The following is a 51,155-nucleotide window of genomic DNA, read 5'->3' on the forward strand; positions in this document are numbered from 1 at the left end:
AGATCTGGCTTCAGATTATAACAAAGAGATTCGCAAGAATAGATAATTAAAAAGCCCCGCTAATTTGCGGGGCTTCTTTTATACTTTTTCTTTGTCCATGGTCATTTTCTCTTCGTGACCTTTAAATGGTCTTATAATTAACCTGGCTGCTTTATCAAAGTTAACATAATTGTATATCCAGTTAAAGAATGTAACTGTTCTATTTCTAAAACCTACCAGAAACCATAGATGAACGAACATCCAAACGAACCAGGCAAAGAATCCTGAGAATTTCCATTTATGTAGGTCTACAACTGCCCTGTTTCTACCAACAGTAGCCATGGTTCCTTTATCAAAATATTCAAAAGGTTCCAGTTTTTCACCTCTTATTAGATGCTTTATATTCTTAGCCAGATGCTTCCCTTGCTGAATAGCCGGCTGAGCTACCATAGGATGACCTTTAGGGAAATCTTCAGTTTGCATTAGAGCGATATCCCCTATTGCGAAAATATTTTCATAACCATTAACCTGGTTAAAGGCATTTACTTCATAACGATTGGCTTTTTCTACCATGGCTGAAGCATTCAAACCTGCGACAGGAGCCCCGGTAACACCAGCAGACCAGATAAATGTTTCGGTTTTAATGGCCAGCTCAGTATTTGTGTCTACAAGATGCCCATCATAATTCTCCACCATAGTATTTAAATGGATCTTAACCCCAAGCTCTTCCAGCATCTCATGAGCTTTCTTAGAAGCGTGTTCACTCATTGGAGGTAAAACACGATCTAATCCCTCTAAGAGGTGAATATTCATTTCATTAGGATCCAGATCTGGATAATCCTTAGGTACAATATGATTACGTAATTCAGCAATTGCACCACTAAGTTCAACACCAGTAGGTCCTGCACCAGCAAGTACAAAATTTAATAATGCTTTACGTTTCTCAGGATCATCTGTAATGGTCGCCTGTTCTAAATTCTCCAGGATCAAACTTCTAATATTTAAAGCCTGAGGGACTGTTTTCATCCACATTCCATGCTCTTCTATACTGTCATTTCCAAAAAAATTGGTTTTAGAACCTGTAGCGATCACAAGATAATCATAGATTAGATCACCAATATTGGTGTGAACTGTATTTTTTTCGGCAGAAATTGAAGTAACTTCAGCTAACCTGAAAAAACATTTTTCACTTGATCTGGTTATTTTACGTAGCGGGTAGGCTATAGAATCTGGTTCAAGACCAGAAGTTGAAACCTGATATAATAGAGGTTGAAAAGTATGATAGTTATGCCTGTCTAAAAGCACCATTTGCATATCTTCTTTTAGCACCTTTCTAGCTAGAGCCATTCCGGCAAAACCCCCTCCTATAATTACTACTCTGGGTAAGTCGGTTTTTGGGATATTCATAAATTCGGCTGGTTTTACTCAAATTTACTATTTATACAAGGAATGAAGGATGGATTAACTTTAAATTAAAGTTTTTTGTAACATAGCAATTCATTTAACTACCTATTACTTGCTAACCAAACATTCGTGAACAAAGAATTAGAACATCAGTTTGTAACAAATCTGGAGAAACACCAGAATATTGCACATAAAATCTGCCGTATCTATACTAATGATCAGGATTCGCATAACGATCTTTTTCAGGAAATCACAATACAGTTATGGAAAGCATATCCTAAGTTTCGAGGCGATTCAAAGTTTAGTACCTGGATGTACAGGGTTGCCCTGAATACTGCAATTACATTATATCGTAAGAAAAAGAGGAGTATAAAGACTCAGGATTATGACAATTTCCATTTTAAAATTAAGGCCGAAGAATATGATGATGCCGCGGAAAGGCATTTAAAGTTGATGTATGACGCAGTAAAACAATTGAATGATATTGATAAGGCCTTGGTCTTTCTATATCTGGAAGATAAAAATTATGCTGAGATCTCTGATACCCTTGGGATCACAGAAGTTAATGCAAGAGTGAAAATGAACAGGGTAAAAACAAAATTAAAGAACATTATTAATCCTTGATAAATTATGGATGACTTAGATCTATTAAAAGAGGATTGGAAAAAGCAGGAAAAAAGCCTGCCCCATCTTTCTTACAATGAAATTTATAAGATGATCTGGAAGAAATCTTCCTCGATAGTAAAATGGATTTTTGTGATTAGTATCCTCGAATTTTTCCTGGGAGCTATATTGAATATTGTCCTTGCCGATAAAGAGTATTGGCAACAAATGGAAAAATATAATCTTACTGAATTTACCATAATAGTATATATTGTAAGTTACCTGATCACCTTTTACTTTATCTATAGATTTTACCGCAATTATAAAAGGATTTCTACTACCGATAATGCATCCCTGTTGATGAAGAACATTCTTAGAACAAGGAAAACGGTTAAGTACTATATCGGATTTATATTGATATCAAGCGGTATAGTTTTTCTTATAACGATGACCTTAATGCTTCGCAACCATGCTATAGATGCTGAATCTACCACCAGAGATATGTCTTTTGACACTACACAATGGTTAATTTTTATTGGAGGAACCCTTTTAGCCCTTGCTATATTATTAGGAGTGATCTGGCTTATCTATAGAGTTGTATATGGAATTTTACTTCGTAGACTATATAAAAACTATAAAGAGCTTAAGAAGCTGGAAATGGAATAGGTTGAAGTGAGAAGTATTTAAAATTATCGTAATTGAGCTGCAACTTTCAGAATCTAATCTTTTAAGGAAAGTATCTCATTTAGCAACTCAATGCCAGACTGAGCTTGTCGAAGGCTGATTTAGACTTTATAATTTATAAAATATCAAATTTACTTTTGAAAACCATATAAACTGAGTCTACAGCTTAAAACTTATCGCTTAAAATCACCCTTAATACCCCCAGCGGCGCTGTTCATTGAGATCTTCCATCGCCTGGATCTCTTCTGAAGGGATTACCTTGAGGAAAGAAGGATGTTGCTCTATAGCATATTCCAGCTTATTTACAATCTCCTCGATACTTTCATTTTCATAATCTATATCCAGAGGCTCTTTGATCTGAAAAGTTTGAAGTATCCCTCTTTTCTTTATTCGAAGCCCTTTTTTATCAAAAGATCTTCTAAATCCATCTATCACAATTGGGATAACAATTGGCTTATGGTTTTTGATGATATGAGCAGTTCCTTTACGAATAGGTTTGAATGGTTTCGTTGTTCCCTGCGGAAATGTGATCACCCAGCCATCATCTAAGGCCGTACCAATATTTTCAGTATCGTTAGGATTAACCTCTCTCTTAATTTCCTGTCCTTTGGCTCTCCAGGTACGTTCTACAGTGATCGCTCCGGCGTACGCCATAATTCTGGCTAACAAACCGGCTTTCATAGTTTCTTTAGCAGCCACGTAGTAAATGTTCATTTTTGGTTGCCAGATGTATCCAACATTTTTAATACTATCTACCCTTCCGCTTAAACTAGCATTAAAAACATGGAACATTGCTGTAACGTCAGCGAAATAAGTTTGATGATTAGAAACGAAAAGCACATTGGTACCAGGTAGATTTTTGATGATCTCTGAGCCTTCTATCTGCAATTCATTATAACCTCTATACCTTCTATGCGTTAAAACTCCGAAAATGCGGATCAACCACTTTTTCAAAATTAAATAATGTCCAAATGGATTCTTTTTGAATAATCCCATTGCTGATCTTATTTTTATACCGCGTTCTTTCTTCAGCTTTCTTAGAACCAGCGGCAAATATAATAATTAGATTAACATTCCTATAACACTTTACGAATCCAAAGTATTCCAAAATTCATTTTTTAACCACATAATTGAGAAGATGTTCAGAACCTTACTTGAAGATTTATATCTTTAAGAGCAGTTCTCTTATTTCACTTAACATCATCCCGGTGGCACCCCAAACAACATAGCCATTAAGCCTATAAGCGGGAACTTCAATTTCTTTAGCGTAAGAAGTACTTAAATTCTCTGTGATCATATTGTCATCATTTAAAAAATCACTGAGTTTTACTTCGAGTATTTCCTCCACTTCGGTTTCCTGTGCGACCATTTGAGGGGTAGTTTTTAATAATCCTATATAAGGCTGAACCCAGAAATTTGAAGGCGGAATATAAAGTCTGGAAAGTTTTTTAACCACTTCTATTTCGTTTTGAGGTATTCCCACCTCTTCTTCAGTCTCTCTTAGCGCAGTCTCCTCCAGATCTTTATCTATTTCCTCTACCCTTCCTCCAGGAAAGCCTACCTGGTTGGAATGTACACCTTTATAGGTTTTCCTTAATATTAACACCAGCCTGGTTACATTTTCATTATCAGGATAAAATACGGCCATTACACCGGCCTCCTGAGGATTCCTTGCAGACATATCTATTTCATCAAGTTCATTGATCCTGATCAAAGGAGCCAGTTTTCTATGCGCAGATTCTCCGGGAAGCTGCATTTTTTTTAACTTTGAAATCCGGTTTCTAAAAATTTCAAATTCCATGTTCAAACAGCTTTCTTTTGTAGCAATTCTTTTAGTTCTCTTTTTCGCAAGTTGTGAAGATAAGGAAACTTCCTCGAAAAAAGGGGTATCCCAATCTCCGGAAGCGTTAAAAGCTCAACAGAAAGAGGACTCTATTCAAAGAGCACGAGATAGTATTTTTGAATTGCGCAAACAAGAATTAGCGCGTAAGGATAAGCAAACCATGATAGAGAAGAATGATATGTTTCCAATCGTTCAGGAGGAACTTATCCCTACCCTTACCCAATACGGTAAAAACAACCAGGAAACAAGGGTTAGGATAAAAACCAAATTTGGGAATATAGAGGTGCAACTTTATCGTGATACTCCGTTGCATAGAGCAAATTTTATTATGCTTGTTAAAAACCAGTATTTCAATAATACCTTTTTTCATAGGGTAGCACCAGGTTTTGTGATCCAGGGAGGAAATGCCGATAATCAGATTACTGCCAGTAGTCGTGGAGATGTTGGAAATTATCTAATTCCTAGCGAATTTGAAGCCGGACATAAACATACTTATGGCTCATTTTCTGCCGCAAAATATTCTGAACAAAACGTAAGTAAAGCTTCCTCTCCTTTCGAATTCTTTATCGTAATGGATAAAAATGGTACACCACACTTAAATAACGATCATACGGTTTACGGAAAAGTTATTCGAGGAATGGATGTAGCCGAGAAGATCGCCCAGGTTAAAACTGGAGATTCAGAATGGCCCATAGATAATGTGGAAATGGATATTGAGATTTTGAATTAATTATTGCTGAGTGTAATAATTATAATCATTGATCACTCTTTGCACGAAATCCATAGGTCTTTCATCAACTTGAATATCCATTAGATCTGCGAGCTTTCCGCTTAAAGAAAGAATAATATGATGTTGGCCTTCTCTCCTGGCTTGTTGATATATATTCTTCACTTCCTGAATGTCCTGGTCATTTAAAACTGTAACCTGAGGATATTTTGGCTGATAGTTCTCAGGCAGGTCTACCCCTAACGTATTTTCGATGTTTACTTTCTTTTTTTCAGAAATAACTGTGGTACCACCAGCAATATCTCCTAATCTTTGTCCCTTACCGTTAAGCAATATAGTAACCACTGCAATACCTCCCATGGTAATGCTAATATCAATAAATCTAAGCAACCATCTAACGAGGTAATTTGAAAATTGTGGTCTTGAACCATCCTTTTTTACAACCTTGATCTGAAGCAGGGCTTTCCCTGGTGTTCTCCCGTTCCAGAAGGTTTCCCAAAGTAAGAAGTACAGGAATGGAGGTAAACCCAAAACAAAATAGTACATGATCTCACTGCTACCATCACCTTTAAGACCCGCCATCACAAGAGAGGCCATGATGATGTAGATCACCATTATGGAGATATCTACCAGAAAAGCAAGGATACGCTCACCTATTCCCGCCACATTCTGTTCAATACTTATATTTTGGGCAGTTTCAATTTGAAAGTTATCCATTAAATATGTTACTTTGGGTTTTATTCAATTAACGATGCGCGAGGCTGCTTTTGTCAGGCAAAATAAAGATAAATGGGTTAAGTATGAAAGTCTCCTGCAAAATAATAGAACCCTTTCCCCAGAAAGACTATCAGATCTTTATGTAGATCTTAGTGATGATCTTAGTTACTCTAAAACCTTTTATCCAAAAAGCAATACCATGAGATATTTAAATACTCTGGCATCTGCTGCTCATCAAAAGATATATAGTTCTAAAAAAGAATCAGGAAACAGGATTATTACATTTTTCACCAAAGAATTCCCTTCTGAATTTCATAAGTACCAGAAACAATTACTCTTAAGCTTTTTAATATTCGCTTTATTCAGTGTGATAGGCGCTTTTAGTTCAGCTTCAGACGCAGCTTTTGTTAGGTCTATTCTTGGAGATGCTTATATGAATATGACCCTGGAGAATATCGCAAATAATGATCCTATGGCGGTTTATAAGAAAATGTCTGAAACAGATATGTTTTTGGGAATCACCATCAATAATATCAAAGTTTCTTTACTGGCTTTTTCTATGGGTGTTCTGGCTGGAATTGGCACGGTTTATTTGTTGATGCAAAATGCTATCATGCTGGGTAGTTTTCAATATTTCTTTTACGAAAAAGGCTTATTATGGGAGTCTGCACGCACCATCTGGATCCATGGAACTATTGAGATCTCTGTAATAATAGTAGCAGGATGTGCAGGTTTGGTTGTGGGGAAAAGTATACTTTTCCCTGGCACTTATTCCAGGCTGAAATCCTTTACCATGGGAGTGAAAAGCGGGTTGAAAATTGTGGTTAGCACCATACCCTTTTTCATCATTGCTGGATTCCTGGAAGGTTTTGTTACCAGGCTAACTTCAATGCCAGATTTTGCAGCCATATTGATCATTTCAACCTCTTTATTACTCATCTTATTTTACTACGTTTACTATCCTTTATACCTATTTAAAAAATCTAAAAATGAGCCCCGAATTAATTCAGTTCAAGAAACAGCATGAGTTGGGAGAGATCCTAAGTTTAACATTCATATTCTTAAGGCAAAATTATAAAGCTGCCGGTAAGATCTTCATCAAGATCGTAGGACCTGCATTTTTGCTATTAATCGCTGCGGCTACTTACTATGCGTGGTCTTCTATTGGCACTTCATTCTTTTCAACCTCAGGAATAGAAGGCTCTGATTTTCTATTATCCTTCGGCTTAATGATGTTAGCATATATGCTTTACGTTTCAACCATGACAGGAACCGTTTATCACATTATCCTATCCTATATTAATAATCAAGGTGAAATTATCTCTTCAGAAGTTACCGCAGGTATGAAAGCAGATTTCGGAAAACTACTTTTGCTAACTCTTATCTCATGGATACTGATCTTTGCCGGAATGATATTATTCATCATTCCCGGTATTTACCTTTTTGTCCCTTTAAGTTTAACTACCGCAATTCTAGTTTTTAGACGTGAGGGAGTTATGGAAAGCATTTCCCAGGCCTTCAGGTTAATAAAGGAAAACTGGTGGATGACTTTCGCCACCTTACTTTGTATAGGGATCATTGTCTATCTAATAAGCCTCGTATTTCAACTACCTTTTATTATTTATATCTTCTTTCGTGCTTTTACAGTTGCCAGTGAAGGATCTGCGGCAGATCCTGCCGAAATGTTAGGCACGGGATATGTGATCCTCAATATATTCACTTCTACCATACAGTATCTTATTTACAGTATTACCCCTATTGGAGTTGCTTTCGTCTATTTTAATTTGAATGAAAAGCAGAACTTTACCGGTACTTACGAATCTATTCAGAACCTGGGAAATAATAATTAGTCTTGAAAAACGGTATTCTTATCATTATTCTATGTCTTTTCTTCGGAAGTATTTATCCGCAGAAAAATGACACAATGAATGTTGATAGGAAGATACAGTATGATAAGACTGAAGATCTTACGCCTCTGAAGTTTGACCAGCAGAAGATCGAAGCTTATAAAACCCAGAAGGAATTTGATTATATCAATGCTGAAGAAAAAGACAATTGGTGGACACGTTTTAAGAAATGGATCAATGCAAAGTATAATCAATTAAAGAACTGGTTGTTTGGAAGTTATGAGCCAAATAGTTTACTGGCATTTATAATAGCTATCATCCCATTTGTCCTCCTACTCATTTTTCTAGTTTTAGTGGCGTGGCTATTCTCCAGGTTAAATCCCGGAGGACGTATTCTCCAAACACCAAAAACGAGTGAAGTTTTTCTAACCGAAGAAGAAGAACTGGTTAAAAGTCAGGATTTACCGGCTTTGATAAAAGAGGCTGTATTAAATGGAGAGTTCAGGCTGGCAGTGCGCTATTATTATCTTAATGAGCTAAGAAAACTTGATGAACTGCATCTAATAAAATACGAATATCAAAAGACCAATAAAGATTATTCTGAAGAGATAAAAGATGAAGCTATAAGAAAGCACTTTTATGAAATCACCAAACTTTACGAATTTATCTGGTATGGAAGTTTTCAGGTTTCAGAAACCGATTACAGACTTGTAGAAAGAGGGTTTCTACGAATGGAAAAGGTATTAAATTCTGTTGGCTATGAATAGAACCTATAAGATCGCTTTGGGGCTTTTCTTACTCCTCATCGTATCCCTGGCCTGGCTGGAAAGTACTGAACCAGATCCTATAAACTGGACCCCTAGCTTCACTGCTAAAGACAGGATACCACTGGGTGCATTCGTATTTTACGATAGCTGGAAAAACGGGCAGGATAGCATTACTGATATTAAGCTGCCTCCTTATGAGTATATAAATAATTCACCTGCTTCCGGGACCTATTTTTTTCTGAATAACTATATCAACTTTGATGATAAGGAGCTGGACGATTTACTTGATTGGATTTCAAAAGGTAATAAACTGTTTATTTCAGCCTACGATTTTGGTCATAATCTCACCGATACTTTAAATCTGGAAACCGCTTCTTTTATTAGCTCAGAAGGATTTAAATCCAGACCACAGCTCAACTTGGTAAATTCTAATTTACAATTTGAAAAACCCCTGGAATTTGATCAGGATCTGCCGGCAGTATTCTTCCAGGAAATTGATACTACAAAAAATGTAGTTCTGGGAACAGCAACTTTTGGAAATAAAGATCCCGAAGAAAAGATCAATTTTATAAAGACGACTTTTGGTGAAGGTGAGATCTATTTGCACTCCACCCCACAGGCATTCAGTAATTATTTTTTACTTAAAGACCGCAATTACCAGTACTCTGAGGCAGTGTTATCATACTTAACCGGGCAACATATTCTTTGGGATGCTTATTACAAATCTGGCAAAGGCTTTTTTACTTCGCCCTTATATATATTATTAAACAATCGCCCTTTAAAATGGGCTTACTATTTTGTTCTTATTTCTTCAATTCTCTTTGTCCTGTTTGAAGGAAAAAGGAAGCAAAGATCTATTCCAGTGGTAGATCCCCCTGTGAACAAGTCTTATGAGTTTACTGAAACTATTTCAAACTTATATTTAGAACAAAAGAAATTTCACGAACTTGGGCTTAAGAAGATCGCTTTATTCAAAGAATATATACGAACACATTACAGGCTGGACCCATCGCATATCAATGCGCAATTTTATAAAGATCTTGCTTTGAAAAGCGAAAATAGCATTGAGGATACCAAAGAGCTTTTTGAACATATCTTTAATTTCCAGGAGCAAAAGAAAAATAACAAAGATGAGTTCTTTGAGCTATCAAAAAACATAAATACATTTAAAACTAAGCATGGATAATCAGGAAATGAACCATAAAGAAGACGAGATCAAATTCGAAAACCGAATTCCTCTGGAAGGCCTAAAGGAATCTGTAACCAACCTGAAAACTCAACTTTCTAAAGTGATCGTTGGCCAGGAAAACTTCGTGGAATTGCTTATCGTAGGACTTTTATCTAATGGGCACGTTTTAATTGAAGGCGTACCTGGAGTAGCTAAAACCATTACTGCTAAGTTATTTGCTAAATGTCTGCAGACTGATTTCAGCAGAATCCAGTTCACACCAGACCTAATGCCTAGTGATGTCCTGGGAACATCAGTTTTCAACATGAAGACTTCTGACTTTGAATTTAAAAAGGGTCCTATTTTTTCAAATATCATCCTTATAGATGAAATAAACCGTGCTCCCGCCAAAACTCAGGCGGCACTTTTTGAGGTTATGGAAGAACGCCAGATCACCATTGATGGAAAAAGGTACAAGATGGAAGCTCCTTTTATGGTATTGGCCACTCAAAACCCTATAGAACAGGAAGGAACATATGCGTTACCCGAGGCTCAACTGGACAGATTTCTATTTAAAATTGAAGTAGGTTATCCAGATTTTGAAGACGAAGTACAGATCCTAAAAACTCACCATGAGAGAAAAGGTAAACTACCTGAAACAGAGATCGAAGCGGTGCTAAGTCCTGAGAAGATTTCTGAATTAAGAGACCAGATCCATGAGATCATTATTGAAGAAAAGCTATTGAATTATATCGCTGAGCTGATCAATAAAACACGGAATCATCCTCATTTATATCTTGGGGCCAGCCCACGTGCGTCTATTGCAGTTATGAATGCCGCTAAGGCTTTTGCCGCTATCAACGGTCGAGATTTTGTGATCCCGGAAGACATAAAGAACTCATTAAAACCAGTAATTGGTCACCGCCTGATCTTATCTCCAGATAGGGAGATGGAAGGAATGACCACAGGTAATGTTATAGATATGATCGCTCAATCTGTAGAAATTCCTCGCTAGTGCTTAGATTCCTTAGATCTTTATATTTTGGCAGAAGGCTGTTTTACGCCCTTTTCGGTATTTCTATACTTTTTCTGATCTCATTCTGGATAGAATTTCTTTACAGTATAACCTGGATCCTTACAGCAATTTTAGGAGTATTACTTTTTTCAGATATAGTAGCCTTATTCAAGGGTTTTCCTATTTCTGCTGAAAGATATTTACCGGAAAAGTTTTCCAATTCAGATGAAAATGGGGTGAAAATTAAAATTCAGAATAAATATGGCTTTAAAGTATATTCTGAAGTGATCGATGAGATTCCTGTTCAGTTTCAAAAAAGGGACTTTTTAAGGTCTATTGAACTGCCAGCACATCATACTGTAAATTTTGAATATCAATTAAAACCACTAAAGCGCGGGGAATATATTTTTGGAAATCTGAATATTTATATTACAACTTTTCTAAAACTGGCAAAGAGGAAATTTGTTTTTAATAAAGACCAGATGGTCAAGGTTTATCCATCCTTTATTCAAATGAAAAAACTTGATTTCCTGGCAATGGATCAAAAGATAAGCCTGCATGGTATTAAACGTATTCGCCGGATTGGCCATACCATGGAATTCGAACAGATAAAAGAATATGTACGTGGAGATGATGTAAGAACGATCAACTGGAAAGCTACCGCAAAACAGGGTAACCTTATGGTGAACCAATTTCAGGATGAGCGATCGCAACCGGTATATTCTATTATAGACTGCGGAAGAATGATGAAAATGCCATTTGAAGGGCTAAGTTTACTTGATTATGCTATTAATAGCTCTCTCGCCTTCTCTAATGTAGCTTTAAAGAAAAAGGATAAGGTAGGTATGTTATCCTTTTCAAATAAAATAGATAACCTTCAAAAAGCCAGTTCGAAACTGCGTCAGTTAAACCGAATCATGCAAGCCTTATATAATGTAAATACCGGGTTTTATGATAGTGATTTCAGCTTATTATACTCCAGGGTTAAAAAACATTTGAGCCATCGGAGCCTTTTAATGATCTATACCAATTTTGAACATATGTCTGGCTTACAGAGACAACTTCCGTTTTTAAAAGCCCTGGCCAAACAACATCTTGTGGTGGTGATCTTCTTTGAAAATACCGAGATCACTAAATTAACAAATATCACTCCCGCTAATATTAGTGAAAGCGCTCACCAAACTGTGGCTGAACAATTTTCACATAATAAATTATTAATGGTCAAGGAACTGCAAAGGCATGGCGTGCAAACACTTCTTACCAAACCTGCCGACCTAAGTATCAATGCTATAAATAAATACCTGGAGATCAAATCCAGGGGAATGCTCTAATAATTACGATTCAGTTTTAAAATATTACAGTTCAGTAAAAAGAATTTCTAGACATAAGTCTTTGAACCTAAGTTTGTTTCATAATCAAAAAACAATAGAATTATGAAAACATTAGCCGTATTATTCGCATTAATAGTAGGATCTATAGTTCACGGGCAAACCGAAGGAACTGGAAACATCACTGCAACCGTAACGAATGTAAATGGAACTGAAGGAAAGGTTAGGTTTGGCCTTTATAGCGCAGACAGCTTTATGAAAACTGCTCCCGAATTTTCTGTAGACGCCAATGTAATAGATGGAAAGGCCATTGCTAAATTTGAAGGTGTACCTGCGGGAACTTATGCAGTCCTGGTGATGCACGACAAGAATGATAACGGTAAAATGGATTTTGATACAAACGGAATGCCGTTGGAAAGTTATGGATCTAGCGGAAATACGATGCCTTACGGCCCTCCAGTATGGGAAGAATCGAAATTTGAATATAGTGGTGAAAAGAAAGAAATAGAGATAAGGTTCTAAATGATAAAATTATTCAATAACAATTCATCAATTATTTAATCATCATTAAACCCTTCTTCATCAGGAAGGGTTTTCTAATAGATAAAACTAAGTTAAACGTCATTTAAAATAAGAAAAACTTATACCTTTGTAATAGAAAATTTCTAAAGATGACAATTACCCAACTCCATTATGTTCTTGCTGTTGCAGAACATAAAAACTTTACCAAAGCCGCTCAAAAGGTTTTTGTAACCCAGCCTACTTTAAGTATGCAGATCCAGAAACTGGAAGAAGAACTTGAAGTCACCATCTTTGACCGGACTAAAAAACCAATTCAGCTTACTGAAGTTGGTGAAAAAATAGTGCAACAGGCACGTAATATTGTAAATGAGAGCGATAGAATTCAGGATATCGTAGATCAGCAAAAAGGATTTATTGGAGGAGTTTTTAGATTAGGGGTTATTCCTACTATTATGCCTACCCTACTACCTATGTTCATTGGTAGTTTCATAAAAAAATATCCAAAAGTAAAGTTGAAAATAGAAGAACTTCATACTGAAGCTATACTGGAGAAATTAAAGGAAGGACACCTGGATGCGGCCATTGCCGCTACACCTCTGGAAATTGAAGGAATCAAGGAAAATGTTCTTTATTATGAGCCATTTGTTCCATATATCCCACAAGAGTTTAACAATGTAAGTTCTGATAAGATAAATGTAGAAGATCTGGACATTAATAAGATCCTTTTACTGGAGGATGGGCATTGTTTTAAAGACGGTATCATTAACCTTTGTAAAGCGTCCAGAGATTACGGCGATGACCAGTTGCAACTAGAAAGTGGTAGTTTCGAAACGCTTATTAAACTGGCAAATGAAGGTTTAGGCATGACTTTACTTCCATATTTGCATACCCTGGATCTTAAGGATTCAGAGAAAAAGAACTTGAAAATGTTTCAGGATCCGGTACCAGCACGTGAAGTGAGTCTTATCTATCATAGAAGTGAACTAAAAATGCAGATCATCGAGGCTATTAGAAGTACAATAGCTGGCGTAGTGAAGGGTGCAATTACCTTTCAGAATGTGAAGATCATTAGTCCGCTCAATAAAAAGAAAGAATACAACACAAATTAAAAAAGCGACTTTAAGCCGCTTTTCTCTTTAAGTATTTAAATAAATTAAACATTGATTTAATTCTGGATTCTGCCTGGTTAACGCAACTATCCACAATCTTAATTCCTCGATTTCATGAGGAAGTAAGCGTTGAATAGCTTTTTTAACCTCCTTACAGAACAAGCTCGCATCAAAACTTACTTTTGCAAGTATCGTCTTGGTGTATTCAAACATCGCTCTCGCCATAATTTGAAATTGATTTAAGTTAGAGTTAGGTTGATAAAAATGAGTAGAATTATACTATAGGCAGTTAAATATTTTAATTAGCTAAATATAGTAAACCTTTACCATTTTAACAATTGTTTTAGTGTTTTAATACTATTAAAAGCGATTATCACCACTAATAACATCTCCTATACCACCAAGGATACTACCTTCACCCTTATCCTTACCTCCACCCTGTGGCGCAGCCTGGTGAATTCTACTAGCAAGCCTGCTAAATGGTAAAGACTGTATATAAACAGTTCCTGGACCGGTTAAGGTTGCAAAAAATAATCCCTCTCCGCCAAACAATGTATTTCGAATTCCACCAATGAATTCAATATCGTAATCTACAGTCTGATCAAAACCTATAATACAGCCTGTATCCACCTTCAATTTTTCACCTGGTTTTAATTCCTTTTCAGCCATGGTCCCACCTGCGTGAACAAAAGCCATCCCATCCCCTTCTACTTTCTGCATGATAAAACCTTCCCCACCAAAGAATCCTCTACCCAGTTTTTTACTGAATTCAATTCCAATGGAAACACCTTTTGCTGCACATAAGAAAGCATCCTTCTGGCAAATGAATTTCCCATTAAAACGCGTTAGGTCTATGGGAATTACCTTGCCCGGGTATGGTGATGCAAAGCTTATTTTCTTCTTACCCTGAACTTCATTTGAAAATATGGTCATAAAAAGACTCTCCCCGGTAAGCAAGCGCTTACCTGCTCCAAGAACTTTCCCTAAGAAACCTTCGTTTTGTTTAGAACCGTCTCCAAATATGGTATCCATTTTAATACCATTATCCATCATCATAAAGTTACCAGCTTCAGCAATGACAGCTTCCTGAGGATCTAATTCCAGTTCTACATATTGCATTTCCTCTCCAAAGATCTGGTAGTCTATTTCGTGTGCATTCATACTTATTGTTTTTTTTGATTGATGATTAATTCTTCAATATATAAGTAGCAAACGAGAATGTTATGTTACTTCTTTGACTTTAGTTTAACAGTCCACTCAAATTCAAATACTGCCACATCTACTCCATCTTCATTAACTCCCACAGATTTCATCCAGAAAGTTTGTCCTTCTCCTGTTACTATAGTTTTCTGCAAAGCTTCGTTTACTTTATTTCCATCAAAACAGGTAAATCTAATTTTACCGGTTGCTTTTTTGGTGAATTCTGCTTTGTTCTGAGCTACCAGCATAGATATCTTTTTATTAGAAGCCTGTATTTTATTCATAACTAAAGCACCTGTACTTAATTCTGCCGCCATTGCCTGAACAGCGAAATACATGGAGTTAAAAGGATTTTGATTGATCCATTTATGCTTTACTCCCACGGCACATTCAGTTGCATCTATATGTTTTACCCGTACCCCACATAACCAGGCACTTGGTAATTTCAACATAAGAAAAGAGTTTAATTTGGAGGGAGATAGCTTCATTTAAAAAGGTTTTCGTTTGAATTTTCCATAAAAGTAACAAATAACTACCAGTATTCAATTCTTAATCTTTTGTTAATTTTTAGTACTATGTGTTGCATAATACCTTCTTTTAGATATATATTTGTATAAGATTCTAATAGGTTATAAACTTATCAATCAAAATCATCATGAAAAAATCATCTCACAATCAGTCAAATGGATCAGCTTTAACGGCTAATCCCAGTTTTACGAAAACACAGGTTTATTTAGCTGTAGCATTTATCTATATCTACATTATCACCACAATATTCTTTTAATATCAATCAAAATAAAATCAACCAATAATGACCTCAGCAACCATCAAGGACAATAAAACACTGACTACCGTAATTCATCTATCGGTATTCACAAAATACTTCATACCACTTGGGAATTTCATATTCCCGATGTTGTTATGGCTCGCACGCAGACAGGATCCCTTTGTAGATCATCACGGAAGAAATGCGCTGAATTTCCAGATAAGCATGTTCCTTTACACAGTTTTCATTGTCGCAGTAGGAGCTGCTACATTCATCTATTTTGGAATGAGGTTTACTATTGGAGAACCACTATTTTTTGAACGGGATTCATTTGTAATAGAAAAGTTCTCTGATGCCCTGCCCTTTTTCATCATTGCAGGGATACTTGGGATAATTTTACTGGGGCTTTTCATCCTTGAATTATTTGCAGTCATCAATGCAAGTATCAAGGCTAACGAGGGCAAGTTGTATAGTTATCCACTAACCATCAATTTTTTAGGTTCGGAAAATCCGGACGGCAACAATCATCAATCTAATCAATCAAGAAATGAACAGTTTAATGACACCCAAAAACAAACACTATGAAGATTGAAAATACCAAAGCCCAAATGCGTAAGGGTGTACTGGAATACTGTATTCTCTCGGTTCTCCGGGATGAAGATGCCTACGTGGCCGAGATTCTGGATACGTTAAAAGACGCAAAGCTACTGGTAGTAGAAGGAACTATTTATCCATTACTCACCAGGCTTAAAAATGCAGGACTTCTCAATTACAGATGGGAAGAATCCACCAGTGGGCCGCCAAGGAAATATTACGGTCTCACAGAAACCGGAAAAATATTTCTCAGGGAACTTACAGTTACCTGGGAAGAACTGCAAACTGCAGTTAATATCGTAACCACTCAAAAAAAGAAGAACCATGAATAAGACAGTAAATATAAATCTTGCCGGCACATTCTTTCATATAGATGAGGATGCTTATGCCAGACTACAACGATATCTGGAGGCCATAAGGCATTCATTTTCTAATACGCAGGGTCGTGATGAGATCATCTCAGATATCGAAGCTCGTATTGCTGAATTATTTAATGAGAAAGTCAAGAATGACCGTCAGGTTATCAGCATTAAAGAAGTAGAAGAGGTAATTACTATCATGGGGCAACCCGAAGATTATATGGTAGATGAGGAGATCTTTGAAGATGAACCTAAAAGAACAAAATCTACTAAGACCGTAGGGAAGCAACTATTTCGTGATACCGAAAATGGTCATGTAGGTGGAGTATCTTCGGGACTTGGACATTACCTGGGAATTGAAGCTATCTGGGTGAGATTATTATGGGTCTTGCTTACGATATTTTCTAGTGGAGCCTTTGTACTTATATACATCGCCTTCTGGATTTTTGTTCCAGAAGCTAAAACCACGGCAGATAAACTGGCCATGCGCGGAGAGGAGGTAACCGTCAGCAATATCGAGAAGAAGATACGTGAGGGTTTTCACGAGGTTTCAGATAGTATAAAAAATGTAGACTATGAGAAATATGGCAAGCAGGCAAGCGCCGGTGCCAATTCTGCAGCTACAACCCTTGGTGGGATCATCAAGTTCTGTCTGAAACTATTTGTAAAGTTCATTGGTATCTTATTATTATTGATCGCAGGATCTACACTTATAGCACTATTCGTAGGATTATTTGCAGTGGGAACCTTTGGAATTATCGAAGCACCATGGACAGATTATATAGACATGGTGAATAGTGGAGCTCCAATCTGGATAATTTCATTGTTAACATTCTTTGCAGTAGGAATTCCTTTCTTCTTCCTTTTCGTTCTTGGACTGAAGATATTAGTGAAAAACCTAAAATCTATTGGTAGAATAGCATTGCTTACACTTTTGGGATTATGGTTAATATCAGTAATTGGTTTAGTGGTAGTTGGAGTAAGCCAGGCTACTAACCGCGCCTTTGATGGCGAGGTTGCCCAAACTGAAAAGTTAACTATAACCCCTACAGATACTGTTTTCCTTAGAATGAGGCATAATAATGAATATACCGGGAAAACCTGGAGGAGTTCAAATTTCCGACTTGCCTATGAGGATAATAATAAGATCATTGTGGGTAATGATATTAGATTGATCGTTAAATCTACTAAAGATTCCCTCGGGAAAATGGAGATCTTGAAATTTGCTGAAGGTAAAAATTATACTGATGCAAAAGATAGAGCTTCGAATATTGAGTATTCCACAAGTCTTATAGGTAATGAACTGCTTTTAGATAGTTATTTTACTACAGACTCAAGTTATGGATATCGTGACCAGGAAGTTCAGATCACCTTATACCTGCCTGAAGGAACTACTTTGTATGCAGATGATAACACCTCCTCTTTCCATAAAAATTATGGCTCTTCTGGAGACATTCTGAATAGTGGTGAGGAAGGTCATTTTCTAAAGGTTATGAATAACGAAACTCTTTGTGAAGATTGTCCTGTAGAAACATGGGATAGTGAAGATGACACCTGGGAGGAAGATGGGGAAGACTGGGATACCTCAGATGACTTTAATGCAAGGATCAAGGTAGACGGAGATGAGGTAGATGTTAGAGTTAATGACGAAGGGATTGAGATGAGCGATCAGGACGGAGATCGGGTGAGAATTGACAGTAATAGAATTGAGATAAACAATGAATCATGAGTACTCTTGTAAACCTTGTAATAAGTTTTTTCATGGGGATTCTATTTGGTCACCAGATAGAAGAACCCAGGACCGCTCACTTAGAGTTTCAAAAAGATTCTACAGAGATCTATAAGAAACTTGAAGCCAGACAAAAATTACTGAATTGCTAATCAACTAAGAACAAAAGCCTCTAATTAGAGGCTTTTGTTATATTTGATACATCTAAACCTAATACATGCTCAAAAAACTACCCTTTTTACTACTCATTATCTTCTGCTCCTGTAAGGCCCAGGAAAAGATCAAAGGCAGCAGAGATGTAAAAACAGAACAATACGATCTCACCCCCTTTCACTCAATTCAGGCTAAAGGTGAATTCAAAATAGGTATTCTAAAAGGAAGCCGACCCATGATAGAGATCAAGGCAGATGATAATCTACATGATCTTATCCAGACCGACGTAATTGACGGGGTTCTATACATCAAACCTATAAAGGAATTTAGCCGGGAGAAAGCACAGGAATTGAAGATCACTTTTTCAGATACTTTAAAAGATGTGCTGCTGGCAGGAAAAGTTGAATTAGAATCACTACAGGATCTTTTTCTTGGAGATTTTAAATTAGTGACCAGAAAAGAAGCTAAGGCATTTATCACACTTACTGCCAAAGATTTTGACCTGACACAAAATGATGATGCAAAATCTGAATTGAATGTAACGGCAAACAATGTCACCTTTCAGTTAAACCAGTCTTCAGAATTAAAAGCACTGGTAAACTCACCTGTTTTTAGCCTGGATATCTATGAAAAGGCCTCAGCAAGAATCGATGGGGAAATTGAGAGTTTTAAGGTAAGAGCAGACCAATCTTCTAAATTTGATGGTGAAAATCTTACCAGTATTACGGCTGAATTGCTTGCCCAGGGAAATTCTGAGGTTAAAATCAATGTTACAGATACTCTTAATATAAGAGCTAATGGTACCAGCGAAATAGATATTTACAATGAACCACAGATCAATCTAATAGAATTTAAAGGAGAAGCAGTGATTGCAAAAAAGGAATTCAGTAAAGGTTTATTTAAGTAATTGAATTGCTAAAGTTTTCAAAATTTAAATTGTCAAATTGGTGATTTAGCTAGTTTTACCCGGAAATTAAATCAAATATTATGAAGTATTTATTTAAAACCGGATTCTTACTACTTAGCTTCTCTCTTATCCTTACTTCTTGTAGGAATGAGCAAGAGAATGAAGAAAAGTCTGAGGTTGAAAGGCTCATGGACGATCCGGATAATAAAGTTGAAGTTAAAGATGGTGGAGATAAGATCAAGATCGAAACTGCTGAAGGTGATGAGATCAAGATCAAAAAAGATGATGGAGAATACAAAAAAAAGATCGACCGCGCAGACGGTAGCGAATCTAAAGTAAAGGTTGATGATGGTGAGGTTAAGGTGAAAACCGATAATTAATCCTGAAATCACAAGTATAAAAAAATCCCGCAATTGCGGGATTTTTTTCTCTTAATATATTACAACTAGACTGTTTCCGGTCTTGTTTGAGGTTTTTCTATGTCTTCTTCGGTCTCAATTTCAGCTAAATATCTTTCAGCATCTAAAGCGGCCATACATCCTGTACCAGCAGCAGTTACTGCCTGGCGATATATTTTATCCTGAACATCTCCAGAGGCAAATACTCCAGGGATATTGGTTCTGGTAGATTTACTTTGAGTGATCACATAACCTGTATCATCCATATCCAGCCAGCCTTTGAAAATCTCTGTATTTGGTTTATGCCCAATGGCAACAAAGAATCCGGTGATATCTATTTCTTCTTTCTCCCCAGTTTCATTATTAACCATTCTAAGACCTTCAACAACCTGCTCTCCAAGGATCTCATCAACTTCGGTATTATATCTAAGGTCTATATTCTTAGTATTTTCAACCCTATGTTGCATTGCCTTGGAAGCCTTCATATAGTCCTTACGCACTAACATCGTGACTTTATTACAGATATTTGCAAGGTAAGTAGCTTCTTCTGCAGCAGTATCTCCACCACCAACGATCGCTACATCCTGACCTTTATAAAAGAATCCGTCGCATACTGCACATGCAGATACCCCACCGCCGCGTAATTTCTGTTCACTAGGTAAACCTAAATACTTTGCCGTAGCACCTGTAGAAATGATCACAGATTCAGCTTCGATCCATTTAGAGTTATCTACGCAAGCTCTATGAATTCCACCTACTTCTTTAGAGAAGTCTACTTCGGTGATCATACCAATTCTTACTTCGGTTCCAAAACGCTCTGCCTGCTCCTGTAAATCCATCATCATTTTTGGACCATCAATTCCCTGAGGATAACCCGGGAAATTATCTACTTCAGTAGTGGTAGTAAGCTGTCCTCCTGGTTCCATTCCCGTATACATCAAAGGTTTTAGATCTGCACGAGCAGCATAAATAGCTGCAGTATAACCTGCAGGCCCAGAACCTATAATCAAACACTTAACTCTTTCTATAGTATCACTCATTTTTACTTGTTTTTCACTCTATAAAAGTAGGTAGTTTAGTAGAAAACTTACACCTATTGTTATTAAGATCTTCTATTTGTTGATAAACCTAAAAAATAAAGGCAGAATTCTGCCATGGTTAAAGCAAATTTAAAAGATAAAATTACCTTTGCCAAGCATGGAATTGAGTTTATTTAACATACTGGATATATTGGGAACCATTGCATTCGCTATTTCTGGTGCGCTTTCAGCTATGAACAGAAGGCTGGATCTTTTCGGGATCTTTATTATCGCCTTTGTTACCGCAATTGGTGGTGGTACCGTTAGAGACGTGCTAATTGGAAATAACCCGGTTACCTGGATGGAAAATACCGTATATGTCTATTTAATAGGCGTTGTCACGATATTGGCTATTATCTTCAGAAATAAACTAAACTACCTTAAGAAATCGCTTTTCCTATTTGATACTATTGGTTTGGGTGTCTTCACCATCACAGGTGTTGAAACCGGAATTCAGAATGGTCTTGAACCAATTATATGTGTGGCTTTGGGGGCCATGACCGGTACCTTTGGTGGAGTTATTCGAGATATCTTATGTAATGAAATTCCAGTGATCTTTAGAAAAGAGATCTATGCTACTGCCTGTCTTATTGGTGCTTTAGCCTATGTTATTCTTTTTAACCTGGGTGTAGATGCAGATATCATATATCTGGTGACCACCCTTACAGTTATAAGCATCAGGCTGGTTGTGGTAAAGTATCATATCACCTTACCTTCCTTCTACCCCGTTCATCCTAAAAGCAGTAAAAGAAGATTTTAATAATCTAAATTATTGATTTTCAATAGTTTCAGTATCTTTATGAAAATTTACTGGATGGCCGATCAGGAAAAAATAATTATTGTCGAAAATGATATCCCAATGGCCGCAAGGTTGTCCTTACAACTAAACAGGCTGGGATATAAGATCACGGGTATATTCTCCAGGGCTAAAGATGCCTTACATTTTTTAGAACAGGAGGTTCCAGATCTCATTCTTTTAGACGACAGGTTAAAAGGCCAACTCAATGGGATCGAAACGAATAGTCTCAGGCACAAAAATCCTTCTTCTCCTATTATTTACTTCAATAAGCACACCGCGGCAACTATAGATAGAATCCTTCCGAAAGCATTAAAAACTAAAAAAGACAACCTGAAAAAGGAGATAAAAAGGTCTTTTAAAAAGCTTCAGCAAAATACTCCTAATGAGATCTATGATAAAAATGAACATTGCATTCTAAATGATCGAATCTTTGTAAGACATCATGATAAAATGGTGAGGATCTCTCTGGACGATATACATTATATTGAAGCAGATAGAAATTACTGTAAGGTTTATTCCAAAAATCGCAAGTATCTTTTGGTGACCACTCTCAAGGAAGTTGATGAAAAATTAAATGATAATCGGTTTTTAAGGATTCATCGTTCCTATATCGCGAATATTAGTCATATTGATGAAATTGGAGGAAATCACGTCGTGATTTGCTCGCATTCTCTACCCTTAAGTAAAAACATTAGACCAGAGTTATTTAAACATTTACAGGTTATTTAATTGTAATTAGATAATTCTGATTTCTCTGCAAATTCTTCCTTTTCTACCCGAATGAATTTCAGGATCATATAATGCTCATGATTCACGAAGAAATGAAGTTCTGAAACAAATTCAGAATAGCGTTTTAATGATTAAAGGTATTTTAAAGATGAAATTTTAAACAACTGAGTATTTAAATAACAGGCGTTTATATCCTAAAAGTACCGCTTCGGTAAATATAATTACCCTTTCGGAAAATTTTAAAGCCCCTCCATCCTATTCCAGCTTTTTAAGAAAACATTAGTTCCTAAATTCCTTAGCTATAAACCAAAAAATTCAAACAAATGAAATCTATTTACACTGTTTTATCAGCCGTAGTGCTCATATTACTCATGAGTTTTACGACCTGGGCACAAAATGACCGGTACCAATTGTATGTCGTGCATGAAGATCATGTAAAGGACGGAAAAATGGACCAGCACCATAAAGGTGATATGGATATTGTAAAAGCGGCAAAAGATAATAATATGAAAGGGATGAACTGGATCACTTTTGTAGCTGATGATGGCCGGGTTATGTACCTCTCACCTATCAAGAATATGGGAGAGTTAGATAATAATCCTTTTGAGGATTTAGAGAAAAAAATGGGTAAGGAAGAATTCGATAAATTATTCGATTCCTACGATGGAACTTACTCCAAACATGGCGATTACATTTTAAGACTCGACAATGAATTATCTTATATGCCAGATGGAATGACTACTACTCCTGAAGGTGAAAATTACAGAAGACTGGTATTTTATCATATCCCTCCAGAACATGCTGAAAAGGCTGAAGAAATTGCCAGAGAAGCAAAAAAATTATATACCGATAAAAACGCTAAATCTCATTACCGTGTTTATAAAAGCGGATTCGGGAATATGGGAAGTTTCTTCATGGTAGCAGCTTCGGCTAAAAGTGAGCAGGAGATGAATAGTAAAAGGGAAGAAACTAAAAATTTACTAGGTAAAGAAGGTGAAACCTTACGAAAAAAGATAGAAGATACTTTTACCGACATTGAAGTTGTCACCGGGCATATCAAGCCAGAATTATCCTATGTTCAAAATTAAATTCTTCGTTATGAAAAAACTTCTGTTTATGATATTCAGTTTGATAATTTTCACGAGTACCACCTATGGTCAAACCGTATATAAAAGTCTGCAAGATCTAAGAGATGCATATATAGAGGGCTTCAAGAATTCAGATACAGAAGCACTTTTAAAAGTATATTCAGATGATGCAAGCATTCATCACGTAGATGGCTCAATCCTTACTGGAGCAGATGAAATAATGAAACTATACGATGGTTTCTTTAAAGAATCAAAGGGTACTATTGAGTTTAAGAATATTTCTGAAGATCAGCTTTCAGAAGATATTTTCTTTTATCATGACAAAGTCTTTTTAAATATTGAAGGCGAAGAAAACACCCGGGATATAGAAGTTGTAAATATCGCCGAAAGGAGAGATGGGCATTGGAGAGTCATTAAAAGTTATAGGTGGCCAAAGCCATAGTTAATTATCTAATTTCAATTAATCATTAGTCCTGCATTTACTTATTTGAAACCTACAAACGCTGGTATTAATCATAATCACAAATCAATTCTAATTCTTTAATTATGAAATTAATTATTAAAATCACCAGTTTTATTTTTTGTGCATTCCTTTCGGTAAGCCTATGGGCCCAGGAAGGTAAAGCTCAGGCCTTTTGGATACATGAGGACCAGGTTAATCCGTCCATGAGAATGGAGTACGAAAAGGCATCAAAAGATCTTGTTGCAGCCTGTAAGGAAAACAATATTCAAACTATTAACTGGGCAGTAGCTTCCATGGATGATGGAACTTATTTATCCATCACACCAATAGAAAATCTGGCAGATATACAGAACAAGAACTTTGGAGATCTTCAGGAAAAAGTAGGTGAAGAAAAGTTCACTAAAATGTTCGAGAACTTTAATAAATGTTATGATAATCATGGAGATTATGTTGCCTTACTCCTACCGTCTTTATCTTATATGCCAGATGGACTTTCTACAGATACTCCTGGCAAGAATTACAGAGTTTGGCATAGAATGGATGTCTCAGCTGGAAATCTTCAAAAGATAGAAGGGAAAATGAAAGAGCTAAAAGACCTGTTCGCTTCCAAAAAATCAAAAATGCATTATAGAATTTACAGAAGTGGATTTGGTACTATGGGAGATTATTACACGGCAGTCATCTCAGCTAAAGATGCGCTGGAATATGATACTATGTCTAAAGAGAATGATAATCTTTTAGGTGAAGATGGTCAGAAATTATTTGGCGAAGTATTCAAGTATGTGGAAGCATATGATGTTAAACGTGGCGGAATGCGTCCCGAACTTGCCTATCAACCAACAGCTTTATCTAACAACACTGTAAAAGATTAAATATCATGAAAAAGTTAATAATAGTATTCCTTATTTCAGTGATCGCAGTATCCTGTAATGATGGGAAGAAAGAAGATGAGAAAATGAGATATTCTCAGGATTCTGAAGAAATAAATACTTTAAAGGCCGCTATTAGCGATTACGAAAATGGAAACTGGGATGCGATGAAAAAACATTATGCAGATACCGCCCAGATCTTTCATAATAGTAATTCGGGTAAAAATATAAATGAAATTATCCAGGGTCACGAACAGGATTTAACTGATCTTCAAACTTATGGTTTTGTAGATGAAGAAGATGAATATGAAATGGTCCTTACAGACGATGGAAATACCTGGGTAAACTTCTGGGGTGACTGGAAAGCAACCATTTCCGGTGTAGACAAGGAAGTTACCATTCCAATACATTTAACTGCTCAATTTGAGAATGGTAAGATCGTTAGAGAACACGGTTACTGGGATAATGCCATTATGATGGCCGTTATGCAGGAAATGGACTCCAGCATGACCAGCCAGGATTCCATCCAATCACCGGGAAATTAATCCATGAATATGAAAAGTGTAGGGATTACAGGAGGTGCCGGATTTATTGGAAGCTATATCACGAAAAAATTTCTTGATGAAGGGTATAAGGTTAGAGTTTCAGTAACCAATCTTTCTAAAAGTCATAAATACGAACACCTCTTTAATCTGGGCAATGAAGATAATTTATCTATAAAGGAATTAAATGTCCAGGACTTAGATTCCTTGAAAAGTTTTACTAAAGACTGTGACATCATTGTTCATTCTGGGACTCCGTTTAAATTAGGAGTAGAAAACCCTAAACGCGATATTTTTGACCCTACAATAAGGGGAACCGAGAATTTATTGAATATTGCTACAGGTAACAGGAATCTGGAGAAGCTAGTCTTTGTTGCATCTGTAGCGGCATATAATACTGCCTTTCCTTATCCTGTTAGCGGCAGAGATCCAGATCATTTATATACTGAAGAGGATAAGCCGCATCTGGATGAGGCTCATATCCCCTATGCCCAGGCTAAGTATTATGCAGATCAAACCGTGAGAAAATTTATAAACGAAAATCCAGAAATTAGCACTGAGATCGTTACGGTTTCTCCAGTAGCAGTAATGGGAAGTCCTCTTTCTAACAGGGAAGATTCAACTTCTGTTGGATTACAAATACTTTTCAAGGCGAAGAAAGCCAGTGATCCTTTTATGCAGACCTTATTTAATGAAGATATTGAATTCGCTCTGGTAGATGTAGAAGACGTTGCCGAAGGAGTTTTTAGAGCGGTTACTATTAAAGGTAACCATGGGAAGAACTATCTCTTTACCAGTGAAAGCTGGAAAATATCAGATATTTCAAGGATGCTAAACGGGGAACAACCTAAAGGAGATTGCCGAATTGTTTACAGTAATAACCTGGCACAGGAAGACCTGGGCATGAACTTCAAACCTATTAAAGAGCCGCTAAACCATTTTCATGTGAGCTAAAATATCAACTAATTCAACTAACTAATTATTTTACATTATGAAGACATTTAACCAAATAATAAAAAGATCACTCATCCTCTTTCTTCTGCTTCCTTTTATAAATCTAAATGCACAGGATGCGGCGAAAATAGATCCTGCTCATTACAATGTAGAAGTAGATAATGATAAAGTTAGGGTATTACGTATAAAATACGGACCCGGAGAGGAGTCAAAAATGCACACTCATCCTGAGGGAGTAGCCGTTTTCCTTACAGATCATATAGCTGAAATGAAAACGGGAGATGGTAAGAATATGGAAATGACCGGTAACGCCGGTGATGTATTATGGGTAGATCAATCTAAACATCAACCTAAGAATACGGGAAATAAACCTTTTGAAGTAATTCAGATCGAACTAAAGAATAGCACAACGGCCGCCGGCAAAAAGAGTCTTCATCTTTTTGAACTCCCTGAAGGAGTAAGTGAAAAGCAGCTAAATGATTTTCTTAAAGAGATGAATAAAGCGATAAGCGATGAAGGTTATCCAGAGGCAGGATATCATTTATATAAGATAACTGATAACAATGATGAGTACAAATACTTTATGGAAGGAGTTTGGCCAGATTCAGCTACTTATGATATAATCCATAATTCTGCCAAATGGAAAGCAGCAGCAGAAAAAGGTAAAGACATAGTAGATAAGATCCGGGCTCAGGAATTATACCTGAAGGCAGAAAGAGTAAAATAAGCTTTATACCGGAAAAAATAATAAACGGTTATTGAATTCACACGCAATAACCGTTTTTATATTTTTAATGCGGCAACTTATTACGGAAGATTCCATAGACAAACGTTCCTAACACTGCTGCCAGAAAAACCACGATCACAGAAACATATCCTGCACCAATTAAGGTGTAAATTGGTCCCGGGCAGGCACCGGCTAAAGCCCATCCAAGTCCGAATATAATTCCGCCAAACATATACCGGCTAAAACTTTTATCCTTTGGTACAAACTGGATCTCCTCGCCGTTGAGATCTTTCATTTTTTTCCGCTTTATCAGCTGAATTCCAAGAACACCAATGACCAAAGCCGAACCGATAATTCCGTACATATGAAAGGCCTGGAACTGGAACATCTCGTAGATCCTGAACCAGGAAGCTGCTTCAGACTTAAACATTACGATTCCGAAAAATATACCTATAACTAAATATCCTATAAATCTCATTTTCTAAAAAATTAGGGGAAATAATAAATGAACCATTACAAGGCCACCAATGAAAAATCCTACTACGGCAATAAGCGATGGTAATTGTAAATTACTCAAGCCTGAGATCGCATGACCAGAAGTACATCCTCCAGCCCATCTCGCTCCAAAACCTATTAAAAAACCACCAATTATAAGGATGCTTAAAGCCTTCCAATCGGTAAGTGCTTCCAGGCTATATAGTTCGTCTGGAAGATAGGCTTCTCCTGAACTTTCAAATCCCAGACCCTGTAAAGTTGATACTGTTTCTGGATTTATCGCTACTGCAGGATCTGCCGTCAATAAATTCATGGCGATAAAACCACCTATAGCTGCACCAATAACAACTGTAAGATTCCATTTCTGGGCGCGCCAGTTAAAATCAAAAAAGCTTGCCTTACTATCTGCTCCACACATGGTGCAAAGCGTTCTTAGATTCGAGGACATCCCAAATTGTTTTCCCATGAAAATGAGGAGAAACATTATTAAGGCTATTAAAGGCCCGGCAACATACCAGGGCCATGGTTGTAATATATATTCCATATTATTTTTTATTCAGGTGCAAAGGAACAATAAGGAGAGTGGGAATTCAGTAACAATAGTTACATTAATTCTCTTTACAGTAAGTTTGAATATTATCAAGCACCTTTTTTGAAAGCCTTTTTAAAGTTTGAGCTGACCATCCGGCGCTGGCATCCAATGCTATAACATTGCTAATTTCCAGGGTTTCCTTAGATAATTCTTTTTTCCCATCACCGTCAAAGATCGCGAAATTACCTTCATTTCGTATCCATTTACTAAAGGCTTTTTCATCAAAAGGAAGACCTAGTGAAGTATTGATAAGTATCTTGCCATTTCCAAATTGAGAAATCTCCTTCTCTCCTATTGGTTGTGCATTCTTTGGAAGGTGAAAAGAAACTGCCTCACAGGTTTTTAGTAGATCCTTTAAATTGAGATATTTTACTCCTTTATCTTCCCAATCAGGTTTACGGGTATTGCTATAATAATAAAGGTCTGCACCAAATGGAAGCAAACACCTGGCAAGTAGCTTCCCCGTAACACCTAACCCAATTATTCCAATTTTAAGGTCGGTTAGTTCCTGAGGCATTTCTTTCCATTGCATTCCTTTATAACCATTCAGCAATTGAATGAGTTCTGAAATAATGAATTCTGCCACTCCAGGGTCACCGTAATCTTTAATTCCTTTTACGGTAATGCCATTTTCTCGAGCATATTTTACAGCTACATTCGCCGATTCATCATCGTAAAGACTACAGGCCATTCCGATATATTTTATCCTGGGACAAGCCTCGATGATCTCCTCATCTAATTCAGTATGCCATGATACTATCACGGCTTCAGCGTCACCGATGCGTTCAATGACCTCATCTTTAGATTCAGGATAATCTGTATATACCTTTACCTCAGCTTCACTTAGATCCTGTAATTCTGATATCGCAGTATCATTCAGTTTGGTATTATCTACACAGACAATTTTATTGAATTGAATCATATTTAAAGATTTCATATGCTGAAAATCAATTCAGCAAGACGAATTTAATTTAATTGAAAAAGGCCGGAATAAATTCCGGCCTTTTAATTTTATAACGGAATATTTCCGTGTTTCCTGTTAGGTCGCAGAACATGTTTGTTCTCCAGCGCACTAAAAGCTTTTATTAATTTTCTTCGCGTATCCTTCGGCATGATAACCTCATCAATGAAACCACGTTGAGCAGCTTCAAACGGAGTGGCAAATTTTTCAGCATATTCTGCTTCTTTTTCTGCCAGTTTCTTTTCAGGATCTGCTGCTTCAGCGATCTCTTTTCTGAAGATTATTTCTGAAGCTCCCTTAGCTCCCATCACTGCAATTTCAGCAGTTGGCCATGCATAATTAAGATCGGCGCCAATATGCTTGGAGTTCATTACGTCATAAGCTCCTCCATAGGCTTTTCTGGTGATCACCGTAACTTTCGGAACCGTTGCCTCACTTAATGCGTAAAGCAGCTTAGCACCGTGTAAAATGATCCCATTCCACTCCTGATCTGTCCCAGGAAGAAATCCAGGCACATCTACAAGTACAAGAAGCGGAATATTAAAGCAGTCACAGAATCTGGTAAATCTTGCCGCTTTTTTAGAGGAATCCACATCAAGAACTCCGGCAAGACTCATTGGTTGATTGGCGATCACTCCAACACTTCTTCCCCCAATTCTTGAAAAACCAACTATAATATTATCGGCGTAGTTCTTATGTACTTCAAAAAAAGAGTCCTCATCGATAATTCCTTTTATCACCTCATGCATGTCATAAGGCTTGTTAGAACTATCAGGTACTATATTCTCGAGAACTTCGCGGTGTTCGTCACCTAATTCAAAATCCAGTTTTTCCGGCGGAGTTTGATTATTCTGAGGCATATAGCTTATTAACTGCTTAATATTCTCTAAACAGATAATATCGTTGGCTGCAGTGAAATGCGTAACCCCAGACTTTGTTGAATGCGTACTTGCTCCCCCAAGCTCTTCTGAAGTTACATTTTCATTAGTCACCGTTTTAACCACATTTGGTCCGGTAACGAACATATAAGAAGTATCCTCTACCATCAGCGTAAAATCTGTCATGGCCGGAGAATACACTGCACCACCGGCACAAGGTCCCATAATTGCTGAAATTTGAGGAATTACCCCCGAAGCTTTTACATTGCGATGAAAAATATCAGCGTAGCCACCAAGAGATTTTACACCCTCCTGGATACGGGCACCTCCTGAATCATTCAGTCCTATCATTGGTGCTCCAACCTTAACGGCCATGTCCATGACTTTACAGATCTTTTCGGCATGGGTTTCTGAAAGTGATCCACCAAAAACGGTGAAATCCTGGGCGAAAACATAAACCAGTCTGCCATTAATAGTTCCATAACCGGTTATTACACCGTCTCCATAGAACTTTTGTTTTTCCATCCCGAAATCGGTCGTTCGGTGCGTTACCAGAATTCCTATTTCTTCAAATGAATTTTCATCCAACAGGTATTCTACACGCTCACGAGCAGTAAGTTTCTTCTTTTCATGCTGTTTGGCAATTCGTTTTTCGCCTCCACCTTTATGGGCTTCAGCGATCTTATCTTTTAATTTATCGAGGTTCTGACTCATCTCTAAATTCTGAATTTTAGTTGTGTGGTAATCTTAGTTGCTCCTTATCTTTCATATACTGCTTCAATGCCATAAGGGCCGCCAGCTTTGCTTCTTCTTCGGTCTCTTCTTTCAATGCTTCCGGAGAATAATATTTCTTTACAAAGTGAGTGTCGAAATTTCCGCTTTTGAAAGCTTCATGCTGAAATACAAATTTTCCGAAAGGTAAAGTCGTACTTACGCCTTCTACGATATAATGATCTATAGCCTTGATCATCATCTGTATCGATTCTTCCCTGGTTTTTCCGTAAGTGATTAGTTTCGCTAACATAGGATCATAATAGATAGGCACTTCCATACCTTCTTCAAATCCGTTATCCAGTCTGATTCCTTCACCAACCGGAATTGCATATTTTTCCAGGGTTCCGGTACTCGGCATAAAATCTTCCAGTGGATCTTCAGCGTATACACGAAGTTCCATTGCGTGACCTTTGATCTTTAGATCTTCCTGAGAAAATTGAAGTTTCTCTCCTCTGGCTACCAAAATTTGTTGTTCCACAAGGTCAACTCCGGTGATATATTCGGTTACTGGATGCTCTACCTGAAGTCTGGTATTCATTTCCAGGAAATAGAAATTCCTGTTTTCATCAAATAAAAACTCAACCGTTCCTGCACCAACATAATCACATGCTTTAGCAACTTTAACTGCTGCTTCTCCCATTTCCTTTCTCAAGGCATCATCCAGAACAACAGATGGAGCCTCCTCCACTACTTTCTGGTGTCTACGTTGAATGCTACATTCTCTTTCGAATAAATGCACATAATTTCCATGAGTATCGGCCAGTACCTGGATCTCGATATGTCGCGGAGATGACACATATTTTTCAATGAACACAGATCCATCCCCAAAAGCAGATTCAGCTTCGCTAATTGCCCGCTTCATCTGGTCTTCCAGTTCCTTTTCCTGCTCCACGACACGCATTCCTTTTCCCCCACCACCGGCAGAAGCTTTAATCAATATTGGGAACCCTATCTCCTTAGCTATTTTCTTTGCTTTTTCAGTATCGGTGATCGCTTCATCAATTCCGGGAACCATCGGGATATCATAAGCCTTCACCGCATCTTTGGCCGCAAGCTTACTTCCCATTACTTTTATAGCTTTAGACCCTGGACCAATCCAGGTAATTCCATTCTTTTCAACAGATTCAGCGAAACCGGCGTTTTCACTAAGGAAACCATAACCGGGATGAATTCCGTCTACATTTAATTCTTTCGCTACCTCTATGATCTTATCGCCTTTAAGGTAAGATTCGCTGGACGGTGCCTCTCCTATACAAACAGCTTCATCTGCAAATTTCACGTGAGGGGCATTTCTATCGGCAGTAGAATAAACTGCTACCGTATCTATTCCCATACGTTTTACAGTTTTCATCACCCTTAATGCGATCTCTCCTCTATTGGCTACTAATATTTTTTTCATATTTCTTTTTTAACAAGACCTCTCGACCAGGCTCGAGGTGACTTCTCATTAATTTGTTAATTCTAAATTCGTAATTCCAGATTCTGAACCCGAATTATTCCATTTCTATTAATAGCTGATTCTTTTCTACCGTATCGCTTTTTGCAACAGTTACAGACTTTACCACTCCATCGCGAGGAGCCGTTAAAGTATTTTCCATCTTCATCGCTTCCAGAACCAGTAAATAATCACCTTCTTTCACCTCATCACCTTCCTTAACATTCACTTCCAGAATAAGACCCGGCATTGGTGCTTTAATATCATTGACCTGCTGAGAAGTTCCTAAGGAAAGTCCCATATCCTCGATTAATTGATCCAGGTCATTATTGATCTTAACTGAATAAATGTTAGAATTGATCTTAATCTCATAAGTTCTGTTTAGAAAATCAGATTTAAAGACCTCAGCCTTGTAAGACCTATTTTCCCTGAGTAAATGATAGTTTCTATCTGAAGTTTTCTGAGTATCCAGTGCCTTAATCTCCTCTTCTGAAAATTCATATTTCAGGGAGTTGTTCACTTTAACCTTGTAGTTCTTATCCATAAAAAGGTTTATGTATAGTTATTTTTTTGACGTCGGAGCGTAAATATAGAAAAATTAAGGTGTATCAACTGTTGAAGAAATCTCAAAATCCTCATAAATATCACTGTGATTTAGTGAAATGATTGGAGCAGTCACAATATACATATAGCTCTTGAAGTTGAGATCTTTTGCTTAACACGCGATGACTTCAAAATGTTATATTCCTTCTTTCTAATACGACATAAAAAAACCCGGAATAATATTCCGGGTCATTTGTAGGTAAACTTAAGTCGGGGAACTTTACTTAAATTCCTTAATAGCTTCACTTAGATCATAAACCTTGGTATTCTCAAACTTATTATCCAGAATACTACTTCCGGCCGCAGATCTATATCCACCGGCACAATGAACTACTACCGGTTTGTGAGAAGGAATCTCGGTAGCATTTTCCCTTAGTTCATTTAAAGGAACAGCGATGGCATCTTCAAAGATCTTTCCATCTGCTACTTCGCTATTATTCCTAATATCTACAATAGTATAATTCTCTTTATTATTTTTGAAATCTTCCAGGTCAAAGTCATCAGATTTTTTAGAAACTTCAGATCCTAATGTAACCACAGCCTTAACCTGTTTCTCATACCCAATCTTCGCAGTTCTTTCTAATAGTTCTTCCAGATCATCAACACTGTTCAAAACCAGGTAAAACTGTTCCTCAGGCTTAATTATTGCTCCTAACCAGGTTTCGTATTTATCACCTTCAGAACGGGCCATGATATTAATACTGTTTGGAAGGTGTCCGGCTTTAAAAGCGTCTCCATCTCTAGTATCCACCACGGTAATTTCTTTTTCAACCTTGCCAACATTCAGCATAAGCTTGTTAGCCCATTTTGTACGCTGTACATTTTCAGGTCCGGTTTTATTAATATCTACATTAAACCCGAAGTAATGAGGAATAAAAGGCTGATCTTTTAAGATCTCTTCTACGAACTCATCCTCTGTTTGCTCTTTAAAGGCCCAGTTTCCCTGGCGTTCGTTTCCAAGTGTGCTTGAAGAAGCGTCACTCATATTCTTACCACACAATGATCCAGCACCATGTGCAGGATATACTAATGCATCATCTGGCAGATCTGTGAACTTATTTTTTATGGTATCATACATTTGTTTGGCAAGATCTATTCTCTTCGCCTTCATGTTTCCAGCTTTTTCACGAAGATCTGGTCTTCCAACATTTCCAATAAAAAGGGTGTCTCCTGTAAACAAGGCCGTTTCTTCTCCGTCTTTGGCCACAATCGTAATACTATCTGGAGAATGCCCAGGAGTATTTATAGCTTTAAATTCTACCGCTCCCATCTTCAAAGAATCTCCATCATCAAAAGACTTATGCGGATAATCTGCTCCTACCATTTCACTAGCATAGATAGTTGCTCCGGCTTCTTCATGAATCTGCAAATGACTACTTACAAAATCTGCATGAGGATGCGTTTCAAATACCGCAACGATCTTAGCATTCTGTTCTTCAGCATATCTATAATAGTCCATAGGATTTCTCGAAGGATCTACTAAGGCCATTTTTCCGTCGCTAACAATAGCATATGAATAATGTGCAAGCGGACTATCTTTGAATTGTTTTATAGTCATATTATTATGATTTTTAAATGTTATTCGATTTTACTTTCTCTTTTCTTCGGAAAGGAAACAGGGTTTGATTTCCAAAATCTTCAGGGAAATCTTCATCTCCACTGAAACCTAATTCTATTTTCTTACCGTTTTCAGGCACATAGGCAGTTCCAAAAATATAATCCCAGAGACTTAGACTCAGTCCGAAATTCATTCCGTAAGGCCGGTCTTCCGGTAACTCTTTTGAGTGATGCCAGATGTGCATTTTAGGGTTATTAAAAATATATCCCAGGAGACCGTAGTTCCAACCAACATTTGCATGATTTAAATGTCCTACGAACACAGCAAACATATGAACTAAAAAAAACTCTTTTATCCCGAACCCGATCATTGCTAAGGGAATATACTGCACCGTTTTATAAATAATAGTTTCCATAAAATGAAACCTGAATTGAGCAGCAAACCCCATTTCTTTCACGCTATGATGTATCTTATGAAACTCCCATAGACTTGCTCTCTTATGTAATTGTCTATGTACATTCCATTGTATGAAATCTGCCAGCACAAACATGATCAATAACTGGCTCCATGCAGGAAGATTCCCTAACTCTATGGCAACTATATTCTCTATCCCGAAAAGCCGTAAAAAGTCATATAATAACTCTACAGCCACGTTACTCAAAGCATTATAGACAATTAATGAAAACAGGAAAAAATTGAAAACTATATAAAAGCTATCCAGCCAGAAACCTTTACGAAAAACTTTCTGATCTTTTCTCCATGGAATAACGATCTCCAGGATCCATACCAACAGCGACAATCCAATAAGCCAATAGAAATAACTCGTCCATGTTGGATGGGTTATTTCGTTTACGAGATAATTAAAATATCCCGTAAATGAATTCTGGATTATATCAATATACTTTTCCAAGCGTTTTTAAATTCTGGAACAAAAATATAAATATCGAGGCGCTAAGGCAGTAACTTTTGTTACAGAAATACTTAAAATGTATTAACACCCGAAAACCTTTTCTGTTAGAGTTGGTTAAATGCATTTCTAAAACAAGTTGTTCTCTTTAAATTTAGGTATTAAAATTTAAGTTATGGGTAGAGAAGTTATAAAAGAAAAATTAGGACTCGGCGGTGTTGCCATTGGAAATGGCTTTAAAGTATTAAGTGATATAGAAGCCGAGAAAACATTAAAAGCAGCATGGGATGCAGGAATAAGATATTATGATACCTCTCCCTGGTATGGCCTGGGATTAAGCGAGAGAAGGTTTGGTCATTTTCTTCATAATAAAAAGAAGGATGATTATATTCTGACTACCAAAGTTGGGAGAGTGTTATCTGCTACTAAAAATATTCCTGAAACTATGTGGAATGAGCCGGCTCCATTTGATTATAAATATGATTATTCAGCTAAAGCCGTTAGAAGGTCTATTGAAGATAGTCTACAAAGACTGGGAATTGAAAGTATAGATTATGTATTTATTCATGATCTTTCTCCAGACCACAATGATGAATATAAAGACGGTACCACATGGTTAGATCATTTTGAAGTTGCCAGGAAAGGCGCTATGCCTGAACTTACAAAAATGAGAGAAGAAGGTCTTATCAAAGGATGGGGACTTGGTGTGAATACTATAGAACCAATAGTAAAAACCCTGGAAGAAACAGATGCTGATCCTGACATATTTCTATCGGCAATTCAATATTCCCTGGTAGATCACAAGAAATCCCTGGATGAATTATTTCCTTCTATAGAAAAGCACAATGTAGGATTAATCGCTGCAGCTCCTTTTAATGCAGGACTACTTTCAGGCCAGGGCCGTTATAACTATTCCGGAGATATGCCTGAAGAGAAGGTGAAAAGGTTAAATGGAATTAAAGAGATCGCTAAAAAGCATAACGTAGATCTTAGTACGGCCTCGCTTCAGTTCTCTTATGCCCCTAAGATCGTTAATACTGTTCTTGCCGGTGCCAGTAAACCGGAGCAGGTACAGGAAAATGCGAAAGCCTTTGATATTAAGATCCCATCTCAATTCTGGGAAGATCTAAAAAAGGAAAAACTTATCGATGAACGCGCTGAAGTCCCGGAATAGTGGTTCGTGAATTACCTTTCAAATAATCTTAGATACTGGTTGCGGCCAAAACTGAGGAAATAAAATAGATATCCAAAGAGTATCATTAATGCCGTAGCCAGGATAAGGTTATTATTATGAAATTTAAAATATATACCGAAGTATAACAATGCGATAAAAATTGCAAGTGGCAGAAGATATTTTGAAAATAAGAAGCCTTTTACTTCAAACCTCTTAGTTTCTCCTTTTTCCAATTTAAAGGATACTGGCTTACTTCCATACCTCCCTAATTTGGCAATTAGTTGATAATTTCCTTCCGGAATTTCAAATTTCAAAGTTTGTTTATCTTTTAATTCGGCAAATTTAATTCCATTCATATATAGATCGAAAGATCTGTATCTATTAGCCCATTCAGAATTTCTCGTAATTAATAACTTCGGCATTTTTTATTTTATAACTAGCTGTGTAACAAATGTTACAAAAAATATTTATTCTAAATGATATCTTACAGGCGTTAAGCAGGTTATATGTTTTTTTGACCTCGAATAATGTTTTTTCATAATAATCAAAGTACCGGTCTCACCCTACAGAGGCCGGTACTATTTTTTATAGAAATCACTAATCTCCTCCAGCTTTTTTCTAGCTATATCTGGCACAAAAGCATCTTCTGCTGCATAGCCTACAGGTAATAGTAGAAAAGCCCTTTCATTTTTAGGTCTGTTCAGAATTTCAGAAAGAAAATTCATAGGACTTGGTGTATGTGTTAATGTAACCAGCCCGGCATTATGGATAGCTGAAATTAGCATTCCGCAGGCGATCCCCACAGATTCGTTCACATAATAATTATTCTGTTTTTCACCCGCATCATCGATTTCATAAACCTCCTTAAAAACTATAATTAACCAGGGAGCGATTTCCAGGAATTCTTTATTAGTATCGGTTCCCAATGGAGCAAGGTCCTTTAACCAGCGTTCGCTCATCCTGCTATTATAGTTTTCCTGCTCCTCTTTTTCTGCTGCCTCTCTAATCTTAGATTTTAATTCTGAATTGGAAACCGCACAAAATTTCCAGGGCTGTTTGTGAGCACCAGAAGGCGCCGTTCCTGCAGCTTTAATAATATTCTCGATAACTTCAACGGGAATCATACTATTAGAAAAGTGTCTTACAGATCTGCGGGAATCCAGAGAATTGTAGTATTCCATAGACTTCATTTTCATTTCATCATCTGTAAAATGATCACCTTCATAGGCTATATGCCTGTAGCCATTGATAATCTTTGTCTTTCCGGCCATATGATATTTAATTCAAATTTATTAAAACAGAAATATAAATACTTTGCACGGAAATACTAAGATTAAACCTTACTAAACCTCCCTATTATATTTATTAGTTTCTTTTTAAGGTCTGTAAAAGGTGGGTGTAGAAAGTCTGTAGTGGCAAATTTCCTTTGATGCATTACCGCTCTTTTTTTGGAAAAGGTCTTAAAACCGTCATAACCATGATAATGCCCCATCCCGCTAGCTCCTACTCCTCCAAAGGGAAGGTTGTGCTGTCCCAGGTGATATATGGTATCATTAACTGTAACTCCTCCCGATAAGGTATTTTTAAGTAACCAATCAATTCTTCTTTTCTTCTCATCAAAATAATACAGCGCCAGAGGTTTAGCATTATTATTCACATAATCTACAGCTTCTTCTACAGTTTCTAAATTAAGTACAGGTAAAATTGGTCCGAAGATCTCCTCTTGCATAAGATCCATATCAGAACTTACATTAAAAACCAGTTTTGGATTCATTCTATTAGCAGTATCTGCTACATCTCTATCACCCAACTCAATGACCCTTGCTCCTTTTTCTTCGGCATCTTTTAAAAGAGCCTGTAATCTTTCAAAATGTCCCGAATTAATAATTTGGGTATACTGTTCATTCCTCTGGATCCCGGGATAGAGTTTTTCAACTGCTAATTGAGCTTCCTTTCTAAATTCTTCATTGAGTGACTCCGGCATTACCACATAGTCTGGAGCCACACAGGTTTGACCAGCATTAAACAATTTACCGGCCATAATTCTTTTCACTGCCCTTTTTACGGAATAGGAATTATGAATTATAGCAGGAGATTTCCCTCCTAATTCCAGAGTTACTGGAGTTAGATTAGGTGCTGCGGAAGCCATGACCATTTTCCCAACTCGTGTAGACCCGGTGAAAAATAGATGATCGAATGGCAATGATGAAAAATCTTTCGCGAGTTCACTATCACCAGTCACACAATGAATATAATCTGCTGAAAAATTAGTATTGATGATCTCTTTGATCACCTCTGCTGAAGTAGGTGCGATCTCAGATGGTTTCAATATTGCATGATTTCCAGCAGCGATGGCATCGACCAGTGGACTGAGAGTAAGCAAAATTTGATAGTTCCATGCCCCCATGATCCCTACCGAGCCTAAAGGTTGAAATTGATAATATGCTGAACTTGGCAGCAAAAACCAGGAACTGGGCACATATCTCCTCTTCATCCAACTCCTAAGATTCTTAACTGCATGTCTAATCTCATCCTGAAGCGGAAAGATCTCAAGGAAGAGGGTTTCCTCCCTGGCTCTTAAACCAAAATCCTTGTAGACAGCTTCAATTAGTCGGTATTTATTTTCTTCAATTATATCTGAAAGCTTTTTAAGGCTCTTTATTCTTTTCTCGTATTCGGGAGGAGATTTCTGGAAGGCCAGTTTTTGATTATGGAGTAAATTTGAAAGTTCAGATTTTGTCATAGTTCCTTCCTTTAAAATGATCCATAATGTGATATATACCGAAGATTTTTCCAATAAAAAAATCCATGAATCGCTTTGGCAAAATTCCTTTTATAAATGGTAACGTATATATGATCCAGGGAGTTCGCAAGATGATCTTTTCTTTTTCTATAGCTCTAATAATTTTTTGAGCTACCCTCTCAGGCTTCAATATGGGAATAATTGGGGACCTTACCCCTTTAAACATTCCGGTATCTATATAATAGGGGGTTACGGTAAGTACTTTCACTCCGGTCTTTTCCTGCTCCATTTCTATTCTTAAAGAATCAGACCACCCGGTCATAGCCCATTTGCTAGCGCAATAGACAGACATTCTGGGATTAGAGAGCATACTGGCAGCAGACGAAATATTCACAATATGTCCAGACCTTCTTTTGATCATTGAAGGCAGAATTATCGAAGTAAGTTTCATAGGTGCTATGGAGTTCACCTGCATATTATTATCAATATCCTTAAAAGAATGATCGGCAAAATTCTTACCTGTTACGATCCCGGCATTATTAATAAGGAAATCTACTTCCAGATTTGCAGCATCAATCTTAGAAATGGCATTTTCAAGATCTACCTCACTGGTTATATCTGTAGTAATAGTCAACACAGCACATTTTGCAGAATGCAGTTTATCTTTCACTTTTTGCAGAGCGGTGTCGTTTATATCTAAAATAATAAGATTTGAGGCTCCTTTTTGAATAGATATTTCTGCCATCAGGAGTCCAATTCCAGATGCTCCCCCGGTGATAAGTACGGTTTTATCTTTAAAATTCGTCAATGTGATTTATTAGGCTGAACCTTAAAAATAGGATAATAAAGGTTTAAATGGAAAACTTCACTTTAAACTTATAGTAAAAGACCGGGATTTTAAATAATATCAATTGAATTCAGCGCAGTCTTCTGTAGGGATATTTACGCCGGCAGCCTGTTGATATACCAGTTCTGCTCCTAGATGACCAACATACGCCAGAGTAACAGATCCAGAGAACATTAATAGAACTAGTACCACAGATACAATTCTAGTTTTTATGAGGTCTATATACCTGGTTAAAAGCTCAAGAATTAGTGCGATAGAAAATAACCAGGCTGTGGTATAGGCGAAATTCTCATGCTCTTTGAGAACGGTAGGATCGCATAATTGACGGGATACAATTCCATCTGCAAGATTACCAGTATAAATAGAGATCCATACACCAATTACGCCCAGTATTAATAAAAACCTGCCTCCATGATCCCAGGTGATCTTTGAAGACCAGAGTGCGATGAATTTAAAAAGCGTTGCAAGTAACAGTAGAACGATCGGAAAATGAACGGACAGAGGATGAAACACCTCTGTCCGCCAAAAATCTGGTAATTGATCCATTATTATTCCATAATTTTAACAGAAACGGGATCTAATCTTTTTCCGTTTTTCTCCACTTCTACCTCAACTTTCTGTCCTTCTTCAAGCTCAGAAAATTCAACTTCACTTCCATTTCTGGTAAGGCTGGTAGTTTCAGTAAAATAAAGTTCCAGCGTTTTATCATCGCTGGTAGTAACATAGATCTCAGTTTTATCTGCTTCAACCTCTTTTACAGTTCCCTGGTAAGTTCCAGATTCTACAACATCTGTACTTTCACCACAGGCTATAAAAAAAAGTATACTGCTAAAAAAAAGTCCTTTTAAAATAGATGATCTCATATTGCTTATGATTTAAGTTTATTTTCAAAATCCAAATTACCTAAAATTGAACCTATAGCAAAGCTTAAGAAGAATTTTATAATTTCTTTGGTATATCAATCATCTTCCCCGGTGATATTTTTAGGAATACTTATCATATTAAAAGACTTCATAAGATGAAAAAGTCCCGGAAGAATAATACCTCCTCCAATAATTAAAGAGATCCCTAAAACCCTTATTACTGAATCTGGAGCAGTTTCGTCCATCATATTAATATCGCCGGTACTGGTAATTATCAAATTAGGAAAATGGGTATTTACAGCCGCAAAAATCACTAATAAGACCTGAAACCCGGCATAAAACCTGGTTAGTAAACTATGCTGCTCTTTAATAGCTTTCCATAAAGGGATCAATATTAAGGCAGAAAGACTTACCGCGCTTAATGAATAAGCATTAGATAAGAAGTCCTGAACAAAGACCATTTTATTCCACAACCCATACGCCAGGAGTAATCCTCCCATAATTACTAGCACGATAGTGAAAATCGCAGATTTTTTACTATATAATTTTCTTATTTCTCCAGTTGTTTCTCCTATAAGTAAGGTTGAAGCAAGGAAAGCGCATAAAGAAGCGTAGAACAAGCCGGTAAGAATTGTAAATACATTAAGCCAGGGAAACATAAAAATTTCGGCAAACGAAGTTTCAGAATAATCCTCTGTTATTACAATTTTACCGCTTACTAAGGTTCCGAAGCACATTCCAAGGAAAATGGGAGTTATTAGACTGGAAAACCTGAACATGCGGTTATACCAAACCTGGGAAGCTCCTACTACTGCATCATAATGCCTGAATATAAAGGCTACTCCACGTATGGTAATACCCAGCAATACCAGGGTAAGAGGAATATGCAGGTAAATTATAATAATATTGAAATAAACCGGAAAGGCGATCCAAAGGATCACGATAAGTATAATTAACCATATATGATTGGCCTCCCAGACCGGCCCCATTACTTTATATATGGTATCCCGGTTAAGCTGACGATCGTTCCGTGAAGAAAAAAGCTCCACGATACCAGCACCAAAATCGGCACCTCCCAGTAGAACATAAAGGAAAAGCGAAAAGAAAGTAAAAAACAGCACTACGTATAGCATCATTATCCTATTGATTTATTAAGAACTTTTATTTGCCTTTTCATAAGCCAGGTTACGGTCACCGCCAGGATGATGTATACAGCAACGTAAAGGAAAAAACTATATTTCATCCCCGGCATTGGCGTCACTGCCTCTGAGGTTCTCATAATATTATAAACGATCCAGGGTTGACGTCCCACTTCGGTCACCACCCAACCGGCTTCAACCGCTACAAAGCCAAGCGGACTTAAAATGGCAAAAAGCCACCAGTATTTTCGATTATTCAGCCAGCTCTTCTTCTTGAGACTAATAAAGAAGATCAAAGCTGCAATCATCATCAAAGTACCAATTCCCACCATGGTCTGGAAGGCATAGTGCACGATAGCTACGGGCGGCAAATCATTTTCAGGGAAGTCATTCAGGCCTTTTACTTCAGCATCAAAATCTCCAAATGCGAGAAAAGAAAGAGCCTTTGGGATTTCAATTTTATGAGTAACTTCTTTATTCTCTTCATCTACAATACCACCAATATACAGAGGGGCGCCTTTTTTAGTTTCGTAATGAGCCTCCATAGCCGCTAGTTTTACCGGTTGTCTCTCGGCAATATCTTTTGCTGAAAGATCACCACTTAAAGGTTGGAGTAAGGCGGCAACAGCACCAAAAAATATAGCTATTTTAAATGCTTCCTTATGCAGCTCGGGTCTCTTGTTCCTTAATATCTGAAAAGCATGAATACCGGCTACAGCAAAACCTGTGGCGGCAAAAGCGGCAAGAGTCATATGTAGTGCCTGGGTAAACCAGGCATCATTTAAAAAGGCCGCGACGGGATCTATATTAACAAAATTCCCGTCTATCACATCAAATCCAGTTGGGGAATTCATCCACGCATTTGCCGAGACCACCAGGATCCCAGATGCTACGCCAGAAATTCCTATAATAATTCCGGTGATCCAGTGAAAAGTTTCTGGTAGCTTGTTCCATCCATAGAGATAAAAGCCGAGGGCAATTGCTTCTACAAAGAACGCAGCTCCTTCTAAAGAGAAAGGCATACCAATTACGGGTCCTGCATGTTTCATGAATTCTGGCCAGAGCATCCCCAATTCAAATGAAAGTGCTGTACCAGAAACTGCCCCGGTAACAAAGAATATAGCCACACCCTTTTGCCAGGCTTTAGTAAGTTTTAGGTAGACAGGCTTGCGGGTATTCAACCATTTTTTATGGGATACTACCATAAAAAAAGGCATTACCATGCCTATACACGCAAAAATAATATGAAATCCAAGGGTAAATGCCATTTGAAGTCTGGCGTAATCGAGGTTTTCCATCAAGGAAGTTTTTCTAAAGTAAGGTTGGGAAAATCCCTAAAATCATTTAATCTTTCGATAAATAAAATTAAGAAATTTAAGCAGGTCAACATGGCTTAACTGCACCTATTTTCTAAAGTTTTAGGTAATATTAAGAAGTGTGAATAATGTTGGAGAAAACATTGAATAAGAAAGAAAAATATCCGGATATAGAACAGAATAACCATTCTAAAAGAAATCCTTTAACTGAAGATCTCCATCAGGGAGAAGGTTTTTAATCGGTTGCAACGCGGAGTTTGCGTGCACTTGTTTCCCCCCAAACCATAACTCCTGAAAAACATTGTCCATATATCCGGATAGAATATATAATTCAATCTAACCCACTTACAATCACGAAAAGCAGGTATACTATCTACTAAAATAAATCAGGCGGGGGGAATATGGGAATAATTCAATTTTCGGTTTAATAAAATTACACTATTTCAATGAGTTAACGCTGAAAATCAATTGATTTGCCTAACGATTAGATAGTGTTTTAACAAAAATTTAATATAATTCACTCCAAATAATATAGATTCCCATTAATAATACGAACCAACCGAAACCTTTTTTAAGCTTCTTGCCATTGACGAAGTTATTAAGATAAACCCCTAGCCAGATTCCAGCTATAGATATTCCGGTAAATATTAATAAAAATACCCAATCGATATCCATATTTTCAACATCTCCTATAAAACCTATGAGTGATTTAACTGCGATGATCAATAAGGAAGTAGCTACCGCCTTTTTCATAGGTAATTTGGCCATAAGGACCAGCGCAGGTATAATAAGGAAGCCTCCACCGGCACCAACAATACCTGTGAGTAAACCAACAACAACACCCTCAAGAATTATCAAAGGATAATTATAAGTTACTTTTTCCTCCTCTACGTTTCTGCCATTATCCTTTTCTCGTATCATAGAAATAGATGCAATTACCATAATTATGGCAAAAAAGAGCATGATCCCTATATTTTTGGTGACAGTAAAATCAAAAACCGTAAATATTTCAGCAGGAATTGCAGGCACAAGAAATTTCCTGGTGAGATAAACGGCGACAAAAGCCGGAATAGCAAAAACTATGGCTGTTCTAAAATCGATAAGTTTCTTTGGAATATTCCGCAGGGCTCCAACTAAAGAAGAGGTCCCTACCACAAACAGAGAATAAGCAGTTGCTGTAACTGGATTTATAGCCATTAAGTAAACCAGGACAGGTACCGTTAGAATAGAACCTCCACCTCCAATTAAACCCAGGACAACTCCTATTATAAGTGCTCCAAAGTATCCCAGTATTTCAAGTATTTCCATATCGATAATTTAATTCGGGGCAAAAGTACCGTCAATGTTCGGTCTGGGCAGTAACCTTAGTTACATAGCATATTACAGATCTATTACTTTTATCTGGTTACGTTGCAGGGATATCTTTTTTTCGATCTCAAGTTTCTTGAGCAAACGTGATACCACTACCCTGGAAGTATGCATATCATAGGCAATTTGCTGGTGAGTACTATGAACAACCTCATCCCGATTAACTTTCGCCTTATCTCTTAGGTACCTCATTAGACGTTCGTCCATATTCATAAAGGCAATCGCATCTATGGCATCCAGCATTTCTGATAAGCGAGAATGGTAAGACTCAAATACAAAATTGCGCCAGGATTTATATCTGGCAGTCCACTCCTCCATTTTAGAAACAGGGATCATTATTAAAGAAGTATCCCTTTCAGCAACCGCGCGTATCTCACTTTTAGTTCTTCCCATACAGCAATTAAGGGTCATCGCACACGTATCTCCCCGTTCTATAAAATATAGCAGAAGCTCGTCTCCATCTTTATCTTCCCTCAGGATCTTAACGGCTCCCCTTAAAAGAAGTGGCATACCGGTTACATAATCACCTATCTCTATGATCTTCTCCCCTGCTGCGGCTTTCTTTAAGGTCCCGGTTTCAGCAATTTCCTCTAAAAGTTCTTTTTCAAACAGAAACCCATAAGCTTCCTGTAGCTCTGACTGCATTTGTAATCGTTTTAAAAATTAAAATTATAAAGAATAATCAAGAATTAATCCCAGCGGATTGGTAGGCTAAAGTCTGAACTTCAATTTACAAAAGTATTTCTACAAACCTACAAATCTTTAAAAATCTGATAACCAGAACCTAGGAATGAAAACTGAAAATGGTTAAATTAGATAGACAATTTAAAATTTTGATTTAGAAACTTAACATCGTGAAAAATCAAACTCATATAAATAAAACTGTTCTCTGGAGCGCCAGGATCTGGGGCAGTCTTATCCTCGCCTTTATTTTATTTTTCGTGATAGCTTATATTTTTGGTGAAGAGGCAGCGAGGACCGATACTTTCAAAGATCCAATAGAATTAATCAGCTTTATTTGTTTTCCGGTTATAACCTGTATTGGCCTGGTTTTGGCCTACAAATGGCCGGGTCTTGGGGGGTTAATTTCAATTCTGGCACTATTTACGGGAATTGCCATACAGGGCTTTGCCATAGAAGTAAATTTTATACTTTTAATTTATACTCCTGCTATACTTTATCTCACCTACTGGTTTCTCTCCAGTAAAGACCGAAAGATCATTAAGCGTATGAAGCTTCATTAACCTGATCTTCGAAATCAGGTTAGTTGAATACATAGAAATCTTCAAAAATTATTAAAACTTTAATGAACTTTGGTTCTTTTCGCATCATTGTTAACAAGGTCTTATCAATAGTTCGGGACATTAATGAGTATCTTTAAAATTGAAAAAAATTAGCTAAAAAGAAAAATTATGTCTGAAGAAAAGAACCTTAAAACTATTAATCCCGCTACAGGAAAAACCATAGATACTTATGATCTAATGTCTAATGCTGAGATGGAGCAGGCGATAAAAGATTGCCACCAGGCGTTCTTAAAATGGAAGGCAAAACCTGCTGAAGAGCGTGCAGAAGTAATTAAGAATATTGGAAAGAAACTGGCTGAACATAAGCAGGAACTTTCAAAACTTATGACTTCAGAAATGGGGAAGCTCTTAAGCCAGGGTGAACAGGAAGTAGACCTATGCTCAGGTATCTGTGATTATACAGCTGAAAACGGACCTGAAAGTCTTCAAGATGAAGAGCGAGAACTGCCGGAAGGTGGTAAAGGGTATATCACCTATTCTCCATTGGGGGTCATCTATGGAATACAACCATGGAATTTCCCATCTTACCAGGTAGTTAGATACTCCATCGCGAACCTAATGGCCGGGAACGGAGTTTTATTAAAACATGCAGAAAACGTAACCGGTTCAGCATTAATGCTGGAAAAGATCTACCAGGAAGCCGGCTTACCAGAAAATCTCTTTAAAGTATTATTAATTTCTCATGACCAAAGTAATGATGTTATTGAAAATGACCTTATTCGTGGAGTTACCTTAACGGGAAGTCCAAAAGCAGGTAAGGTTATTGGAGAAAAAGCGGGTGCAGCACTTAAAAAATCTGTTCTGGAGCTGGGAAGTAATGACGCTTATATAGTACTGGAAGATGCCGATATAGATTTAGCGGTTAAAACTTGCGTACAGGGAAGAATTTATAATAATGGTGAAACCTGTGTGGCTGCAAAAAGATTTATTGTAGTTGATGAAGTTTACGAAGATTTTAAAAAGGCTTTCGTTGAGCAAATGTCTAATATCAAAGCGGGGGATCCTACCAGTGACGATAGCGATATTGGACCTATGGCGAGAAAAGATCTTCGTGAAGAATTACATGAGCAGGTAGAAGAAAGTGTGAAAAAAGGAGCCAAGATCCTTTGCGGCGGTAAAATACCTGAGGGTGATGGTTATTTTTATCCTGCCACTGTCCTGGATGAATTAAAACCTGGTATGCCAGCTTATGACGATGAATTATTTGGACCTGTTGCTTCCCTGATTAGAGCAAAAGATGCTGATGATGCCATGAGAATTGCAAACGACAGCCGATTTGGACTGGGTGGCGGTATTTTCTCTAAAGATGAAGAAAAAGCAAAAGATTTGGCCAAGTATCATTTTGATACTGGTATGGTCTTTATCAACTCATTTGGTCTAGCGAAACCTAATATGCCTTTTGGCGGAGTTAAAGATTCTGGATACGGTAGAGAACATGGAACATTTGGTCTGCATGAATTTGTAAATGTAAAAGCGGTTATGCTGGCTTAATATATTCAATTCAATTATTGATATTTCAATCCGGGATCTTAAGTGGTCCCGGATTTTTTTATGGAAGAATAGAATCAACTAAGGCTCAGGAATATTTTATTTACCATCAGCATTATACAACATAACACCTTGTTTTTCAGTATATTTAGCTAATAAAAAACACTATAACTGAAAAGAATAAAGAATGGATTTTAATCTTGCCGAAAAATTAGCCATCGTAAAGGCGATAGATAATGTCATCCTGGCTGATAAGAAGATCGCCAAGGGAGAACTAGTGTATTTAGGGCAGTTAATGAAGTTATTAAATTTCGATTCAGAGTTTGTAGAGGAAGCCAGGAAATTCAATATGAAACAGGCAAACATCATATTAGAAGGATTAAGCAAACCTAAAAAGCACTCATTGGCAATCATGCTTCATGAAATGGCCTATGCAGATGGCGATATGAATCCAGAGGAAATTAAGCTATTGTTCTCAATTTTTGAAAAAGCGGGAATAGAGATAGAAGAAGCCAGTAATTCTGTTCCGGTTTTTAATATTTCTGAAGTCTATTTTAAGTCAACAAAACATATTCAGCATTATAAAGAAAAAGATGTTTCAGATACGCTTAAAGAAAAAATAGCTATAAAAGTAGAACCTAATATTCACGGAAAGAATGGAGTTTCTGTAACCACTTTTAAACTCAACGGTTTTATTCCGTTCTGGGGAAATAAGGTTGAATTAACTCCCAGGCAAATGAAAATTGTTGAAGCACATCCTGAAAAAAGTATTTTACAAGGATACGATGATCATTCAGATCCTGGTATAAAACATTCTAATTACAGGCTTACGATTTATCATCCTAACAATGAAATAGAAAGTATTGTGCTGCAAAAACTTCACAAAAAAATTGAAATAGAATACCTGAAATAGGCCTTTTTTCAGGGTTCTTCTAATACTTTTATTCATCTGCTATAAAAAACTTATAATCAATGATTTAAACTATTATTCATTAGGTGAAATTTTTCATCTCTACTACATCCTATATATCTGATTTTCAGCTATATTTAAAGTCTTATTTACTAAAAATGAAGAAGATTGAATTATATGAATTTCAGCATCATAAAACCTCTCAAATAGAGATCCGCTTTAATTATGATCGGGAAATGATAAACCACTTGAAAAAGCTGGATATTATCTCATGGAGCAGCACTTTTGGATGCTTTTATATCAGGGCCAGCACAAAAGACCTTGACCGTTTTTTTAAGCATTTAAATGCATACGGGTATTATGTAGATTATTCTAACCTTAATATTCCGGGAATGGAAACTCTGGAAAAAGAAATTTTAGCATCTAAGACCGATAGGTCGGAATTATTGAATTATCGAGAATATTTAAATGGACAGCGTAAAAGCAGGAGCACCATTAAGACCTATACTAATTTTGTAAAAAAATTCCTTAGCTTTCATAAGTTTAAAACTTTCTATAAAATTAATGATGTAGAAAGGTTCGTAGAGCAGGAAATTGCTGAAAAGAACTATTCAATTAGTTCGCACCGGCAATGCATAACTGCGCTCAGACATTATTTCGACCTTACAAACCAGGAGGAAATTGACCCTTCTAAAATTAAAAGGCCCAGAAAAAGCAAATATTTACCTGGAGTTTTAAGTAAAGAAGAAGTTATAGATCTTTTAAGGGCTACACGAAATTTAAAACATCGCTGTATTCTAGCCTTGATCTATGCTTCGGGATTGAGGATTGGGGAATTACTCAGTCTAAAATTAACTGATATCGACGTAGACCGGAGGCAGATTTTAATTAGACAGGCAAAAGGCAGAAAAGACCGTTACGTAATGCTTGCGGAAAGTTTTCTCCCTTTATTTTTCAATTACCTGCAGACCTACGAACCTAAAGTTTACTTTGCTGAAGGCCTTAAAGATAATCCTTACACCGCCTCTGCGGTACGAAGTTTTTTAAAGGATTCCTGCAGAAGGGCCAGAATTAGAAAAAATGTTTCTCCTCACACTTTGAGGCATAGTTATGCAACCCATATGTTGGAAAACGGAATAGATCTACGCTATATTCAGGAACTACTAGGCCACTCGAGACCAGAGACGACAATGATTTATACTCATGTAACACAAAAGAACCTTACACAGATACGGAGTCCACTAGATGAAAGTCTTAAGGAAATGATGGAACGTTCTAAAAGTGACCCAAACCTGCGGTTATCCCGGAACATACTCGAATAAAAAGCTATATTTGGAAAGATATAACACGTTGTAGCCAATGCGGACATTTAGCATTCAGCTTAAAAACCAAATTTCTAAAAAAGAAAGTTCTCAAGTTTAAATTCATAATTTATCTTGCAGCAGCTAGATAAAATTAACCTCAATGAATAAGTCAGTTTTCACAATTTCAAAAATGGATTGTCCTTCAGAAGAAAATCTGATTAGGATGAAATTAGATGGAATCTCTAGTATTAAAAATCTCAATTTTGACATACCAAATAGAAAATTAACGGTATTCCACGAAGGTGAAATTCAATCCATAGAAGACTCATTAAACGGACTAAAATTAGGAACTAAAAAAATAAAAACGGAACAAACCGACCAAACTGAATTCGAAGAAAATTCTCAACAAAAGAAATTACTCTGGTCTGTACTAGTAATAAATTTTGCATTTTTTATCATAGAAATGACAACTGGCTTAATCTCAAAATCTATGGGATTAGTTGCAGATAGTTTAGATATGCTAGCAGATTCTTTTGTTTATGGAATTAGTCTTTTTGCTGTAGGAGGTTCAATCGTAAAAAAGAAAAAAATTGCCAATTTAGCTGGTTATTTCCAAATTTTATTAGCGCTAATTGGATTTGCAGAAGTTCTAAGAAGATTTTTTGGAAATGAAAAACTTCCTGATTTTTCAACAATGATAATTGTTTCAATTTTAGCATTGATTGCAAATGGAATTTGTTTATATCTGCTTCAGAAATCTAAAAGTAAAAAGGAAGCTCATATGAAAGCAAGTATGATCTTCACCTCAAATGATATAATAATAAATGTAGGAGTTATAATTGCTGCCTTACTAGTCAATTGGTTAAATTCAAGTAAACCCGATTTAATTATTGGAACAATCGTATTTATTCTCGTAATTCAAGGTGCAATAAGAATTTTAAAAATTGGTAGGTAGCCGCACTGGCAACAACAACGGCTCATCGCAAATAACGGGTAGTTTGCTGAAAATTGCTATTTTAGAGACCAATTATTAAAACAACTAATCCGACAAATCCACGTCCTTACTCCCGCAACTTGCGATAGCCGGGACCGTTACATGCCATTCGCCAGCCCTGGGCGAGCTCTCAGCATCAAGCAAACAGGAAGAAGCTTAGGAAAAAAACTCGTGGAACCGCTATCTTAGCGAGTTTGCGTGCGGCTAACGAAGAAAAGCGTGCTTTTTAAAGTGATAGCTGCAAACTCGCTGTAAAGGAAGAAGAAAAAAAGAAATTTAGCAATGAGGGATTCCACTCCTTTTTAGTGATCCTGCTGTTTGCTCCCCGTTCCAGAACGTCGCCTATCCTAAGGATAAACGCAATTCTAAACGGTTGAAGCGGGATGGCCCGAGGGTCAGGTCTGTCGAACGACGCTCGCAGCATTTTTGCAAA

Annotated in this window: 58 protein-coding genes (1 of these 58 running past the window's edge); 32 read left to right on the forward strand and 26 right to left on the reverse strand. The window is 37.0% G+C overall.

Going from position 1 to position 51,155, the window contains the following annotated elements; translation table 11 throughout:
* Positions 1-46 carry the end of a hemerythrin domain-containing protein gene (locus G530_RS0111400; RefSeq protein WP_026934662.1) on the forward strand. Its footprint begins 389 nt before the window's first position, so the window shows 46 of its 435 coding nt (coding positions 390-435); its start codon lies beyond the left edge, outside the window; the stop codon is at positions 44-46.
* A 32-nt stretch (positions 47-78) separates the two neighbouring features.
* Here the strand turns inward: G530_RS0111400 and G530_RS0111405 are convergent, their stop codons facing one another.
* On the reverse strand, positions 79-1,386 hold the full coding sequence (locus G530_RS0111405; protein WP_026934663.1) for an NAD(P)/FAD-dependent oxidoreductase: 1,308 nt from the start codon (positions 1,384-1,386) through the stop codon (positions 79-81).
* A gap of 126 nt (positions 1,387-1,512) precedes the next feature.
* Between G530_RS0111405 and G530_RS0111410 the strand changes: the two genes are divergently transcribed.
* Together G530_RS0111410 and G530_RS0111415 are read left to right on the forward strand one after the other, a co-directional pair.
* Positions 1,513-2,007 (forward strand): RNA polymerase sigma factor, encoded by a 495-nt coding sequence (locus G530_RS0111410; protein ID WP_026934664.1) that lies wholly within the window; start codon positions 1,513-1,515, stop codon positions 2,005-2,007.
* A gap of 6 nt (positions 2,008-2,013) precedes the next feature.
* Positions 2,014-2,652: a hypothetical protein gene (locus G530_RS0111415; protein WP_026934665.1), complete on the forward strand. Its 639-nt coding sequence runs from the start codon at positions 2,014-2,016 to the stop codon at positions 2,650-2,652.
* 210 nt (positions 2,653-2,862) lie between these two features.
* Here G530_RS0111415 and G530_RS0111420 read toward each other — a convergent pair whose 3' ends face one another.
* Positions 2,863-3,666: a lysophospholipid acyltransferase family protein gene (locus G530_RS0111420; protein WP_026934666.1), complete on the reverse strand. Its 804-nt coding sequence runs from the start codon at positions 3,664-3,666 to the stop codon at positions 2,863-2,865.
* A 166-nt stretch (positions 3,667-3,832) separates the two neighbouring features.
* Positions 3,833-4,471, reverse strand: a complete 639-nt coding sequence (locus G530_RS0111425) for an NUDIX hydrolase (RefSeq protein ID WP_026934667.1) — start codon at positions 4,469-4,471, stop codon at positions 3,833-3,835.
* On the opposite strand from G530_RS0111425, the gene G530_RS0111430 reads away from it, so the two are divergent.
* Positions 4,470-5,243: a peptidylprolyl isomerase gene (locus G530_RS0111430; protein ID WP_026934668.1), complete on the forward strand. Its 774-nt coding sequence runs from the start codon at positions 4,470-4,472 to the stop codon at positions 5,241-5,243. The genes G530_RS0111425 and G530_RS0111430 overlap by 2 nt on opposite strands.
* Here the strand turns inward: G530_RS0111430 and G530_RS0111435 are convergent, their stop codons facing one another.
* On the reverse strand, positions 5,244-5,957 hold the full coding sequence (locus G530_RS0111435) for an RDD family protein (RefSeq protein ID WP_026934669.1): 714 nt from the start codon (positions 5,955-5,957) through the stop codon (positions 5,244-5,246).
* Positions 5,958-5,991: 34 nt separating this feature from the next.
* Here G530_RS0111435 and G530_RS0111440 point away from each other — a divergent pair, with 34 nt between their 5' ends.
* From G530_RS0111440 to G530_RS0111475, 8 genes are all read left to right on the forward strand, one after another.
* Positions 5,992-6,984 carry a stage II sporulation protein M gene (locus G530_RS0111440; protein WP_035716250.1) on the forward strand — a complete coding sequence of 331 codons (993 nt, stop codon included), beginning with the start codon at positions 5,992-5,994 and terminating at the stop codon, positions 6,982-6,984.
* Positions 6,947-7,807 (forward strand): YciC family protein, encoded by an 861-nt coding sequence (locus G530_RS0111445; RefSeq protein ID WP_026934671.1) that lies wholly within the window; start codon positions 6,947-6,949, stop codon positions 7,805-7,807. Before G530_RS0111440 ends, G530_RS0111445 begins: the two co-directional genes overlap by 38 nt.
* A 2-nt stretch (positions 7,808-7,809) precedes the next feature.
* Positions 7,810-8,571 (forward strand): DUF4129 domain-containing protein, encoded by a 762-nt coding sequence (locus G530_RS16845; RefSeq protein ID WP_156888624.1) that lies wholly within the window; start codon positions 7,810-7,812, stop codon positions 8,569-8,571.
* Positions 8,564-9,757: a DUF4350 domain-containing protein gene (locus G530_RS0111455; protein WP_026934672.1), complete on the forward strand. Its 1,194-nt coding sequence runs from the start codon at positions 8,564-8,566 to the stop codon at positions 9,755-9,757. The genes G530_RS16845 and G530_RS0111455 overlap by 8 nt, the downstream gene beginning before the upstream one ends.
* Positions 9,750-10,754 (forward strand): AAA family ATPase, encoded by a 1,005-nt coding sequence (locus tag G530_RS0111460; protein ID WP_026934673.1) that lies wholly within the window; start codon positions 9,750-9,752, stop codon positions 10,752-10,754. Before G530_RS0111455 ends, G530_RS0111460 begins: the two co-directional genes overlap by 8 nt.
* Positions 10,754-12,085 carry a DUF58 domain-containing protein gene (locus tag G530_RS0111465; RefSeq protein WP_026934674.1) on the forward strand — a complete coding sequence of 444 codons (1,332 nt, stop codon included), beginning with the start codon at positions 10,754-10,756 and terminating at the stop codon, positions 12,083-12,085. Before G530_RS0111460 ends, G530_RS0111465 begins: the two co-directional genes overlap by 1 nt.
* Before the next feature lie 102 nt (positions 12,086-12,187).
* Entirely contained in the window at positions 12,188-12,604 is a 417-nt protein-coding gene (locus G530_RS0111470; protein ID WP_026934675.1) for a DUF2141 domain-containing protein, read from the forward strand.
* Positions 12,605-12,753: 149 nt separating this feature from the next.
* Positions 12,754-13,713, forward strand: coding sequence for a LysR substrate-binding domain-containing protein (locus G530_RS0111475; protein WP_026934676.1), 960 nt, complete (start codon positions 12,754-12,756; stop codon positions 13,711-13,713).
* 27 nt (positions 13,714-13,740) lie between these two features.
* Here the strand turns inward: G530_RS0111475 and G530_RS0111480 are convergent, their stop codons facing one another.
* From G530_RS0111480 to G530_RS0111490, 3 genes are all read right to left on the reverse strand, one after another.
* The gene (locus G530_RS0111480) at positions 13,741-13,938 is read right to left on the reverse strand and encodes a hypothetical protein (RefSeq protein WP_026934677.1); all 198 of its coding nucleotides are present in this window, start codon (positions 13,936-13,938) and stop codon (positions 13,741-13,743) included.
* A gap of 135 nt (positions 13,939-14,073) precedes the next feature.
* Positions 14,074-14,874, reverse strand: coding sequence for a TIGR00266 family protein (locus G530_RS0111485; protein WP_026934678.1), 801 nt, complete (start codon positions 14,872-14,874; stop codon positions 14,074-14,076).
* 65 nt (positions 14,875-14,939) lie between these two features.
* The gene (locus G530_RS0111490; RefSeq protein WP_026934679.1) at positions 14,940-15,401 is read right to left on the reverse strand and encodes a DUF4442 domain-containing protein; all 462 of its coding nucleotides are present in this window, start codon (positions 15,399-15,401) and stop codon (positions 14,940-14,942) included.
* A 323-nt stretch (positions 15,402-15,724) separates the two neighbouring features.
* Between G530_RS0111490 and G530_RS0111495 the strand changes: the two genes are divergently transcribed.
* The 6 genes from G530_RS0111495 (at position 15,725) to G530_RS0111520 (ending at position 19,801) form a co-directional block, all read left to right on the forward strand.
* Positions 15,725-16,264 (forward strand): DUF4870 domain-containing protein, encoded by a 540-nt coding sequence (locus G530_RS0111495; RefSeq protein ID WP_026934680.1) that lies wholly within the window; start codon positions 15,725-15,727, stop codon positions 16,262-16,264.
* Entirely contained in the window at positions 16,261-16,605 is a 345-nt protein-coding gene (locus tag G530_RS0111500) for a PadR family transcriptional regulator (RefSeq protein ID WP_026934681.1), read from the forward strand. Before G530_RS0111495 ends, G530_RS0111500 begins: the two co-directional genes overlap by 4 nt.
* Complete coding sequence (locus tag G530_RS0111505; protein WP_026934682.1) at positions 16,598-18,361, forward strand: PspC domain-containing protein; 1,764 nt, start codon at positions 16,598-16,600, stop codon at positions 18,359-18,361. The genes G530_RS0111500 and G530_RS0111505 overlap by 8 nt, the downstream gene beginning before the upstream one ends.
* Positions 18,358-18,513 (forward strand): hypothetical protein, encoded by a 156-nt coding sequence (locus G530_RS17640; protein ID WP_156888625.1) that lies wholly within the window; start codon positions 18,358-18,360, stop codon positions 18,511-18,513. The genes G530_RS0111505 and G530_RS17640 overlap by 4 nt, the downstream gene beginning before the upstream one ends.
* Before the next feature lie 65 nt (positions 18,514-18,578).
* A complete protein-coding gene (locus tag G530_RS0111515) occupies positions 18,579-19,421 on the forward strand; it encodes a GIN domain-containing protein (RefSeq protein WP_026934683.1) in 843 nt (280 codons plus the stop codon).
* Positions 19,422-19,501: 80 nt separating this feature from the next.
* The gene (locus G530_RS0111520) at positions 19,502-19,801 is read left to right on the forward strand and encodes a hypothetical protein (protein ID WP_026934684.1); all 300 of its coding nucleotides are present in this window, start codon (positions 19,502-19,504) and stop codon (positions 19,799-19,801) included.
* Between the two features lie 65 nt (positions 19,802-19,866).
* Here G530_RS0111520 and trxB read toward each other — a convergent pair whose 3' ends face one another.
* The gene (gene trxB, locus G530_RS0111525; protein WP_026934685.1) at positions 19,867-20,859 is read right to left on the reverse strand and encodes a thioredoxin-disulfide reductase; all 993 of its coding nucleotides are present in this window, start codon (positions 20,857-20,859) and stop codon (positions 19,867-19,869) included.
* Positions 20,860-21,016: 157 nt separating this feature from the next.
* On the opposite strand from trxB, the gene G530_RS0111530 reads away from it, so the two are divergent.
* The 8 genes from G530_RS0111530 (at position 21,017) to G530_RS17365 (ending at position 27,069) form a co-directional block, all read left to right on the forward strand.
* A complete protein-coding gene (locus G530_RS0111530; RefSeq protein ID WP_035716254.1) occupies positions 21,017-21,658 on the forward strand; it encodes a trimeric intracellular cation channel family protein in 642 nt (213 codons plus the stop codon).
* Between the two features lie 39 nt (positions 21,659-21,697).
* Complete coding sequence (locus G530_RS0111535) at positions 21,698-22,426, forward strand: LytR/AlgR family response regulator transcription factor (protein WP_051199771.1); 729 nt, start codon at positions 21,698-21,700, stop codon at positions 22,424-22,426.
* A gap of 323 nt (positions 22,427-22,749) precedes the next feature.
* Positions 22,750-23,514, forward strand: a complete 765-nt coding sequence (locus G530_RS0111545) for a hypothetical protein (protein WP_156888626.1) — start codon at positions 22,750-22,752, stop codon at positions 23,512-23,514.
* 10 nt (positions 23,515-23,524) lie between these two features.
* The gene (locus G530_RS0111550; protein ID WP_169514040.1) at positions 23,525-23,956 is read left to right on the forward strand and encodes a YybH family protein; all 432 of its coding nucleotides are present in this window, start codon (positions 23,525-23,527) and stop codon (positions 23,954-23,956) included.
* 104 nt (positions 23,957-24,060) lie between these two features.
* On the forward strand, positions 24,061-24,849 hold the full coding sequence (locus tag G530_RS16850; protein ID WP_035716255.1) for a hypothetical protein: 789 nt from the start codon (positions 24,061-24,063) through the stop codon (positions 24,847-24,849).
* Between the two features lie 5 nt (positions 24,850-24,854).
* Positions 24,855-25,391, forward strand: coding sequence for a nuclear transport factor 2 family protein (locus G530_RS0111560; RefSeq protein WP_026934690.1), 537 nt, complete (start codon positions 24,855-24,857; stop codon positions 25,389-25,391).
* 3 nt (positions 25,392-25,394) lie between these two features.
* Entirely contained in the window at positions 25,395-26,342 is a 948-nt protein-coding gene (locus G530_RS0111565) for an NAD-dependent epimerase/dehydratase family protein (protein WP_340139853.1), read from the forward strand.
* 37 nt (positions 26,343-26,379) lie between these two features.
* Positions 26,380-27,069: a cupin domain-containing protein gene (locus G530_RS17365; RefSeq protein ID WP_051199772.1), complete on the forward strand. Its 690-nt coding sequence runs from the start codon at positions 26,380-26,382 to the stop codon at positions 27,067-27,069.
* A gap of 64 nt (positions 27,070-27,133) precedes the next feature.
* Here G530_RS17365 and G530_RS0111580 read toward each other — a convergent pair whose 3' ends face one another.
* From G530_RS0111580 to G530_RS0111615, 8 genes are all read right to left on the reverse strand, one after another.
* The gene (locus G530_RS0111580) at positions 27,134-27,547 is read right to left on the reverse strand and encodes a YeeE/YedE family protein (protein ID WP_026934692.1); all 414 of its coding nucleotides are present in this window, start codon (positions 27,545-27,547) and stop codon (positions 27,134-27,136) included.
* A 3-nt stretch (positions 27,548-27,550) separates the two neighbouring features.
* Entirely contained in the window at positions 27,551-28,108 is a 558-nt protein-coding gene (locus tag G530_RS0111585) for a YeeE/YedE family protein (protein WP_026934693.1), read from the reverse strand.
* A 64-nt stretch (positions 28,109-28,172) separates the two neighbouring features.
* Positions 28,173-29,078, reverse strand: a complete 906-nt coding sequence (locus G530_RS0111590; RefSeq protein WP_035716313.1) for an NAD(P)-dependent oxidoreductase — start codon at positions 29,076-29,078, stop codon at positions 28,173-28,175.
* A gap of 89 nt (positions 29,079-29,167) precedes the next feature.
* Positions 29,168-30,709, reverse strand: a complete 1,542-nt coding sequence (locus G530_RS0111595; RefSeq protein WP_026934695.1) for an acyl-CoA carboxylase subunit beta — start codon at positions 30,707-30,709, stop codon at positions 29,168-29,170.
* 16 nt (positions 30,710-30,725) lie between these two features.
* Positions 30,726-32,168, reverse strand: a complete 1,443-nt coding sequence (accC, locus tag G530_RS0111600; RefSeq protein ID WP_026934696.1) for an acetyl-CoA carboxylase biotin carboxylase subunit — start codon at positions 32,166-32,168, stop codon at positions 30,726-30,728.
* A 94-nt stretch (positions 32,169-32,262) separates the two neighbouring features.
* Entirely contained in the window at positions 32,263-32,748 is a 486-nt protein-coding gene (locus tag G530_RS0111605; protein ID WP_026934697.1) for an acyl-CoA carboxylase biotin carboxyl carrier protein subunit, read from the reverse strand.
* Positions 32,749-33,027: 279 nt separating this feature from the next.
* Entirely contained in the window at positions 33,028-34,365 is a 1,338-nt protein-coding gene (locus G530_RS0111610) for an MBL fold metallo-hydrolase (protein ID WP_026934698.1), read from the reverse strand.
* Positions 34,366-34,378: 13 nt separating this feature from the next.
* Positions 34,379-35,275, reverse strand: coding sequence for a sterol desaturase family protein (locus G530_RS0111615; protein ID WP_026934699.1), 897 nt, complete (start codon positions 35,273-35,275; stop codon positions 34,379-34,381).
* Between the two features lie 172 nt (positions 35,276-35,447).
* Here G530_RS0111615 and G530_RS16865 point away from each other — a divergent pair, with 172 nt between their 5' ends.
* Positions 35,448-36,446: an aldo/keto reductase gene (locus tag G530_RS16865; protein ID WP_035716259.1), complete on the forward strand. Its 999-nt coding sequence runs from the start codon at positions 35,448-35,450 to the stop codon at positions 36,444-36,446.
* A gap of 11 nt (positions 36,447-36,457) precedes the next feature.
* On the opposite strand, the gene G530_RS0111625 is transcribed toward G530_RS16865, so the two are convergent.
* The 10 genes from G530_RS0111625 to G530_RS0111680 all read right to left on the reverse strand — a co-directional run bounded on the left by G530_RS0111625 (position 36,458) and on the right by G530_RS0111680 (position 45,367).
* Positions 36,458-36,868 (reverse strand): hypothetical protein, encoded by a 411-nt coding sequence (locus G530_RS0111625; RefSeq protein ID WP_026934700.1) that lies wholly within the window; start codon positions 36,866-36,868, stop codon positions 36,458-36,460.
* 156 nt (positions 36,869-37,024) lie between these two features.
* Complete coding sequence (locus G530_RS0111630) at positions 37,025-37,717, reverse strand: nitroreductase family protein (protein WP_026934701.1); 693 nt, start codon at positions 37,715-37,717, stop codon at positions 37,025-37,027.
* A gap of 62 nt (positions 37,718-37,779) precedes the next feature.
* A complete protein-coding gene (locus G530_RS0111635) occupies positions 37,780-39,189 on the reverse strand; it encodes a coniferyl aldehyde dehydrogenase (protein ID WP_035716261.1) in 1,410 nt (469 codons plus the stop codon).
* Entirely contained in the window at positions 39,176-39,997 is an 822-nt protein-coding gene (locus tag G530_RS0111640; RefSeq protein WP_026934703.1) for an SDR family oxidoreductase, read from the reverse strand. The genes G530_RS0111635 and G530_RS0111640 overlap by 14 nt, the downstream gene beginning before the upstream one ends.
* 99 nt (positions 39,998-40,096) lie before the next feature.
* Complete coding sequence (locus G530_RS0111645; RefSeq protein ID WP_026934704.1) at positions 40,097-40,582, reverse strand: DUF2231 domain-containing protein; 486 nt, start codon at positions 40,580-40,582, stop codon at positions 40,097-40,099.
* Between the two features lie 2 nt (positions 40,583-40,584).
* A complete protein-coding gene (locus G530_RS0111650; protein ID WP_026934705.1) occupies positions 40,585-40,899 on the reverse strand; it encodes a hypothetical protein in 315 nt (104 codons plus the stop codon).
* Positions 40,900-40,994: 95 nt separating this feature from the next.
* A complete protein-coding gene (locus G530_RS0111655) occupies positions 40,995-42,035 on the reverse strand; it encodes a cytochrome d ubiquinol oxidase subunit II (RefSeq protein ID WP_240472153.1) in 1,041 nt (346 codons plus the stop codon).
* Positions 42,035-43,336 (reverse strand): cytochrome ubiquinol oxidase subunit I, encoded by a 1,302-nt coding sequence (locus tag G530_RS0111660; protein ID WP_026934707.1) that lies wholly within the window; start codon positions 43,334-43,336, stop codon positions 42,035-42,037. Before G530_RS0111660 ends, G530_RS0111655 begins: the two co-directional genes overlap by 1 nt.
* Positions 43,337-43,861: 525 nt before the next feature.
* Complete coding sequence (locus G530_RS0111675) at positions 43,862-44,662, reverse strand: sulfite exporter TauE/SafE family protein (RefSeq protein ID WP_026934708.1); 801 nt, start codon at positions 44,660-44,662, stop codon at positions 43,862-43,864.
* 72 nt (positions 44,663-44,734) lie between these two features.
* A complete protein-coding gene (locus tag G530_RS0111680; protein ID WP_026934709.1) occupies positions 44,735-45,367 on the reverse strand; it encodes a Crp/Fnr family transcriptional regulator in 633 nt (210 codons plus the stop codon).
* Positions 45,368-45,576: 209 nt separating this feature from the next.
* Between G530_RS0111680 and G530_RS0111685 the strand changes: the two genes are divergently transcribed.
* From G530_RS0111685 to G530_RS0111705, 5 genes are all read left to right on the forward strand, one after another.
* Complete coding sequence (locus tag G530_RS0111685; RefSeq protein ID WP_026934710.1) at positions 45,577-45,966, forward strand: DUF7670 domain-containing protein; 390 nt, start codon at positions 45,577-45,579, stop codon at positions 45,964-45,966.
* Between the two features lie 168 nt (positions 45,967-46,134).
* On the forward strand, positions 46,135-47,517 hold the full coding sequence (locus G530_RS0111690; protein ID WP_026934711.1) for an NAD-dependent succinate-semialdehyde dehydrogenase: 1,383 nt from the start codon (positions 46,135-46,137) through the stop codon (positions 47,515-47,517).
* A gap of 184 nt (positions 47,518-47,701) precedes the next feature.
* Entirely contained in the window at positions 47,702-48,427 is a 726-nt protein-coding gene (locus G530_RS17755; RefSeq protein WP_205619198.1) for a tellurite resistance TerB family protein, read from the forward strand.
* Positions 48,428-48,582: 155 nt separating this feature from the next.
* Positions 48,583-49,746 carry a tyrosine-type recombinase/integrase gene (locus G530_RS0111700; protein WP_026934712.1) on the forward strand — a complete coding sequence of 388 codons (1,164 nt, stop codon included), beginning with the start codon at positions 48,583-48,585 and terminating at the stop codon, positions 49,744-49,746.
* Positions 49,747-49,888: 142 nt separating this feature from the next.
* Positions 49,889-50,683, forward strand: coding sequence for a cation efflux transmembrane domain-containing protein (locus G530_RS0111705; protein ID WP_026934713.1), 795 nt, complete (start codon positions 49,889-49,891; stop codon positions 50,681-50,683).
* The last annotated feature ends 472 nt before the right edge of the window (positions 50,684-51,155 follow it).

It is taken from the genome of Christiangramia echinicola DSM 19838, assembly GCF_000423065.1.
GTDB classification, from domain to species: Bacteria; Bacteroidota; Bacteroidia; order Flavobacteriales; family Flavobacteriaceae; genus Christiangramia; species Christiangramia echinicola.

Bases quoted from the DNA above. Each gene is read 5' to 3' on its own strand.
- G530_RS0111405 (WP_026934663.1), bottom strand. From the start codon at position 1,386: ATGAATATCCCAAAAACCGACTTACCCAGAGTAGTAATTATAGGAGGG.
- G530_RS0111415 (WP_026934665.1), top strand. From the start codon at position 2,014: ATGGATGACTTAGATCTATTAAAAGAGGATTGGAAAAAGCAGGAAAAA.
- G530_RS0111420 (WP_026934666.1), bottom strand. From the start codon at position 3,666: ATGGGATTATTCAAAAAGAATCCATTTGGACATTATTTAATTTTGAAA.
- G530_RS0111430 (WP_026934668.1), top strand. From the start codon at position 4,470: ATGTTCAAACAGCTTTCTTTTGTAGCAATTCTTTTAGTTCTCTTTTTC.
- G530_RS0111425 (WP_026934667.1), bottom strand. From the start codon at position 4,471: ATGGAATTTGAAATTTTTAGAAACCGGATTTCAAAGTTAAAAAAAATG.
- G530_RS0111435 (WP_026934669.1), bottom strand. From the start codon at position 5,957: ATGGATAACTTTCAAATTGAAACTGCCCAAAATATAAGTATTGAACAG.
- G530_RS0111440 (WP_035716250.1), top strand. From the start codon at position 5,992: ATGCGCGAGGCTGCTTTTGTCAGGCAAAATAAAGATAAATGGGTTAAG.
- G530_RS0111445 (WP_026934671.1), top strand. From the start codon at position 6,947: ATGAGCCCCGAATTAATTCAGTTCAAGAAACAGCATGAGTTGGGAGAG.
- G530_RS0111455 (WP_026934672.1), top strand. From the start codon at position 8,564: ATGAATAGAACCTATAAGATCGCTTTGGGGCTTTTCTTACTCCTCATC.
- G530_RS0111460 (WP_026934673.1), top strand. From the start codon at position 9,750: ATGGATAATCAGGAAATGAACCATAAAGAAGACGAGATCAAATTCGAA.
- G530_RS0111470 (WP_026934675.1), top strand. From the start codon at position 12,188: ATGAAAACATTAGCCGTATTATTCGCATTAATAGTAGGATCTATAGTT.
- G530_RS0111475 (WP_026934676.1), top strand. From the start codon at position 12,754: ATGACAATTACCCAACTCCATTATGTTCTTGCTGTTGCAGAACATAAA.
- G530_RS0111480 (WP_026934677.1), bottom strand. From the start codon at position 13,938: ATGGCGAGAGCGATGTTTGAATACACCAAGACGATACTTGCAAAAGTA.
- G530_RS0111485 (WP_026934678.1), bottom strand. From the start codon at position 14,874: ATGAATGCACACGAAATAGACTACCAGATCTTTGGAGAGGAAATGCAA.
- G530_RS0111490 (WP_026934679.1), bottom strand. From the start codon at position 15,401: ATGAAGCTATCTCCCTCCAAATTAAACTCTTTTCTTATGTTGAAATTA.
- G530_RS0111495 (WP_026934680.1), top strand. From the start codon at position 15,725: ATGACCTCAGCAACCATCAAGGACAATAAAACACTGACTACCGTAATT.
- G530_RS0111500 (WP_026934681.1), top strand. From the start codon at position 16,261: ATGAAGATTGAAAATACCAAAGCCCAAATGCGTAAGGGTGTACTGGAA.
- G530_RS0111505 (WP_026934682.1), top strand. From the start codon at position 16,598: ATGAATAAGACAGTAAATATAAATCTTGCCGGCACATTCTTTCATATA.
- G530_RS17640 (WP_156888625.1), top strand. From the start codon at position 18,358: ATGAGTACTCTTGTAAACCTTGTAATAAGTTTTTTCATGGGGATTCTA.
- G530_RS0111515 (WP_026934683.1), top strand. From the start codon at position 18,579: ATGCTCAAAAAACTACCCTTTTTACTACTCATTATCTTCTGCTCCTGT.
- G530_RS0111520 (WP_026934684.1), top strand. From the start codon at position 19,502: ATGAAGTATTTATTTAAAACCGGATTCTTACTACTTAGCTTCTCTCTT.
- trxB (WP_026934685.1), bottom strand. From the start codon at position 20,859: ATGAGTGATACTATAGAAAGAGTTAAGTGTTTGATTATAGGTTCTGGG.
- G530_RS0111530 (WP_035716254.1), top strand. From the start codon at position 21,017: ATGGAATTGAGTTTATTTAACATACTGGATATATTGGGAACCATTGCA.
- G530_RS0111535 (WP_051199771.1), top strand. From the start codon at position 21,698: ATGAAAATTTACTGGATGGCCGATCAGGAAAAAATAATTATTGTCGAA.
- G530_RS0111545 (WP_156888626.1), top strand. From the start codon at position 22,750: ATGAAATCTATTTACACTGTTTTATCAGCCGTAGTGCTCATATTACTC.
- G530_RS0111550 (WP_169514040.1), top strand. From the start codon at position 23,525: ATGAAAAAACTTCTGTTTATGATATTCAGTTTGATAATTTTCACGAGT.
- G530_RS16850 (WP_035716255.1), top strand. From the start codon at position 24,061: ATGAAATTAATTATTAAAATCACCAGTTTTATTTTTTGTGCATTCCTT.
- G530_RS0111560 (WP_026934690.1), top strand. From the start codon at position 24,855: ATGAAAAAGTTAATAATAGTATTCCTTATTTCAGTGATCGCAGTATCC.
- G530_RS0111565 (WP_340139853.1), top strand. From the start codon at position 25,395: ATGAATATGAAAAGTGTAGGGATTACAGGAGGTGCCGGATTTATTGGA.
- G530_RS17365 (WP_051199772.1), top strand. From the start codon at position 26,380: ATGAAGACATTTAACCAAATAATAAAAAGATCACTCATCCTCTTTCTT.
- G530_RS0111580 (WP_026934692.1), bottom strand. From the start codon at position 27,547: ATGAGATTTATAGGATATTTAGTTATAGGTATATTTTTCGGAATCGTA.
- G530_RS0111585 (WP_026934693.1), bottom strand. From the start codon at position 28,108: ATGGAATATATATTACAACCATGGCCCTGGTATGTTGCCGGGCCTTTA.
- G530_RS0111590 (WP_035716313.1), bottom strand. From the start codon at position 29,078: ATGATTCAATTCAATAAAATTGTCTGTGTAGATAATACCAAACTGAAT.
- G530_RS0111595 (WP_026934695.1), bottom strand. From the start codon at position 30,709: ATGAGTCAGAACCTCGATAAATTAAAAGATAAGATCGCTGAAGCCCAT.
- accC (WP_026934696.1), bottom strand. From the start codon at position 32,168: ATGAAAAAAATATTAGTAGCCAATAGAGGAGAGATCGCATTAAGGGTG.
- G530_RS0111605 (WP_026934697.1), bottom strand. From the start codon at position 32,748: ATGGATAAGAACTACAAGGTTAAAGTGAACAACTCCCTGAAATATGAA.
- G530_RS0111610 (WP_026934698.1), bottom strand. From the start codon at position 34,365: ATGACTATAAAACAATTCAAAGATAGTCCGCTTGCACATTATTCATAT.
- G530_RS16865 (WP_035716259.1), top strand. From the start codon at position 35,448: ATGGGTAGAGAAGTTATAAAAGAAAAATTAGGACTCGGCGGTGTTGCC.
- G530_RS0111625 (WP_026934700.1), bottom strand. From the start codon at position 36,868: ATGCCGAAGTTATTAATTACGAGAAATTCTGAATGGGCTAATAGATAC.
- G530_RS0111630 (WP_026934701.1), bottom strand. From the start codon at position 37,717: ATGGCCGGAAAGACAAAGATTATCAATGGCTACAGGCATATAGCCTAT.
- G530_RS0111635 (WP_035716261.1), bottom strand. From the start codon at position 39,189: ATGACAAAATCTGAACTTTCAAATTTACTCCATAATCAAAAACTGGCC.
- G530_RS0111645 (WP_026934704.1), bottom strand. From the start codon at position 40,582: ATGGATCAATTACCAGATTTTTGGCGGACAGAGGTGTTTCATCCTCTG.
- G530_RS0111650 (WP_026934705.1), bottom strand. From the start codon at position 40,899: ATGAGATCATCTATTTTAAAAGGACTTTTTTTTAGCAGTATACTTTTT.
- G530_RS0111655 (WP_240472153.1), bottom strand. From the start codon at position 42,035: ATGATGCTATACGTAGTGCTGTTTTTTACTTTCTTTTCGCTTTTCCTT.
- G530_RS0111660 (WP_026934707.1), bottom strand. From the start codon at position 43,336: ATGGAAAACCTCGATTACGCCAGACTTCAAATGGCATTTACCCTTGGA.
- G530_RS0111675 (WP_026934708.1), bottom strand. From the start codon at position 44,662: ATGGAAATACTTGAAATACTGGGATACTTTGGAGCACTTATAATAGGA.
- G530_RS0111680 (WP_026934709.1), bottom strand. From the start codon at position 45,367: ATGCAGTCAGAGCTACAGGAAGCTTATGGGTTTCTGTTTGAAAAAGAA.
- G530_RS0111690 (WP_026934711.1), top strand. From the start codon at position 46,135: ATGTCTGAAGAAAAGAACCTTAAAACTATTAATCCCGCTACAGGAAAA.
- G530_RS17755 (WP_205619198.1), top strand. From the start codon at position 47,702: ATGGATTTTAATCTTGCCGAAAAATTAGCCATCGTAAAGGCGATAGAT.
- G530_RS0111700 (WP_026934712.1), top strand. From the start codon at position 48,583: ATGAAGAAGATTGAATTATATGAATTTCAGCATCATAAAACCTCTCAA.
- G530_RS0111705 (WP_026934713.1), top strand. From the start codon at position 49,889: ATGAATAAGTCAGTTTTCACAATTTCAAAAATGGATTGTCCTTCAGAA.